The organism is Pyxidicoccus sp. MSG2 (assembly GCF_026626705.1).
Classification (GTDB): domain Bacteria; phylum Myxococcota; class Myxococcia; order Myxococcales; family Myxococcaceae; genus Myxococcus.
Map to the genome: position 1 here is coordinate 8,979,326 of NZ_JAPNKC010000001.1, position 57,671 is coordinate 9,036,996.

General features: G+C 69.5%; 45 protein-coding genes (1 of these 45 cut by a window edge). 29 read left to right on the forward strand and 16 right to left on the reverse strand.

The window, feature by feature from the left end; genetic code table 11:
• Together OV427_RS35210 and OV427_RS35215 are read left to right on the forward strand one after the other, a co-directional pair.
• A protein-coding gene (locus tag OV427_RS35210; RefSeq protein ID WP_267860600.1) for a DUF1592 domain-containing protein crosses the window boundary here: on the forward strand, positions 1-711 show its 3' end. Its footprint begins 897 nt before the window's first position; the window shows 711 of its 1,608 coding nt (coding positions 898-1,608); its start codon lies off the left edge, out of view; its stop codon occupies positions 709-711.
• Between the two features lie 8 nt (positions 712-719).
• Positions 720-2,162: a DUF1552 domain-containing protein gene (locus OV427_RS35215; RefSeq protein ID WP_267860601.1), complete on the forward strand. Its 1,443-nt coding sequence runs from the start codon at positions 720-722 to the stop codon at positions 2,160-2,162.
• Between the two features lie 37 nt (positions 2,163-2,199).
• On the opposite strand, the gene OV427_RS35220 is transcribed toward OV427_RS35215, so the two are convergent.
• Both OV427_RS35220 and OV427_RS35225 read right to left on the reverse strand, forming a co-directional pair.
• Positions 2,200-3,231 carry a metal-dependent hydrolase gene (locus OV427_RS35220; protein WP_267860602.1) on the reverse strand — a complete coding sequence of 344 codons (1,032 nt, stop codon included), beginning with the start codon at positions 3,229-3,231 and terminating at the stop codon, positions 2,200-2,202.
• 129 nt (positions 3,232-3,360) lie between these two features.
• Positions 3,361-4,671, reverse strand: coding sequence for a pectin acetylesterase-family hydrolase (locus OV427_RS35225; protein WP_267860603.1), 1,311 nt, complete (start codon positions 4,669-4,671; stop codon positions 3,361-3,363).
• Between the two features lie 201 nt (positions 4,672-4,872).
• Between OV427_RS35225 and OV427_RS35230 the strand changes: the two genes are divergently transcribed.
• Positions 4,873-5,565 carry a hypothetical protein gene (locus OV427_RS35230; RefSeq protein WP_267860604.1) on the forward strand — a complete coding sequence of 231 codons (693 nt, stop codon included), beginning with the start codon at positions 4,873-4,875 and terminating at the stop codon, positions 5,563-5,565.
• Positions 5,566-5,811: 246 nt separating this feature from the next.
• The gene (locus OV427_RS35235) at positions 5,812-7,425 is read left to right on the forward strand and encodes a PAS domain-containing sensor histidine kinase (RefSeq protein WP_267860605.1); all 1,614 of its coding nucleotides are present in this window, start codon (positions 5,812-5,814) and stop codon (positions 7,423-7,425) included.
• Here the strand turns inward: OV427_RS35235 and OV427_RS35240 are convergent.
• Entirely contained in the window at positions 7,388-9,514 is a 2,127-nt protein-coding gene (locus tag OV427_RS35240; RefSeq protein WP_267860606.1) for an ATP-binding domain-containing protein, read from the reverse strand. The two genes, OV427_RS35235 and OV427_RS35240, sit on opposite strands and share 38 nt — an antisense overlap.
• 162 nt (positions 9,515-9,676) lie before the next feature.
• Between OV427_RS35240 and OV427_RS35245 the strand changes: the two genes are divergently transcribed.
• The 10 genes from OV427_RS35245 (at position 9,677) to OV427_RS35290 (ending at position 20,105) form a co-directional block, all read left to right on the forward strand.
• Entirely contained in the window at positions 9,677-10,567 is an 891-nt protein-coding gene (locus OV427_RS35245) for a hypothetical protein (RefSeq protein WP_267860607.1), read from the forward strand.
• Between the two features lie 5 nt (positions 10,568-10,572).
• Positions 10,573-11,349: a helix-turn-helix transcriptional regulator gene (locus OV427_RS35250; RefSeq protein ID WP_267860608.1), complete on the forward strand. Its 777-nt coding sequence runs from the start codon at positions 10,573-10,575 to the stop codon at positions 11,347-11,349.
• A 65-nt stretch (positions 11,350-11,414) separates the two neighbouring features.
• Complete coding sequence (locus OV427_RS35255) at positions 11,415-11,762, forward strand: DUF3703 domain-containing protein (protein WP_267860609.1); 348 nt, start codon at positions 11,415-11,417, stop codon at positions 11,760-11,762.
• Between the two features lie 231 nt (positions 11,763-11,993).
• A complete protein-coding gene (locus OV427_RS35260; RefSeq protein WP_267860610.1) occupies positions 11,994-12,599 on the forward strand; it encodes a hypothetical protein in 606 nt (201 codons plus the stop codon).
• Positions 12,596-14,158 carry a GMC family oxidoreductase gene (locus OV427_RS35265; RefSeq protein WP_267860611.1) on the forward strand — a complete coding sequence of 521 codons (1,563 nt, stop codon included), beginning with the start codon at positions 12,596-12,598 and terminating at the stop codon, positions 14,156-14,158. The genes OV427_RS35260 and OV427_RS35265 overlap by 4 nt, the downstream gene beginning before the upstream one ends.
• Positions 14,159-14,349: 191 nt before the next feature.
• A complete protein-coding gene (locus OV427_RS35270) occupies positions 14,350-17,106 on the forward strand; it encodes a M16 family metallopeptidase (protein WP_267860612.1) in 2,757 nt (918 codons plus the stop codon).
• 127 nt (positions 17,107-17,233) lie between these two features.
• Positions 17,234-18,106 (forward strand): neutral zinc metallopeptidase, encoded by an 873-nt coding sequence (locus OV427_RS35275; RefSeq protein WP_267860613.1) that lies wholly within the window; start codon positions 17,234-17,236, stop codon positions 18,104-18,106.
• A gap of 92 nt (positions 18,107-18,198) precedes the next feature.
• Positions 18,199-19,107 carry a hypothetical protein gene (locus tag OV427_RS35280; protein WP_267860614.1) on the forward strand — a complete coding sequence of 303 codons (909 nt, stop codon included), beginning with the start codon at positions 18,199-18,201 and terminating at the stop codon, positions 19,105-19,107.
• 123 nt (positions 19,108-19,230) lie between these two features.
• A complete protein-coding gene (locus OV427_RS35285) occupies positions 19,231-19,362 on the forward strand; it encodes a hypothetical protein (RefSeq protein WP_256445442.1) in 132 nt (43 codons plus the stop codon).
• Positions 19,359-20,105, forward strand: a complete 747-nt coding sequence (locus tag OV427_RS35290) for a helix-turn-helix domain-containing protein (protein WP_267860615.1) — start codon at positions 19,359-19,361, stop codon at positions 20,103-20,105. The genes OV427_RS35285 and OV427_RS35290 overlap by 4 nt, the downstream gene beginning before the upstream one ends.
• Before the next feature lie 10 nt (positions 20,106-20,115).
• Here the strand turns inward: OV427_RS35290 and OV427_RS35295 are convergent, their stop codons facing one another.
• The 3 genes from OV427_RS35295 to OV427_RS35305 form a co-directional block, all read right to left on the reverse strand.
• Entirely contained in the window at positions 20,116-20,583 is a 468-nt protein-coding gene (locus OV427_RS35295) for a hypothetical protein (protein WP_267860616.1), read from the reverse strand.
• A 313-nt stretch (positions 20,584-20,896) separates the two neighbouring features.
• Positions 20,897-21,238 carry a hypothetical protein gene (locus OV427_RS35300; protein ID WP_267860617.1) on the reverse strand — a complete coding sequence of 114 codons (342 nt, stop codon included), beginning with the start codon at positions 21,236-21,238 and terminating at the stop codon, positions 20,897-20,899.
• A 42-nt stretch (positions 21,239-21,280) separates the two neighbouring features.
• Complete coding sequence (locus OV427_RS35305) at positions 21,281-25,009, reverse strand: VIT domain-containing protein (RefSeq protein WP_267860618.1); 3,729 nt, start codon at positions 25,007-25,009, stop codon at positions 21,281-21,283.
• 158 nt (positions 25,010-25,167) lie between these two features.
• Between OV427_RS35305 and OV427_RS35310 the strand changes: the two genes are divergently transcribed.
• Positions 25,168-27,024: a glycoside hydrolase family 15 protein gene (locus tag OV427_RS35310; protein ID WP_267860619.1), complete on the forward strand. Its 1,857-nt coding sequence runs from the start codon at positions 25,168-25,170 to the stop codon at positions 27,022-27,024.
• A 21-nt stretch (positions 27,025-27,045) separates the two neighbouring features.
• Here the strand turns inward: OV427_RS35310 and OV427_RS35315 are convergent, their stop codons facing one another.
• Both OV427_RS35315 and OV427_RS35320 read right to left on the reverse strand, forming a co-directional pair.
• Entirely contained in the window at positions 27,046-29,154 is a 2,109-nt protein-coding gene (locus OV427_RS35315; protein ID WP_267860620.1) for an alpha/beta hydrolase family protein, read from the reverse strand.
• 80 nt (positions 29,155-29,234) lie between these two features.
• The gene (locus OV427_RS35320) at positions 29,235-29,621 is read right to left on the reverse strand and encodes a hypothetical protein (protein WP_267860621.1); all 387 of its coding nucleotides are present in this window, start codon (positions 29,619-29,621) and stop codon (positions 29,235-29,237) included.
• 64 nt (positions 29,622-29,685) lie between these two features.
• Here OV427_RS35320 and OV427_RS35325 point away from each other — a divergent pair, with 64 nt between their 5' ends.
• A complete protein-coding gene (locus OV427_RS35325) occupies positions 29,686-29,874 on the forward strand; it encodes a hypothetical protein (RefSeq protein WP_267860622.1) in 189 nt (62 codons plus the stop codon).
• Positions 29,875-29,881: 7 nt separating this feature from the next.
• On the opposite strand, the gene OV427_RS35330 is transcribed toward OV427_RS35325, so the two are convergent.
• A complete protein-coding gene (locus tag OV427_RS35330) occupies positions 29,882-31,222 on the reverse strand; it encodes an MFS transporter (protein WP_267860623.1) in 1,341 nt (446 codons plus the stop codon).
• Positions 31,223-31,429: 207 nt separating this feature from the next.
• On the opposite strand from OV427_RS35330, the gene OV427_RS35335 reads away from it, so the two are divergent.
• Entirely contained in the window at positions 31,430-34,423 is a 2,994-nt protein-coding gene (locus tag OV427_RS35335; RefSeq protein WP_267860624.1) for a DUF7594 domain-containing protein, read from the forward strand.
• Positions 34,424-34,482: 59 nt separating this feature from the next.
• Here the strand turns inward: OV427_RS35335 and OV427_RS35340 are convergent, their stop codons facing one another.
• Together OV427_RS35340 and OV427_RS35345 are read right to left on the reverse strand one after the other, a co-directional pair.
• Complete coding sequence (locus OV427_RS35340) at positions 34,483-35,079, reverse strand: hypothetical protein (protein ID WP_267860625.1); 597 nt, start codon at positions 35,077-35,079, stop codon at positions 34,483-34,485.
• 38 nt (positions 35,080-35,117) lie between these two features.
• Positions 35,118-35,822, reverse strand: coding sequence for an STAS domain-containing protein (locus OV427_RS35345; RefSeq protein WP_267860626.1), 705 nt, complete (start codon positions 35,820-35,822; stop codon positions 35,118-35,120).
• Positions 35,823-36,192: 370 nt separating this feature from the next.
• Between OV427_RS35345 and OV427_RS35350 the strand changes: the two genes are divergently transcribed.
• The 5 genes from OV427_RS35350 to OV427_RS35370 all read left to right on the forward strand — a co-directional run bounded on the left by OV427_RS35350 (position 36,193) and on the right by OV427_RS35370 (position 39,649).
• Entirely contained in the window at positions 36,193-37,056 is an 864-nt protein-coding gene (locus OV427_RS35350) for a 2-oxo acid dehydrogenase subunit E2 (RefSeq protein WP_164002269.1), read from the forward strand.
• Positions 37,057-37,153: 97 nt separating this feature from the next.
• Complete coding sequence (locus tag OV427_RS35355; RefSeq protein ID WP_267860627.1) at positions 37,154-37,951, forward strand: intradiol ring-cleavage dioxygenase; 798 nt, start codon at positions 37,154-37,156, stop codon at positions 37,949-37,951.
• 118 nt (positions 37,952-38,069) lie between these two features.
• Complete coding sequence (locus OV427_RS35360; RefSeq protein ID WP_267860628.1) at positions 38,070-38,561, forward strand: GFA family protein; 492 nt, start codon at positions 38,070-38,072, stop codon at positions 38,559-38,561.
• Positions 38,562-38,708: 147 nt separating this feature from the next.
• The gene (locus OV427_RS35365) at positions 38,709-39,134 is read left to right on the forward strand and encodes a YciI family protein (RefSeq protein ID WP_267860629.1); all 426 of its coding nucleotides are present in this window, start codon (positions 38,709-38,711) and stop codon (positions 39,132-39,134) included.
• A gap of 371 nt (positions 39,135-39,505) precedes the next feature.
• Positions 39,506-39,649, forward strand: coding sequence for a hypothetical protein (locus tag OV427_RS35370; RefSeq protein ID WP_267860630.1), 144 nt, complete (start codon positions 39,506-39,508; stop codon positions 39,647-39,649).
• A gap of 907 nt (positions 39,650-40,556) precedes the next feature.
• Here OV427_RS35370 and OV427_RS35375 read toward each other — a convergent pair.
• Genes OV427_RS35375 through OV427_RS35385 form a run of 3 tightly spaced genes read right to left on the reverse strand, consistent with a single transcriptional unit; the run spans position 40,557 to position 44,532 of the window.
• A complete protein-coding gene (locus OV427_RS35375) occupies positions 40,557-41,930 on the reverse strand; it encodes an ABC1 kinase family protein (protein ID WP_267860631.1) in 1,374 nt (457 codons plus the stop codon).
• Positions 41,927-43,207 carry a Dyp-type peroxidase gene (locus OV427_RS35380; protein ID WP_267860632.1) on the reverse strand — a complete coding sequence of 427 codons (1,281 nt, stop codon included), beginning with the start codon at positions 43,205-43,207 and terminating at the stop codon, positions 41,927-41,929. The genes OV427_RS35375 and OV427_RS35380 overlap by 4 nt, the downstream gene beginning before the upstream one ends.
• Before the next feature lie 35 nt (positions 43,208-43,242).
• On the reverse strand, positions 43,243-44,532 hold the full coding sequence (locus tag OV427_RS35385; RefSeq protein ID WP_267860633.1) for a hypothetical protein: 1,290 nt from the start codon (positions 44,530-44,532) through the stop codon (positions 43,243-43,245).
• Positions 44,533-44,832: 300 nt separating this feature from the next.
• Here OV427_RS35385 and OV427_RS35390 point away from each other — a divergent pair, with 300 nt between their 5' ends.
• The 5 genes from OV427_RS35390 to OV427_RS35410 all read left to right on the forward strand — a co-directional run bounded on the left by OV427_RS35390 (position 44,833) and on the right by OV427_RS35410 (position 51,788).
• Positions 44,833-45,027 carry a MoaD/ThiS family protein gene (locus OV427_RS35390; protein ID WP_267860634.1) on the forward strand — a complete coding sequence of 65 codons (195 nt, stop codon included), beginning with the start codon at positions 44,833-44,835 and terminating at the stop codon, positions 45,025-45,027.
• Positions 45,028-46,302: 1,275 nt separating this feature from the next.
• The gene (locus OV427_RS35395; RefSeq protein WP_267860635.1) at positions 46,303-48,258 is read left to right on the forward strand and encodes a di-heme oxidoredictase family protein; all 1,956 of its coding nucleotides are present in this window, start codon (positions 46,303-46,305) and stop codon (positions 48,256-48,258) included.
• 19 nt (positions 48,259-48,277) lie between these two features.
• The gene (locus OV427_RS35400; protein WP_267860636.1) at positions 48,278-50,101 is read left to right on the forward strand and encodes a di-heme oxidoredictase family protein; all 1,824 of its coding nucleotides are present in this window, start codon (positions 48,278-48,280) and stop codon (positions 50,099-50,101) included.
• Positions 50,102-50,235: 134 nt separating this feature from the next.
• Positions 50,236-50,814 carry a YybH family protein gene (locus OV427_RS35405; RefSeq protein WP_267860637.1) on the forward strand — a complete coding sequence of 193 codons (579 nt, stop codon included), beginning with the start codon at positions 50,236-50,238 and terminating at the stop codon, positions 50,812-50,814.
• A 32-nt stretch (positions 50,815-50,846) separates the two neighbouring features.
• Positions 50,847-51,788 (forward strand): DUF6073 family protein, encoded by a 942-nt coding sequence (locus tag OV427_RS35410; protein ID WP_267860638.1) that lies wholly within the window; start codon positions 50,847-50,849, stop codon positions 51,786-51,788.
• Between the two features lie 75 nt (positions 51,789-51,863).
• Here the strand turns inward: OV427_RS35410 and OV427_RS35415 are convergent, their stop codons facing one another.
• Positions 51,864-52,496: a glutathione S-transferase family protein gene (locus tag OV427_RS35415; RefSeq protein ID WP_267860639.1), complete on the reverse strand. Its 633-nt coding sequence runs from the start codon at positions 52,494-52,496 to the stop codon at positions 51,864-51,866.
• 96 nt (positions 52,497-52,592) lie between these two features.
• Here OV427_RS35415 and OV427_RS35420 point away from each other — a divergent pair, with 96 nt between their 5' ends.
• Positions 52,593-54,887 (forward strand): efflux RND transporter permease subunit, encoded by a 2,295-nt coding sequence (locus OV427_RS35420; RefSeq protein WP_267860640.1) that lies wholly within the window; start codon positions 52,593-52,595, stop codon positions 54,885-54,887.
• Complete coding sequence (locus OV427_RS35425) at positions 54,884-55,768, forward strand: outer membrane lipoprotein-sorting protein (protein WP_267860641.1); 885 nt, start codon at positions 54,884-54,886, stop codon at positions 55,766-55,768. The genes OV427_RS35420 and OV427_RS35425 overlap by 4 nt, the downstream gene beginning before the upstream one ends.
• Positions 55,769-56,186: 418 nt before the next feature.
• Here the strand turns inward: OV427_RS35425 and OV427_RS35430 are convergent, their stop codons facing one another.
• On the reverse strand, positions 56,187-57,599 hold the full coding sequence (locus OV427_RS35430) for a phosphatase PAP2 family protein (protein ID WP_267860642.1): 1,413 nt from the start codon (positions 57,597-57,599) through the stop codon (positions 56,187-56,189).
• Positions 57,600-57,671 lie beyond the last annotated feature (72 nt).

Genomic DNA, 57,671 nt, shown 5'->3' on the forward strand with positions numbered 1-57,671 from the left:
GGCGGCTCCGTCAAGGAACTCCTGAGCGCGAACTACACCTTCGCGGACGGCCGCATGTCGCAGTTCTACGGCACCACGAGCACGCCCAACGGGACGATTGGCAGGGTGCCGCTGCCGGCGGACCGCGCGGGCATCCTCACCCAGGCCAGCGTGCTGGCGACCTACGCCCTCTTCGACTCCAGCTCGCCCATCCGCCGCGGCAAGTTCGTCCTCACGCGCCTGCTGTGCCGTGACATCCCGCCCCCGCCGGCCTCCATCGTCATCATCCCCCCCGCGCCCGCCGCGGACTCCACCACCCGTGCCCGCTTCGCCGCGCACACCGACAACCCCGCCTGCGCCGGTTGCCACCGGAGCATCGACCCCATCGGCTTCGGCTTCGAGAACTTCGACGGCCTGGGCAAGGCCCGCACGACGGAGAACGGCATCGCCGTGGACGCCAAGGGCTCGGTGGACTACTCCAGCGGCGTCTTCCCCTTCACCGGCGGCGGCGAGCTGGCGCGCTCGCTCTCCACCAGCGAGGACGTGGCCAACTGCGTGCCCCTGCAGCTCTTCCGCTACGCCATGGGACGTGAAGAGGACACCGTCGACGAGCAGTTGCTCACCGACATGCGGGCGGCCTTCAAGGCCAACCCTCGGCTTCAACTGGGGGATGCGCTCGTCAGCCTGGTGCGCTCTCCCTACTTCACCCACCGGCGCACCCTTTCTCCGTGAGTCGCCCCATGCTCCGCCAACTCTCCCGTCGAAACCTGCTCAAGCTCCTGGGTGGCTCGGCCGCGGCGCTCCCGCTGGCCAACCTGCTCGGCACCTCCGACGCGCACGCGCAGACCACCGCGCCCCCGCTGCGCTTCGTCGCCATCTTCACGCCCCACGGCTGCCTTCCGGAGTTCTGGAACCCGCAGGGCGGCGAGTCGGACTTCACGCTCGACTTCCCCAACTCCATGCTGCTGCCGCTCCAGCCGCACCGCTCCAAGCTGCTGGTGGTGGACGGCCTGGACTACCGGGTGCTGTACGAGCACGGACTGACGGGCCACGAGGGCGCGCCCGTCACCTTCCTCACCGGCAGCAAGGTCAACACCGCCAGCGGTGACGACCTGCCGGAGAGCGCCTCGCTGGACCAGGTGCTGGGCAATGCCATCGGCGGCAGCACCAAGTTCCGCTCCCTCCAGCTCAACGCGTGGGAGCAGTTCGGCGGCCAGCACGTCTACAACAGCATCAGCTTCACGGCGAACGGCTCGCGCGTGCCCTTCGAGCGCGACCCGGCCGCCGTGTACCAGCGCCTCTTCGGCAACGCGCCGCCGCCCGCCGCGGACCCGGCCGAGGCCGACAGGCTCATCGCCCGCCGCAAGAGCCTGCTCGGCTTCCTCACCAAGGATGCGACGCGCCTGCGCGACAGGCTCGCGGGCGAGGAGCGCCAGAAGCTGGAGGCGCACCTGGAGGCGCTCGCGGACATCGAGCGGCGCATCGGCTCGCTGAGCACCTCTCCCAACCCGGCGCCCACCCCCGTGCCTTCCACGGAGGCGTGCATCAGCGGCATCGTGCCGCCGCAGTACGGCCTGGGCGAGCTGGGCAACCTCGCCCGGCTGCCCGAGCTGACGAAGCTGCACCTGGACATGATTACCCGTGCCTTCGCGTGCGATTTCACGCGGGTGGCGACCATCACCATCTCCGCGCCGTCCATGCCGTGGATTGGCATCAACGAGGACGTGCACAACGACCTGGCGCACCGGCTGGACGTCAACACGGAGCCGCTGCGCACCCAGATTCGCACCAAGATGGTGACGGTGCAGCGGTGGTACGCGGAGCAGGTGGCGTACCTCATGACGCAGTTGGCCTCCGTGCAGGAGGGCAGCGGCACCGCCCTGGACAACACGCTCATCCTCTGGGGCAACGAGCTGGGTGACGCCTCGGGCCACATGAACGTGCGCGTGCCCACCGTGCTGGCGGGTGGCGCGGGCGGCCGCTTCCGCATGGGCCGCTTCATCCACGCGCGCCCGCCGGGCTCCGACCCGCTGCCCGGCTGGCCCGGCCCCGGCTCGCCGCTGCCGAAGGCCGTGGCGCACAACAAGCTGCTGGTGTCCATCGCCCAGGCCTTCGGGGTGAACGTGAATACCTTCGGTCACCCGGCCCCGGACTACGCCGGTCCGCTGGCCGGGCTGACCTGAGCCACGTTGCCGTGAGTCGCGGCCCCGGTGGAAGGAGTCACTCCTTCTCCCGGGGCCTCGTCGTTTCCGCGTCCTGGCCCCGCCACCGACGCAGCAATTCGCTCGCGCTGCCGCCGCGCTCCAGCCGTGCCTCCGCCACGCGGTTTCCCGCGTCCAGGCGGATGACGAAGCCCAGCGTGGGCTCGCCGCGCAGGTGGTAGCGCAGGTCGGAGATGCGCACCTCGCGTCCTCCGCCTTCGACGGGCGCCACCGTGACGACGGGAAAGCGGGCCCACGCGAGCGCCTCGCGCACCGGCCCCACCGCGCGCACGTCCGGGGGAAGCGCGTCCACGGACGACTCCACCCGCCGCGCCTCGCGGGGCGCACCCGCCAGGGGCACCTCGCCCGCGGCGAGCATGCCTCCCGGAAGGGTGGCCACGTACCGCCAGGTGCTCACGGAGAAGGGCAGGGGGAAGACGCGCACGGACTGCGCGGCCGCGTAGGCCGCCTCCACCCGCCGCGTCAGCACGCCCCAGGCCGCCACGCGCGCCCCCACGTAGCCGGCGGACAGCGCCAGGCCCACCAGCAGCGCCCGGCGCCACGCCGTGCGCCGCAGCCGCCACGCCACGACGGTGCCCACCAGCAGCGGCAGCGTCACCCAGGGGTCCACCACCATCGTCCAGTCAAGGCTGAGGCGCGTGTCCGAGAATGGCAGCAGCACTCGCGTGCCCCAGCCCGTCCACAGGTCCGGCAGCAGGTGCGCGAAGAGGACGGAGGCCAGGCTGGCGAGGAAGACGGGGCGGGGCCTGGCGCCCCGGAAGACGGCGCACGCGGCCAGCGTGGCCCCGAGCGCCACCACCGGACTGAAGAGGAGCGAATGAGAGAGGCCCCGGTGCGCCTGGAGGGCCACCGTCACCGCGTCCCCGCGCGCCAGCAGCGTGTCCAGGTCCGGCAACTCCGAGGCGAGCACGGCGCCCAGCAGCACCGCGCGGTCCGTGGGCGAGGCCCGCTCGCCCGTGCCGGGACGCACGTCGGGCCGGCGCAGCGCACCGATGGCGAGCCCCAGCAGCCCGTGGGTGAGGTTGTCCATGGCGGGGCCCTCGTCTAGCGCCCCACCGCGGGCAACGCCAGGGCCGTACCCCGAAACGACGAAGCGGGACGCCCGGCCCGAAGCCCGGCGTCCCGCTCCTTCAAACAGCTTCAGTCGCGACGACGGGGACTACCCGCCCAGCGCGCCGTTGATGAGCGGCGCGACAATCTGCATGCCGGGGTCCTCGTTGTTGTAGTTGTTCGCCGGCTCGTAGATGCGGATGCGCTGGTTCTCGTTGATCCACCGCGAGAGGAACTTGTCCATGCCCACGAACTCGCTGTAGCACTTGTACGTCTGCGACTGCGGGAACTCGAGGTACTCGTACCAGTACCGCTTCTTCTCCATCTTCTGGCAGGCGTGCGCACCCATGAAGGTGATGATGGTGCTGCAGTGGCTGGCGTTGATGGCGCGGTGGTGCGGGATGAAGTAGCTGAAGTTGTTGTAGAGGTTCAGCTCCTGCACCAGCCGGTCCTGGTCCACCTTCCAGTAGCCGTGGACGGACTCCTCGTCGTTGGGCGTCTTGAAGCGCTCATAGGAGAAGCGCGAGTAGTTGTAGTCGCGCGTATAGCCCGTGTACGCGAGCTGGTCGTTGGGGAACTCTGTCGCCACCATCTTGTTGATGGTGCCGAAGTCGTTGATGTTGAACGAGGCCGGCAGCAGCGAGAAGACCGAGTCCAGGTTCCACGACGTGCGAATCTTGTCGTGCAGCGGGCGCGAGAGGGAAGTGGCGTTCGGCGCCACGAAGATGGGGCCGGAGTCGTTGAGCAGGTAGCCGCGCGCCGGGTTGATGGCCTTGCGCACGAAGTAGTAGCCGGCCGACGTCGCCGTGCCGCCCGCGCTGTAGCCCGTCATCAGCAGCTTCTGCACCGTGGGGAACTGGGTGTGCGCCCAGTTCGCCACCGCCCGCGTGTTGGTGTAGCCGTTGTGGTACCAGGTCAGCGGCGGGTTCTGCCCCGTGGAGTCCGCATACGTCTTCACGTTGTTGCCGATGTGCACGTCACCCGTGCAGTACGGCATGTAGACGATGTTCCAGTCCTTGGTGACCAGGTCCGTGCGGCTGCGCAGCGGCAGGCCCGGGTCGGCGCCATTGACGATGGGCGACACGTACTTCGCCGTGAACTGGGTGATGTAGTCGTCGGCGATGCCGTTGGGGTTGGCCGCGCCCAGCACGCCCGCGCGCCCGCTGCACGTCTCGAAGTCCCAACACGCGCCGCCGCCCTCGAGCATGAAGAGCAGGTTGGGCGAGCTGGTGCGGCGCACCCAGAACTTGTACTGCGAGCCGTTGCCACACTTCGTCCCGGGCAGCTCCACCTTCTCCCAGTTGTAGTTGTTTCCGCCGTCCACGAGCACGCTGACGATGGTGGAGACGATGACCTCCGCGCGGGCCATGCCAGGCACCAGCGCTGCGGCCATGAGGCAGGCCAGGAGTAGGCGCTTCATTCGGGAACCTCCAGGTTTGATGGGAATTCCTGTCTATACAATGCAATTACAACTGTGTCAGGCCCTTTGTGACTGGTTCATGTCTCAGGTGAGACAGGGTTTGTGATGCGTTGCGGCAAACTCCGTCGGGCCGATTCTTTACGCGGCGCGGCAGGATGCCGGGTTTGCCAGGTGCGCGCGGCACGCGGTATTCGGCTCGTCATGGCCGAGAATGCTCGCTGGAAGGGCCTCCCGTGGGTCGTCGCCACGGGAGCCGTCGTGGGGCTCGCCGTCCTGCTCGTCGTGCTCCTGAAGCGCCCGGAGCCCTCCGGCGCCCCGGAAGCGGAGCCCCCGGTGGCGGCCACGTCGGCCTCCACGTCACCCGCGCAGGCCCCCACGCCGGCGGCGACTCCGTCCGCGCCCGTGGCCGCCGCGCAGCCGGGTGGGGGCACGGTGTCGCCCTACCTGCCCCAGCCTCCGTCCGGCGACGAGGCGCCCCAGATTCATCCCGTGGACCTGCAGGCGCTGCGCGCGAAGCTACCGGACAACCTCTACTGGACGCTGGGCGCGCCCACGGAGGACCCGGAGGTGCTCAAGTGGCGCGACGACGAGACGCGGCGCTGGAATGACGTCTACGGCAAGGTGCTGTCCGGCGTGGCCACCGAGGAGGAGGTCCGCCAGTACTACGCGCACCGCCGCGAGGTGTCCGAGGACATGGTGGCCTTCGCAACGACGGTGCTCGCGGACTACGGCGACCGGCTCCCCGACCAGGAGCGGGGCCTGTACGAGCTGAGCATCGACATGAACCGCACGCGGCTGTCCGAACTGCCGCGCCAGGAGCAGGAGGCGCTCACCCGTCGCCAGGAGCAGGAGCAGCGCCGCGAGGCCTGGCGCCAGGGGCAACAGCAGCCCTGAGTGCCCGCGCCCACGCGCGGCCGGTCGCCCTGGCGGGTGGTGGCCCGCCCGACTGCTCGCACCTCCACCGGGCCCCGTTTACGAGTGTTGGGTGCCGAGCACATGCCCGGCTGGCCGGAGTGGGGCGTGCGGGAGGGAAGTGTTAAGCGGAAGAACACGAACGCCGTGGCCCGCCCCTTCATCCAACGCGTGGAACATCCCCTGACCGAACAGGGTCTCGCCAGCGCCGACTCCCCTGGGGCGGACATGGCGGGCATCGACACCGTTCTGCTCGACCAGCTCCCGGAGGGTGTCGCCGTCTGCGAGGCGGACGCGGTGTGCCTCTACGTCAACCCCGCCATGGAGCGGTCCTTCGGCAGGCCCCGGGCGGACCTGCTGGGCCGCGTGCTGTGGGAGTGCTACCCGGACGTGCTGGGCGAAGCCTTCCAGGAGCGCTTCCACCGGGTGGCCCAGACGGGGCAGGCGGAGGAGTTCGAGGTCCACTTCGCGGCCCGGGAGCGTTGGTTCGTGAAGCGCCTCTTCCGGGGCCACGGGCGCGTCTACGTCTTCTCGCGGGAGATTACGGCCGAGAAGAAGCAGGAGGCGACGCTCCGGGGGCTGTACGACGAGACGCGGCGCGCGCAGCGTCACGCGGCCTTCCTGGCGCAGGCCAGCGCGGTGCTGACGTCGTCGCTGGACCACGACCAGATCCTCCAGCGCATGGCCCTCCTGACCATCCCCACGCTGGCGGATGGGTGCGCCGTGGACGTGCCCGGGCCGGATGGAGGAGTCCGTCGCGTCGCCGTGGCCCACGTGCGTCCGGGCATGGCGGAGCGCGCCCAGGCCTTCCACGCCCGCTATCCCATCCGCATGGACGACGCGGCCGGCATCGGCCGGGTGCTGCGCGAGGGCGTCACGGAGTTCGTCCCGGAGCTGCCGCCCCTCATCGAGACGGAGCTGTCCGCCGATGCGGAGCGCCTCCGCGCCACGGAGGCGTTGGGCGTGCGGACGTTCATCTCCGTCCCGTTGATCAGCCGCGGCAAGGTGCTGGGGGCACTCACGCTCGTCAACACCGAGTCCGGGCGCAGGTACACGCAGGCGGACGTGCGGCTCGCGGAGGACCTGGCCCGGCGCGCGGCCTCGTCACTGGACAACGGGCGGCTCTACATGGAGGCGCAGGACGCCATCCGCGCGCGCGACACGTTCCTCTCCGTCGCGTCGCACGAGCTGAACACGCCCCTCACCTCGCTCACCCTCAACGTCCAGGCGCTGCGCAGGGATTTGGACCTGCGCGCCCCGGGCACACCCGACGCACTGTCCACGAAGGTGGTGGCCGTGCAGCGACAGCTCTCGCGCTTGTCGAGCCTGGTGCGCGAGCTGCTGGACGTGTCGCGCATCACCGCCGGCCGGCTGAAGCTGGAGCGCGAGGACCTGGACCTGGCCGCGCTCGCGCGGGAGATGGTGCCGCGCTTCTCGGAGGAGCTGGCGCGGGCGGGGTGCGAGCTTCGCCTGGACGCGCCGGGCCCCGCGCGGGGCCATTGGGACAGGCTGCGGCTGGAGCAGGTGCTGCAGAACCTGCTGTCCAACGCCATCAAGTACGGCCGGGGCCGCCCCATCGAGGTGCGGGTGGGCGCGGACGCGGAGCGGGCCTGGCTGATGGTGCGCGACGAGGGCATGGGTATCGCCCCGGAGGGACAGGCGCGCCTGTTCCAGCGCTTCGAGCGACTGGCCAGCGAGCGGCACTACGGTGGGCTGGGGCTGGGGCTCTGGATCGTGAAGCAGATTGTCGACGCGCTCGAGGGCCGCATCCTCGTGGAGAGCGCGCCCGGAAAGGGCTCCACCTTCACCGTGGAGCTGCCGCGCCAGCAGCGCCCGGGATGAGGTGGCTGCGCACGCCGGAGGACACCACCCAGAGCTGGTGGGACGTGCGCGTAATCGCCACGTGCAGGCGGCGGCGCGACTCGTCGTCCATGGGCCAGGCCCGCGCCGTTGCATCCGGGATGATGACGTAGTCGAACTCCAGGCCCTTCACGCTGTCCACGTCGGTGATGTCCACGCCGGGCTCGAAGGTGAACTCGCCGTCGCTCACCCGCCGGGCCCAGGGCAGGTCGGCCACGACGCGGTAGACGGCCTCCGCGGACTCGGGGCTGCTGGCGATGACGCCCACCGACGCATGGGGCTCGCGTGAGACGAGGTCCCTCAGCGCCTCGCCGATGAACAGCTGCGCCTGGGCCTCGTCCGGGAAGTGGTGGAAGCCCACCGGCGCGCCCGGGCGGCCCGTGTGCGCGGAGGCCTCCGGGGCCTGGGTGCCCAGCACCTGCCGCGCCAGCTCCACCACCGGTTGCGGACAGCGGTAGGACACCTGGAGCCGGCAGGTGGCGGCGTCGCGGATGTTCAGCTCGTTGAGGACGGCGGGCCACCCCGCGAAGCCGGCGTCCGTCTGCTGCATCTCGTCTCCGGCCAGCGTGCAGCTTTTGCCCTTGCCCAGCAGGCGGCTCACGGCGAACAGCTCGAAGAGGGAGAAGTCCTCCGCCTCGTCGAGCACGACGTGCGCCATCCGCTCCAGGCCCAGCGAGGTGTGCTGGGCCTTGAGGAACATCAGGATGGGCAGGTCATCCAGGTCCACCGTGCCGGCCATGGCGTACGGCGTGTCCGCTTCAATGGCCTTCCCGTCCATGGTGACGAGGCGGTCCGTGTCGGTGATGTCCTTCAGTTCCTTGTCGAGCGGCGTGGAGTGCTGGAGGCGCGTGTGCTCCATCACCTCGTCGATGGCGGTGCGCGGCAGCTCTCCGCGCGCGGCGTTGACCACGGTGTCCAGGAAGCGCCGGTCGAAGTACGCGTCCGCCAGCCGCTTGCGCAGCCGCTCCAGCGTCACGCCGGCCGCCGTCTTCGGCACGCCCACGCGGGCGGCCAGCGCGCGCCTCAGGGCGGGGTGGCGCTTGAAGCGCGACACCAGCGGCGGCGTGTCGTGCCACAGCTTGATGCCGGGCAGGTCGAACGCCTGCTTCGCCGTGGCCAGCAGCCACGAGTCGCGCGTCTGCACGGCCACGCCGCCCAGGCCGAGCGGCGCCAGCAGGCGGCGGGACAGCCGGGCCAGGCCCTCCTCGGGGACGATGAGCTTCATCCGGGACTGGGGGTAGGTCTGCGCGTCGTCGAAGGCAATCTTCGCCAGCCGGTGCAGGGCCACCGTCGTCTTCCCGCTGCCGGCGCTGCCCAGCACGAGCAGCGGCTGGTCCGGGCCGGTGCTGACGGCCTCGTACTGCTCCGGGTCCAGGAGCGCGGTGACGCCGAAGGCATCCTCGGTGCGGCGGGCGCCCTTGCCGGTGCCGAGGAACTCCGGTCGCGCGGCGGTGCCCGCGCCTCCCGACTGGAGCGTGGCGACGTCGAGCCCCACGCTGTGCCATGCGCCGTCCGCGGCGCGCTCCAGCACCAGCGTGCCGGAGATGATGCGCGTCAGCACGCCGCGCTCGATGACGACGAGCCGCCGCGTCTGCACGGTGCCCTCCGCGAGCCGCTCGCCGAAGTACTCCTCGTAGGAGTCGCCTTCCTCGTAGCAGTAGAAGACGCGGGCGACGGGGGCGAAGCGCCAGTCGATGACGCGCACGCCGGCGCTCACGTCCGCGAAGGTGGTGCGTCCCAGCAGATAGTCGCGGGGCCCGCCCGCGCCGTCCAGGCGCAGGTGCGCGAAGTAGGGGGCCTGGGGGTCCGGCAGGCGCGCGGCCTCCTGGCGCTCCATGAGGGAGCGCGTCTCGTTCATCTGCGCGAAGAGGTGCGGCAGGTCCGCGACGGCGGCGGTGGCCACGTCGTCGCGCAGCACCTGGAGCTGGGCGACCAGTCCCTGGGTGTCCGTCTTGCGGCCGGCCTTGTGCCGGGCTGCCTCCAGCGTGGCCTGCACGCGGGCGAGCAGTGCCTCCTCCTCGGCGATGATGTCGAGGGCGCCTTCCGGAAGGTTGCCATGGGCGTGGCTCATGCGCGGCAAGGTGAACCCTGGCGGCGTGCAGGTCAACCCGTTGTTCTTCCTGGGAAAGTTGCTACTTTATGGGTGGCCTGAAGGAGCGGCCATGCGGCGCCTCACGCGTGACTCGCCTCGTGGACCCGGGCAGAGTCCGGGCCACGAGGAGGCTCATACCGAATGGCAACAGTCACCCTGCGTCACCTGCTGGTCGCCGCCGCGCTGCTGGGAGGTTGCAAGACGGCCGAGCCCGTCGTCCAGCCGTCTGGCGCGAGCTCCGCCACCGCCGCGAAGGCGGACTGTGGCCCCGCCATTCCCGGCATGGAGGCGCTGCTGAAGCCCGCGGCCTTCATCGTCCTCGGAGAGATGCACGGCACCCAGGAGGCGCCGGCCTTCACCACACGGCTCGTCTGTCATGCCGCGGCCTCGGGGCAGCCCGTGCGGGTGGGGCTGGAATTGCCCGTGGAGGAGCAGCCGCGCATCGACGCGTTCCTCGCGAGCGAGGATGGCGCGCTCCAGCCGCTCACGGTGGGCGGGTTCTGGACCCAGGAGAATCAGGACGGCCGGAGCAGCAAGGCGATGCTCCAGGCCCTCGTCCGGCTTCGCGAGTTGAGGCGCGCGGGCCTTCCCGTGGAGGTGCGCGCCTTCGACGCGGGCGGCGGGGACCGTGATGCCACCATGGCGGCGAAGCTCCTCCAGGAGCGTGCCCTGGCCCCCCGCGACACCTTCATCGTGCTGACCGGAAACCTCCACGCCCGCCGTGACAAGGGCGCGCCGTGGGACCCGAATCTGCGCTTCATGTCCAACCACCTGCTCGAAGCGGAGCCCGGGCTGGTGACGCTCGACATGGCCTACCTGGGCGGGAGCATGTGGGCCTGCATCGGAGGGAAGGGGGACGCCTGCACGCTCCACCCGCTGAAGAAGGCCCGCTACGAGGAGCACGCGGCGACGCCGCGCATCGTCGTCCAGAAGGGGACCACGGACGAAGGTTATGACGGCGTCTACGGCGTCGGCACGGCGACCGCTTCACCTCCCGCGGTCCACGCGGCCACGGCGCTCCCCACGCCCTGAGCACCGTGAGCAGGACCCGCGCCTGGAAGGGGCAGCTCTTCTTCGGACCCCGGCGGCTCTTGTACGCCGGGCCGCTCGGTGAGACGCGCCCGCACGCGCACCACACCTTCCAGCTCCTCCTGTCGCTCGGGGAGCCGGTGGCGCTGCGGGACGCCCACCAGCACGTGGTCACCTGCCAGGCGGCCGTGACTCCGCCCGATGTCGAGCACACCATCGCCAGTCCGAGCGCGGCCGTGGTCCTCCTGCATGTGAACCCGGATGATTCGGTGGGCCGTCAGCTGCGCACGCTGGGCATCGGCGCGGATGCCGAGGCCTGGCGGTGTGCGGGCGCGCCCCTGCTCACCCAGGGCGTGAAGTCCGTGCCGAAGCGCTGGGCTGATGCGGAGCTCCTCTCGCATTCGCTGCTTCAGTCGCTGCGGGCCGACACGCGACAGGCCCCGCCGGCCCACCCCGCCGTGAAGAGGCTCCTGCGCCTGTTGCCGGACCTGCTGGAAGAGGACGTGCGCCTGTCCGCTCTCGCGCCGCGGGTGGGACTGTCCGCGGGGCGGCTGTCACACCTGTTCGGCCAGGAGGTGGGCCTGCCCTTGCGGCCCTACGTCCTCTGGCTGCGCCTGCAGCGCGCCGCCGGACACCTCCAGCGCGGGGCCTCGCTCACGCGGGCGGCGCATGCCGCGGGCTTCACCGACAGCGCGCACCTCAGCCACGCGTTCCGCCGCACCTTCGGCCTCTCCCCGTCGGAGATTGCGGGCGTCGTGGACTGGGTCCTCCCGCCTCCGGAGTAGCGAGTTCTTACAAGCCCGCGGCCACCTCCCCGCGCGAGGGTGAAGACACCCACGAGGAGGAAGTCATGCCCATGAAGCCGAAGCTGCGCGCCGCCTTCGAGGCGGAGCTGCGCGAAGCCGTCGAGGCCGAGGCGCGCCAGGAGCTGCCGCGCGCCTGGCGCCACCTGGAGCGGGCCCACGTACTGAGCCAGGCCTACGCGGGGCCGCATGTCCGCGCGCACTGCCGGATGTTCGCCTTCGGGTGGCGGCGCCGCGACACGCGCGAGCTGATGGGGCAGTTCGCGCGAATTCTCGTCGCCGGGCCGGGCTCGTGGCTGGGCCGGGCTCCGCTCGGCAACACCGGTGGCGCCAACGTGGGCATCCTCACGCCCATGCCCATCCCCGAGGATTTGCGGGCGCTGCTGGACGCGTGAGGGCGCCGCCCCTGTCCGCGAGGGGCCGGGAGCGGTAGGCTTCAAGGCGATGAGCCGATGTCTCCGCGCACCTCGTGCTCGCGACGTTCACCGCGCCCATGGAGACACCGGACGTTTCACCGCGCCCGAGCATCCGGACACGTCCACCTCGTAGCGACGCGCGGACCCACGAGCCGAGCAACCCCGCGATGGGCGCCCCTGTGCCCTTCGTTCGCGGAACCGGAGGATGGAATGGACGTGTCGATGACCCGCCGGGGACTCCTCAAGCGCGGGCTCTTCGGGGGCGCCCTGCTGGCGCTGGGAGGCAGCGCCCTGCTGGCCTCTCGCGACGGGCTGTCACTGGCGCTTCCTCCAGAGGGGCTCCAGGTGCTGGGCCCGCGCGAGTACGCCACGCTCCAGGCGCTGGCGAGGCGGGCCTTCCCGGGGCGCCCGGGCTGGCCGGACGCGGACGCGGCGCGCGTGGCCTTCACGGCGGACGGGCTGCTCGCGCGCGGAGACCCCGCCGTGGCGAAGGAGGTGAAGGACCTCCTGGGCCTCTTCGACAACGCACTCGCGGGCTTCCTCTTCAGCGGTCGCGTCACTCCCTTCTCGCGGCTGTCCCCCGAGGACCAGGACGCGGTCTTCGAAGACTGGCGCACGTCGCGCCTGATGCTGCGGCGCACGGGACACCATGCATTGCGCACGCTGGTGTACAGCGCCTACTACCTGCACCCGGCGGCGGCCACGGCCGCGGGCTACGCCATTCCGGAGGGCTTCCACGATGCGAACGCGGTGGCCTGGAAGGGAGAGGGCCCCCGCCCCGCGCCGCTGACGCAGAAGGAGGGGTCCACGCCATGAGCGGCCGAATCTTCACCGGAGACGAGCTCACCGAGGACCGCACCATCACCTGTGACGTGTGCGTGGTGGGCAGCGGCGCGGGCGGCGGCGTGCTGGGCCACGAACTGGCGCGGCGCGGCCTGGACGTGGTGATGCTGGAGGAGGGGAGCTACCGCACCCGCCGCGACTTCGACATGAAGGAGTCCACGGCGTACCCGGCCCTGTACCAGGAGATGGCCAACCGGGCGACGGATGACCTGGCCATCAGCATCCTCCAGGGCCGCGCCGTGGGTGGCGGCACCACCGTCAACTGGTGCGCCAGCTTCCGCACCCCGCCGGAAATCCTCCACCGCTGGCGCGACATCCACGGCGTGAAGGGGCTGGACGAGCACACGCTCACCCCGCACTGGGACTGGTTGGAAGAGCGGCTGCACATCCGCGACTGGCCCATCGAAAGGGCCAATCGCAACAACCAACTCCTATGGGAGGGGCTGGGAAAGCTCGGCTACAGCCGGGGCACGGTGAAGCGCAACGTGAAGAACTGCGCGGCCCTGGGCGCCTGCGGGTTGGGCTGCCCCACGGACGCGAAGCAGTCCATGCTGGTGACGTTGATTCCAGACGCGGTGGAGCAGGGAATGCGCCTGTTCGCCAACGTGAGCGCACGCAAGCTGGAAATGGATGGCATGCGCGTGGTGGCGGTACACGCGGACGTGCTGGACCCGCGCACGGACCGGCCCACGGGCCGGCGGCTCACGGTGAAGTCGAAGGTGACGGCGGTATGCGGCGGGGCCATCAACTCCCCGGCGCTGCTGCTGCGCAGCGGGCTCACCGCGCGGGGGCTCGTGGGCAAGCGCTTCTTCCTGCATCCGGTGGTCGTCTCCACGGCCCGCTTCCGCGAGCGGGTGGAGGCCTTCCAAGGCGCGCCGCTCAGCGTCTACTCGCGCCAGTTCATCGACCGGGGGCCGGGGAAGTTGGGCTGGCTCATCGAGGTGCCGCCCATCCACCCCGTCCTCGCCTCGGTGACGATGCCGGGCTTCGGCGCCGCGCATCAGGACCTGATGGCGCGGTTGCCGTATGCCAATGCGGTCATCTCCATCACCCTGGATGGCGTGCATCCCGGCGACGAGGGCGGCACGGTGGGGCTGCGCGGCGAGGGCGAGTACACGCGGCTGAAGGTGGACTACCCGCTCACCGACTTCCACTGGGAGGGCTTCCGCGAGGCGCTGAAGGTGGCCGCGCGCCTGCAATTCGCCGCGGGCGCGGAGCAGGTGCTCAGCCCGCACTCGGCGCCGGTGGTGATGCACGGCGAGAAGGACGTGGCGCTGCTGGACCGGGCGCCCTACGCGCCGCTGCTGTGTCGCGTGGCCAGCGCCCACCAGATGGGCGGCTGCGCCATGGGTGGCAGCGCGAAGACGAGCGTGGTGGACAGCACGCTGCGCTACTGGGACGCGGACAACCTCTTCGTGGTGGACGGCTCGGTGTTCCCCACCGCGCTGGGCGTCAACCCCATGGAGACCATCCTCGGCCTCGCGCACTGGGGCAGCCAGCACGTCGCCAACGCGGTGGGTGGGCGCTCCTGAGACTCCGGGCCCCTTGGCCCGGACCTCGTGTCGATGCTATTCGCCCGTCTCGATGTCTGCCCTTGGCGCCGAAGCCTGAGCAGCTGTCAGGCTTTGCCGTCCTTGGCGGGCTGAAGCGAATCATTATCACCCGGGGGAGGCATGGGGCCGTGTGGACCCGTCATGCTGCTTCCGGGCTCCGCCGGAGCATCATGAACGCCAGACGCCGTCTCCAGACCCGCCGGCCCCGTGTCGTCACGGGCGCCCTCGTCCTGCTCTCCCTGCTGCTGGGGGCGTGCACCACGCTGCCTACCCGGGGGCAGGTGATGATGCGCGACGTGTCCTTCCCGCTGCGCGACTTCCGCATGCCCTCGGGGCTGCGCGTGGTGGTGGAGGAGGACCGCCGCTCGCCGGTGGTGGCGGTGGTGGCCGTCGTCGGCGTGGGCGGCTCCAGCGACCCGAGCGGCAAGGAGGGACTGGCGCACGTGGTGGAGCACCTGACCTTCCGCTCCCGCCACGCGGGCGGCCCATCCATCCAGACGCGGCTTGAGGCGGCGGGCGTGGGCCACTCCAACGCCTCCACCAGCCTGGACTACACGGCCTACGAGGCGCTCGCGTCTCGCGAGGCCCTGCCCGCGCTGCTGAAGATGCACGGCCAGTGGCTGGCCTCGCCCGTCGCGGGCATCACCCCGGAGGTGTTCGCGGTGGAGCGCGAAGTGGTGCGCAACGAATTGCGCCAGCGCAATGAGACGGGCTACGTGGGGCAGGTCTTCAGTTGGATGCACGCGGCCTCCTATCCGGCGAGCCACCCCTACGCGCGGCCCCTCATCGGCACGCACCCGACGCTGACCGCGCTCACGCTGGCGGACGCGCAGCGCTTTGCACGCGCCCACTACCGTCCGGACAACGTGACGCTGGTCATCTCCGGTGACGTGGACCTCGCCGCCGTGGAGCCGCTGCTGCGCGAGAGTCTTCCCGCCGAGTGGGTGGGCTCCGGCGCACCGCTGACCGTGGAGCCGCGCCTGCCCGGGAAGGTGGCCGAGCCCCCGCTCACCCCCGAGCCGAAGTCGCTGCCGGAGTACGCCGCGGCGGTGCCGTCGCCCGAGCTGTACCTGTCGTGGGTGTTGCCTCGCGGCTTCGACGAGCAAGGCGCCGTGCAGGAGTTCGTTCGCGCCAGCCTCGACCGGAACCTCTGGGGCGCGGTGCGCAGCGACGGCGACATCGCGGGCATCAGCACGGGTCTGGTGCCCGGCACGCGCGCGTCGCTGCTCGTGGTGCGGGTGCAGCTCAGCCGCGGGGACCACCCCCAGCGCTCGGCGGAGAAGGTGCTGGACATGGTCCACAAGGCCTGGTCGAACTCCGTGGAAGCCGGCGACGTCCTCGGCAATGAGGCCGACTTCCAGGCCGCGCGACGCAACGTCATCACCGGCATGGTGCTGGAGTCGGAGCACCTCCTCTCGCGCACCCTGCGCCGTGCGCTGCTCACCCACTTCACGCTCGACGTGCGCTCCTACACGCGCTCGCAGATGGCACAGATGGCGCTCGGCGGCAGCCAGGTGACGGCCTTCGCGTACACGTGGCTGCAGCGAGAGCGGGCGCGTGTCATCCTCGTGCGCCCCGGCGAGAGCGGCACGGCGGTGGCGGAGAATGGCCCCGCGCAGCTCCCGGCGCAGCCCGAGCCCGCGGTGCCTGTGGAGCACGCCACGCCGTCCATGGTGACAGCCCTCTCCGCGCCGGTGCACGTGCTCAAGCTGGACAATGGCATGGAGGTGCTGCTCGCCCCACGCCCGGGCCTGCCGGTGGTGCGGGTGGGCGCCGCGATGGGCGGCGGCTCCGCGTACGGGGCGAAGCCCGGCGTGGCGGACCTGGCCGGCTATGGCTCGTTCCGCGAGTCGTGGTTCGAGGGCCGTCCCAGCGACTGGGGCCTGTGGGATTCCACGTCGCTCCAGAGAGACCATGTCCGCGTCGAGCTGTCCGGCACCGCCGGCAACGTGGGCAACATGCTGGCGATGCTCGCCGAGCAGCTCTCCTCCATGCGCACGTCCGAGGACGTCGTACGCTTCCTGCGGGAGCAGGTCCTGCCGTGGCGCGACGCCGTGGATGGCCGCCCCGAGGTGCAGGCCCACCGCGCCCTGCTGAGCGCGCTCTATGGCACGCACCCCTACGCGCACGAGGCGACGGGCGCGGAGATGGCCCAGGTGTCCTGGTCCGACGCCCAGGACTGGATTGAAGACGTGTACCGGCCCGGCAACACGGTGGTCGTCATCGCCGGCGAGTTCGACGTGAAGGAAGTGGAAGTCCTGGCGCGCAAGTACCTCGGCGGATGGAGCCGGGGGACGCCTCAGCCGGTGGATCTGGCGGCGGCACCGGCACTGCCCGCGGCCTCCGTGCGCCCCAACACCCTGCTCACCCCGCGTCCGGGAGCCACCCAGGGGCAGGTCCACGTGGCGTGCCGGCTGCCGGCGGCCACGCCCGAGGCCGAGGCGCGCTACTCGATGATGGCGGAGTTGATGGAGGTGCAGGCCTGGCACGACATGCGCTCCCAGCGCGGCGCGTCCTACGGCTTCCAGTCCAGCACCTGGCTGGGGCGGGGCGGAGCGGCGCACCTGATGGTGGAGGGCATGGTGGACGCGCGGCGCATGAGCGAGGGCGTGGGCTCGGTGCGCCAGGCCATCGCCGCGTTCGCGAAGACGGTGTCGGCGCGTGATTTGGAGCAGGCCCGCTCGAGGCTGCTCGCGCGGCAGGCGGTGTCCTTCATCTCCACGTCGGCCTGGGTGGACGCGCTGCTGGACACGCGCGTGCGGGGCTTCACGCCCGACGCGCTGGCGCAGCGGCCCGCGCACCTCCAGGCGGTGACGTCCGAGGCGCTCCAGCGCGAGTTCGCCGGCTGCCTCGAGCGACTGGTGGTGGCCGTCACGGCCGACGAGGGCCCGGGGCGCGCCGCGCTCCAGGCCCTGTCGCAGCCGTAGCCACCGCCGCGCCCGCCTCCTCGCCTGGTGTCCGCTCATCCTGGCGAGGGGGTGAGCGGGCGGCCGCCATGCCTTGGAGGACTGCCTACCTTCCCGCCAACGAGGAATCCTCAGGAGGGCTGGCCGCATGAGATGGCAGGGGGGACGTCGCAGCTCGAACATCGAGGACCGGCGGGGGAGTGGGCTGGGCCGTCCGCTGGCGGTGGGCGGTGGGGCCGCCTCCATCGTGGTGGCCCTGCTGGTGATGCTGCTCGGCGGAGACCCCTCGGACGTGCTCAACGGCGGGGAGCAGGGGACGACCTCGGGCACCGGCGGCTCCGGACAGGCCGTGGACCCGAGGCAGGACCCGATGAAGGACTTCGTGGCCGTCATCCTGGCGGACACGGAGGACACCTGGCCCGGCCTCCTGAAGCCCGTGGGCGTGACGTACCAGCAGCCGCGCCTGGTGCTCTTCTCGGACATGGTGCAGTCCGCATGCGGCACGCAGGACGCCGCGGTGGGGCCCTTCTATTGCCCGCCGGACCAGCGCGTGTACCTGGACCTCCACTTCTTCGACGAGCTGGACCGCCGCTTCGGCGCCCCGGGTGACTTCGCGCAGGCCTACGTGGTGGCGCACGAGGTGGGGCACCACGTGCAGAACCTCCTGGGCATCTCCGACCAGGTCCATTCGCAGCGCAGCCGCATGTCCGAGCGCGATGCCAACGCCCTGTCCGTATTGACTGAATTGCAGGCGGACTGCTTCGCCGGCATCTGGGCCCACCACGCGCAGAAGCAGCGCAAGGTGCTGGAGGAGGGCGACGTGGAGGAAGGCCTGGGCGCGGCGACGGCCATCGGCGACGACACGCTCCAGCGCCGCGCGCGGGGCCGCGTCGTCCCCGAGTCCTTCACCCACGGCTCCTCCGCGCAGCGCGTGTACTGGTTCCGCCGCGGGCTGGAGCAGGGCACGCTGCAAGGGTGTGACACCTTCAACGACGGCGCCGCCGGCACGCGCGGCCGCTGAAGGCCCCCGGGACGGATGGCGTTTTCGTCCTCCTCCAGGCTTGAATGGTGGGCGCGGGCTTCTTGACCGCGCCCACCACGCCGGGAGGGGACATGTCAGCACCCAGGGCCCTGTTGTCCGCGGCACTCGCCGCCAGCCTCCTCTTCGCTCCCGGCGCGGACGCACGCTTCGGCAAGCGCACCTCGTCGGACTCGTCGAAGGAGGAGTCCCACGAGGCCACCGCCATCGGTGCCGACGAAGACAAGGACGACGACGACGACGACGACGACGCGCCCTCGAAAGGACAGGGCTCCCAGTCGTCGGACTCGGACGGCGGCGGGTGCTGTGGCGGGGTGGCGCACAGCCTCGGTGAGGAAATCGTGGGGGGCCTGTTCAGGCTGCTGCTGGAGGGGCTCGTCTACGCCATCGCCACCAACGGCACGCATATGGACGCGGAGCCGGCGTCCGACCCGCCCGTGGCCCGGGAGCTCCGGCACGCCGCGCCGCTGTCCATGCGCATGGGGATGCAGGGCGCGCTGCCGGGAGAGGGCGTGAGCGTCCTGGACATGTCCTTCGGCCTGGAGGAGCGGCGCTTCGGCGTGGCGGCGAACGTGCTCCGGTTGGCACTCCCCACCGACGACGGGACGGAGGGCGTGGACCGGCTCACGCTGGTGGAGGCGCACGTGAGCCATGTGCTGTACGTCCACCCACGGGCCCGCATCCGCGCGGAGGCGGGCGTGAGCACCGCGCGAGCGCCGGACGTCACCCTGGTGGGGCCCAGCATGGCCATTTCCGCCGAGGCCTGCCTGCTGGGCCCGCTGGACGTGGAGGCCCGGGCGCAGCTCACGCCACTGCCCTACCGGCAGTTCGACGGCACGGCGGGCGTCGCGCTGCACCTGGGCGGCTTCGTGATGCGCGGGGGCTGGCGCGGCCTCTTCCTGGACGACCAGGGCGTGGTGGACGGCATCGCCCACCAGGACAGCCTGCACGGCCCCTACCTCGGCATGGGTCTCGCCTTCTGAGCGTCCCCCCGGGGACTTCGCAGGAGGGGTGCACTTTCCGTTGCCTTGACGGTTCGTCCGCCATAACGGATATTCCAGTCATCCGTTTTGACGGATATCCGTCCGGTAACAAAGAGGCCACCCATGAGCGCAGCCGTCATCGACCTGCAGGACTTCCGCAAGAAGCGCGAGGCCGAGCAGTGTCAGATGATGCGCCCCGCGCCGGTGCGGCCCTGGATGCCCGTCTGGGTGTGGGTAGTAGTCTGGCCGGTATGAAGTCGGTTCGGGAGAACACGGGTCGGCGGGGCTCGAGCGCCTCGGAGCGCAGGCGTCGCGAAGCGCGGGAGCCCGGAGCGGAAGCCACTCCACCCGCCGAGCCGGCGCCCCCTTCCCAGGACGCTTCTCCGGACACGGAGAAGGCGTGGTCCTACGAGGTGGCGCACCCCGATGCGGACCAGGACCTGGCGCCCGTCGTGGGGAAGAACCTGCGCCGGCTGCGCAGCCAGCGCGGCCTGTCGCTGGAGCGGCTGGCGAAGGCCTCCGGCGTCAGCCGGGCCATGCTCGGACAGATTGAGCTGGGGCAGAGCGCGCCCACCATCAACGTGCTGTGGAAGATTGCCCGCGCGTTGGACTTGCCGTTCTCCGCGCTCATCAGCATGACGGGCGGCGCGGGCACGCGGCTGATGCGGGCGCGGGAGGCCAAGCGGCTCACCTCGCACGACGGGCGCTTCGCGTCCCGGGCGCTCTTCCCGTTCGACGAGCCCCGGCGCGTGGAGTTCTACGAGCTGCAGCTCAAGGGGCACAGCGAGGAGCGCGCCGAGCCGCATCCTCCGGGCACGCTGGAGAACCTCGTCGTCACGCGGGGCACGCTGGAGATGGAGGTCGGCACGGAGCGCCACCTGCTCGCCGCGGGTGACGCCATCCTGTTCGAGGCCGACAAGCCCCACGTCTACCGCAACGTGGGGCCGGACGACGTGCAGATGTACCTGGTGATGACGTACGCCGAGGAAGTGGGCTGAGGCGCGCGCTCTAGCGGGCCATGCCCATCATCATCGGCATGCCGTTGCACATCATCATCACCGGCGCGCCCATGGCCATCATGGCGTTCATGGCGTCACAGCACTCCTTCACCATCGCCATGTCCTGACCTTCCATCGGCATCATCTTGCAGACCATGCCGTCCTTGCCCATCTCGCACGTCATCCGGACCATCATCGGCGCCATCTGACGCATCATCATGGGCATCATCATCGGCATCCCCATGCCCATGGGGTTCATGCCCATCATGGGGTTCATGCCCATCATGGGGTTCATGCCCATGCCGCCCATCATCATCGGGTTCATCGGCATGCCCATGCCGCCCATCATCATGGGGTTCATGCCCATGCCGCCCATCATCATCGGGTTCATCGGCATGCCCATCATCATCGGGTTCATGCCCATCATCGGCATGGAGGGGGCGGAGTTCGTCGGCATCGGGTTCGGGGCGGCCATCATGGATGCTCCAGGTTCGGGTGCGTGGGGCGGGTGCGTACGGCAGTGCCCGTGGAATAGAGAGTCGCGTCCGCGAACGGAATGTGGCGGGAGGGCAGGCGTGCGTTTTCCTCCGAGGCAGCGGAGGACCGGCACGCCTTGACGGACGCGCTGCCGGGTCGAGCGGACGGCCCTCCGCTGGCGCGGAGGAAGTGTCGTCCGTGTCACGTCGGTGCGGGTGACGGCTTCCGACGGGATTCGGACAGCGGCCTCGTCCTCGGGTGAGGTGCTCGACGGGGACGAGCAGCGCCGGGCATGACCTTCACCGAGGTCTGACTCAGGGAATCCGCCCCTTCACCTTCCACCACAGCAGCCCGATGAACGACTCCGGCAGCGGCTCGGGAGGCGTCATCGCCTCGTCTTCCGCCTCCCGCCGCGTCGCTGGAGGCAGGGCCCGCCGGGGCGCTGGCAGGGGCAGCGGCTCGGAGCTGTGCAGTCCCCGCTCCGCCCGCTCCAGCGCTTCGGAGAAGGACCTCCTCCCGGCCTCACGCGTGTCGATGGCCGACACACCGGACACCCGCTCCGGAGCATGGATGCGGGGAACGGCATCCGCGCCCTCGACACGGCGGATGCCCTTCACACCTCCGATGGGTCCTCGCGACTTCCGTCCGTAGCTCATCGCGGACCTTCCTCTCCCATGTCGCGCCCGCGGCGCTCCAGCTCACTGCGGGGACGGCGTGGACACCGCGTCCTTCGAGCTCGCCACCAGTTCCTCGCGGCGCAGCAGCAGGCGCGCGTTGTCCTTCGGCAGGATGCGGAGCTGGAAGCGCCGCCGGTTCGAGTCCGCTTCACCGAACACGCCCCGGTCACTCACCAGCAACAGCGCCGTGGGCACCACGAACCGTGAAGAACGGTTGCCGTAGTAGTGCACCACCACGTGGTACGGCCCCGGCGCCGCCTTGCGCGAGTGGTACAGCTCCGGCCCCAGGCCATCCGTGATGTCCCAGAAGAGCTTCCCGCCCAGCCGCGTCTCCTTGTGCTGGTAGAAGCATTTCTCGCCGTTCGGCTCGATGACCCACAGGTCGATGTCCGTGCTGTCCGAGTTCCAGTGCGTCGTGAGCTGGTAGTCGATGGGGGACACGGAGATGAGCCCGGTCATGTCTTCGTCGTCATACTTCCCCGGCTTCTCGGACAGCTCCCTGAGCCGCGCCCGCAGCACCTCGGCCGCGCCCTCCGCGCGCGGGTGGCGGGCCAGCGACCACAGCATCCGCGCGTAGTGGTACGACGCCACGACGCGCAGCTCGGACGTGTGCCGCGCCCAGCCGCGGGCAAGGACGATTTCGTAGTTCCGCGCCGCCTCCGCGTACCGGCCCGCCGCGTCCAGCGCGAGCGCCTCCTCCAGGAAGGCCTGCCCCTCGAACGGGCGGTTGAGCCGCACGTGCTCGAACAGCTCCGCGGCCGCGGGGAACTGCCCCATCGCCAGCAGTCCGTAGCCCACCAGCCGCAGCGCCTCGGCGTCCTTCGGGCGCAGCTCCACCGGAGACGACAGCGCCCGCACCGCGCCCCACGTGTCACCCGAGAAGGCCCGCTTGCGCGCCACCGCCTCGTACACCATGACGTCATCCTTGTTGGCGCGGCGGGCCTGCCGGTACGCCAGCTCCGCCTGGAGCCGCTCCTCGCCGCCGGCGTAGGGGTCCTCGCGCAAGGGCTGGCGTTTCAGCATCGCGGACAGCGCCGTCCGCTTCTCCGTCAGCACGCGCACGACGTCCTGCCCCGACTTCTGCACCTCATCCAGGGCAATCCCCTGGAGCTTGTCCCGCCGCTGGTCCTCCTCCTTCCGGCGCAGGGCTTCCAAATCGTTCAGCTCCACGCGCTCGTCGCGGATGGCGTAGCGCGTGTAGTCGGCCTCGGACTCCAGCACGAGCATGGACGCGCGGGCATTGGCCAGCCGGTAGTGCTGGCTGAGCGCCACCGCCATCCGGTCCAGCCGCTCGTCGTCCAGGGACACCAGCCGTGCGACGAACAGCTCCGCCCACGCGCGCGGGGCGAAGGGGCTGTCTTCATCCCGGGGCAGGGGAACGCGCAGGACGCGCTCCTCGCCATTGGCGCGCGTCACCACCACCAGCTCGGCGGCGCCGTCCTCGGGGAGCCGCCCGGCCACCTGCAGCTCCTGCCCGGGGAAGACGAGGTGCGGCCGTCCCGCGACCACCAGGTCCTTCACCGCCGCGCCCTTCACCTCCACGCGCTCCAGCACCACGGCGGCGGCACGGTGCGCCCGGGCCGCGGCCTCCACCTCGGAGCCCGAGAGCACGTTCACCACGCGGCCACCGCTGGCGCGGGCCAGCGAGTCGAACAGCTCGGCGTTCACCGCGGCCTCTCCGAAGCGGTACGTCACCCAGCGCAGCGACTCCGCGCTGGAGTGCCGGGAGATGAGCGACTCCACGTTGCTCTGCCCCCAGGTGACGTTGCCATCCGACAGGAGGAACGCCGTCACCTTCCCGCCGGGCTGCGCGGGCTTCAGCCACTCGCCGCTGGCGCGGTCCAGTTCCGCCAGCACGCCGTCCACGTGGGAGGCGCCCTCGAGGAAGATGCGCTCCAGCTCGGCGAAGGTCTCCTTCCGGTGCCCGGCGTCGTTGGTGCGCCAGCCCGTCCCATGCAGCCAGCGCGGGCGCACGTCGAAGAGGAGGATGGCGTACTCCTGGAGCGTCGTGTCCTTCTCCAGCAGGGCGCGAAGGGTGGCCGCCTGGAGTGCCCACGCGTTGCCGTCCTCGATGGACAGCGAGGTGTCCACCACCAGCACCGCGCGTCCGGTGGGAGGCCCTTCCGCCTCCGAGGTGAGCCGCGCCGGCAGCCGCACGCGCGCATGGAACGCCTGGCCCGGCAGGCCCGCCACGTCTCGGCCCACGAGCACATCCGCCTCCGCGCGCTTCGGGGTGAGCGCCGCCGCGAGCGCGCCGTCCCCTTGCAGCTTCGCGAAGTCATACGTCCGCCACGGGCCCAGGGTGCGCGGCGCGGACGTCTCGGGTTGCACCGTCACCGAGTCCGCCTGGCGCGGGTCCACGTGGAGGCGCGCGGACACCTGGACGTCCTTGCCTGCGCCCGCGGGCAGCGGCCACGTGTAGCGCAGGTTCTTCCCGTCGAAGAGGAGCGTCTGCTCGTACGCGATGACCACGCGCTTGAGGGACTTCGGCGGCAGGGGGAAGACGCGGGCGCTGAAGGTGGAGGCGCCCGCCCACTCCAGCAGCGCCGGGTCCACGTTGCGGCGGACAATCTCCTCGTAGACTTCCCGGGCGCGCTTCTGCTCGACGACGCGGGCCTCCTGGCGCTCGCCCCAGGAGCGCTTCGCCCCCTTCGGGCTGGGAGGCGCGGCGGCTCCCAGTTCTTCCACTCGCGCCGAGTCGTCCCCCAGTGGCGGCAGCAGGTCCGAGGACTGGAAGAGGGAAGGCGTGTTGACGGAGACCGAGCCGGAGTAGAGCGCGAAGCCGGCCACGGCCGCGCCGCCGGGGAGCGGGTAGTAGAAGGTGCCTTCGAGGTTGCGGTTCGTGTCGTTCTCGAAGAGGTGGTCCACCACGGTGCGGGCGCGGGCGCCCTGGATGTATGTCACCACGCGGATGGCACGCGTCTTGAGGGGCTGGTAGCGGCCGGACTCGTCCATGACGAGCACCTTCGCCGCGCGGGGCGCCGCCTCCACCTTGGGCAGCACCGGGGTGGGGAGGTCCTCGGCCGCGTCAGCAGAGGCCTTCGACGGCTTGGCCGCGGAGCCGCCCGCACTCCCACCCTTGATGATCTGGATGATTTCACGGCGCTTCTGCTGGAGCTCCCGGGGCTGCGCCTCGCCCGCGGAGCCGGGCCGTTCCGCCACCACTCCGCCGAGCGAGCCCCCCACGACGCCGCCCACCACGCCACCGACGACTCCGCCTTCGACGACTTCCTCGACGGGTTCCGCGGCGGGTGCCGCGGCCGCGCGAGGGGGCGGGGGCGGGGCGGCCACGGCCATGGGCTCGGCATCGTCCCGGACCTCGCCCTCATCGCGCTCCAGCGCGTCGTTGGTCGCGGCGCGCGCCTGGAGCCGCTCCTGCCGCTCCCGCTCGGAGAGCGCGGCGTTGCGCCGCTGCTCCTCGCGCTCCCGTTCGGAGAGCGCGGCGCGGAGCCGCTGCTCCTCGAGCTCCTCCCCGGAGCGGAGCAGCTTCGCGATCTGCTCCTCGCTGAGCACCTGCGGGTCGGCCACGGAGTCGCGCAGCTCCGCGAGGTCGACCACGCCCGGGTCGGGCTGGCCTGGCGCCGTGGTGGGCGCCACGAGCCCGGCCTTCTCGAAGGGGGGCGTCAGCGCGGCCCGGGCAGGTGTCTCCGGTTCCGGCGTGGCGGGAGGCGTCGAGGTCGAACCGCGGTTGCAGCCCGCCACGACGAGGCACGTCAGCAGCACGGCGGTAGAGAAGCGCGTGAGGTGCATGGTGGGGGACGTTAACCCAACGCCCTTCGCCCCGTCGCCTGCCCCCCGGACGGGCACCCCAGGCCCGGCCCGTGCGCCCGGTGGTGCTTGTGACCCGGGCCTCGCATCCCAACCGTGAGCGGACAGAGAACTCCAACGAGGGGACGGCACCGCACCGCATGAGCACGCTCTCCATCAGCGACTACGCCCTGCTGTCGGACTGCCGCACGGCGGCCCTGGTGAGCCGGATGGGCTCGGTGGACTGGCTCTGCTTCCCCCGCTTCGACGGGCCCTCCGTCTTCGCCCGGCTCCTCGACGCGAAGGCGGGTCACTTCTCGCTGCGCCCCGAGGGCGAGGCCCGCGCCACGCGCCGCTACCGCGAGCAGACGCTCGTGCTGGAGACCACCTTCCATACGCCGACGGGCACGGTGGTGCTGCGGGACGCCCTGGCGATGGGCAGCCACGAGCGCGGGCACGAGCTGGGCCGCGCCTCGCCCGGTGTGTTGCTGCGCCATGTCACGTGTACTCGAGGCGAAGTCACGCTCGCGCTCGAGCTGGGCGCCAGGCCGGAGTACGGGCTCATCTCCCCGTCCCTTCGCCAGAAGGACGGCGGTGTGGAGTGCCGGGGTGGGGCGGAGGCGCTGCTATTGGCCTCGGCGGTGCCGCTGCGTCTGGAAGGCTCGGACGTCCGGGCGACCTTCACCCTGCGCGCTGGCGAGTCCACCGGCTTCGCGGTGCAGCACCAGCTCACCTGGTCGGAGCCGGTGGCGCTGTGGACGCAGGAGAAGATTGCCCGCCGTCTGGAGGACACGACGGAGACCTGGCGCTCCTGGTCCGACGCGCACCAGGGCTACGAGGGCCCGTGGCGCGAGCTCGTCCACCACAGCGGCCGCGTGCTGCAAGGGCTCACCTTCCAGCCCACGGGCGCCGTCATCGCCGCGCCCACCACGTCACTGCCGGAGGAGCTGGGCGGCGTGCGCAACTGGGACTACCGCTATACGTGGCTGCGCGATGCCAGCTTCACCCTGGACGCGCTCTGGGTGGCGGCCTGTCCGGACGAGGCGGAGCGCTACTTCCAGTTCCTCGCGGAGGCGGCGCAGTCGCAGCTCGCCAGCGGGCAGGAACTGCAGGCCATGTTCGGCGTCGGCGGCGAGCACGACCTCACCGAGCGCACGTTGTGTCACCTCTCCGGCTGGCGCGGCAGCGCGCCGGTGCGCGTGGGCAACGACGCCTGGAAGCAACGCCAGCTCGACGTCTACGGCGAGCTGCTGGGCTCCGCGCACCGGCTGGAGGACCTGCTGGACAAGACGGACGGCGCCTTCCGCCGCTTCCTGGTGGACGCCGCGGAGATGGCGGCGAAGCGCTGGAAGCAGAAGGACCAGGGCCTCTGGGAGATGCGCTGCGAGCCACGCCACTTCGTCCACTCGAAGCTGATGTGCTGGGTGGCGTTGGACAGGGCCGTCCGCCTGGCGGAGCGACTGGAAGCCGGGGACCGCGTGGAGCGCTGGCGCCGCACGCGCGACGACATCCGCCGGGCGCTGCTGGAGGAGGGCTGGAACGAGGACGTGGGCGCCTTCACGCAGGCCTTTGGCTCGGACGTCCTGGACGCCGCGTGCCTGATGATTCCCATCGTCGGCTTCCTGCCCGCGGATGACCCTCGGGTGCGCTCCACCGTGCGGGCCATCCAGACGCACCTCACGGACCGCAACGGGCTCGTCCACCGCTACCGCATGGACGACGGGGTGGAGGGCGGGGAGGGCGCATTCCTCCTGTGCACCTTCTGGCTCGCGCAGGTGCAGGCGATGGCGGGCGAGCTGGAGGCGGCCACCGTCACCTTCACCCGCGCCGCGTCCTTCGCCAACGACGTGGGCCTGCTGGCCGAAGAGGTGGACGAGGAGCGGCGCGTGGTGCTCGGCAACTACCCGCAGGCCTTCAGCCACGTGGGGCTGGTGAACGCGGCCTGGGCCATCTCCCAGGCGCGTGCGCGCCCCGGCCGACCCGACGACTCGACCGAGGCGGCGACCGCCGCGGGCTGAGCGGTTGCGGAATGCGGCCGGCTACCTCGCGCCCACCTTTCCGGCGGGTGCCGCATGGGCCTCCAGGAAGCGGGCCGCGCGGGAGAGGAACTCGATGAGGTTCTCCTTCCGCGCGAGCGAGTGTCCCTCGTTGTCGGCCACCATGTACTCGACGGGCACCTTGCGCTCGCGCAGGGCGCGGACGATGAGGTCCGACTCGCTGCGCGGCACGCGCGGGTCATTGGCGCCTGCGTAGACGAAGAGCGGGTCGACGATGCGGTCCACGTCCTTGAGCGGGGAGATGGACTCCAGGAAGGCGGCGTCCTTGTCCGGGTCGCCGAACTCCACCAGGAAGATTTCGCGGATGAAGCCACTGGTCGTGGCCATGAACGTCTTCAGGTCCGCCACGCCGAACAGGTCCACGCCCGCGCGCCACAAATCAGGCATGCGGGTGAGCCCCACCAGCACGGTGTAGCCGCCATAGCTGCCGCCGAAGATGATGACGCGGTCCGGGTCCGCCCAGGGCTGGGACGCCGCCCACCGGCCGGTGGCCTCGATGTCCTTGAACGCCGCCGGGCGCGCCGGCCCGTTGTCTCCCTCCTCGAACGCACGCCCGAAGCCGTCGGAGCCGCGCACGTTCGGCTCCACCCAGGCGTAACCCTGTGACAGGAAGAACGCAGTCATCGGCGACCAGCGAATCTGCGAGGTTCCGGAAGGCCCACCGTGATAGCTGACGATGACCGGCAGCTTCCCGGTGCGCTGCTTCGGCAGGTAGACGTTGACGGGCAGCTCCAACCCGTCGTGCGCGCGGACGGAGGTGATGCTCACGTCCATGGCGGGCACCTCCTTCAGGGACGTGCGCGGCTCACGGCGCAGCGGTGACACCTTGCCCGTCTTCGTGTCCACCACCCAGACGTCGGTGGGCGCCGTGGGCGTGGACCACTGGGCGGTGAGGCGCCGGCCGTCCTCGGAGAACCGGCCCAGGCTGCCCTGGCCCAGAGGCATGGCGATGCGGGCACGGGACTTCAGCGTGCGCGCATCCAGCAGCCGGAGCTCGCTCCGGTTGCCTGCTCCGAGCGAGAGGCCGACCAGGCCGCCCACCTTGGAGACCTCGACGCTGTTGATTTGCGCGGTGGCGGGGGCCGTCTCCACGTACCGCGCCTTCTCCTCGCCGCTCTCCGCGTCGAGCGCCAGCAGCCACGCCTGCTCACCGCCGCCGTCGGTGGCCACGTACACCGTCTTCCCGTCTGGAGAGAAGCGGGCGTCGAAGACGGCCACCTTGCCCTCGCGCGGGTAGAGCGGCCGCGTCTGGCCGGACGCGAGGTCCACGCGCAGGAGGTAGTTCTCCGAGCGCGACGGGTAGCGCACGTAGAGGCCCGCTTTGCCGTCGCGGCTCACGTCGGTGAGGAAGCCCGGCAGGTCCTCGCGGTACACCACTCGGGACGCGCCCCCGGAGACGGGCACCGCGTACAGCGTGGTCTGTGCCTCGTTCATGGGCCGCCCGCTGAAGTACACGGTGTCCGGCGCCAGGTCGGGCACGAGCGCGTTGTCGCGGTTGAGCTTCTCGCCCGCGGTGAGCTCCACCGGCGCGGAGCCGTCCAGTCCCACCTTCCAGATGGACCAGTTCTCGTCGGCGCCGGTGTCGGAGAGGAACACCAGCGAGCGGCCATCCGGCGTCGTCGTGAGCTGCGACACGCGCTCGCCCCACTCGAAGAGGCGCTTCGCGGGCGCGTCGGGGCGCCGGGCGTCGGCCACGTAGACCTGGGGCAGGCCGTCGCGGCTGGAGATGAAGAGGGCCTGCTTGCCGTCACGGGTGAGCTGGGGCTCCAGGTTGACGAAGGCGTCCACCAGCGGCGTCACCTTGCGCCCCAATTCGGCGATGCGCGCCGCGTCCGCGCCGGTGGGAACGTCCGGCGCCACCTTCTCCGGTTTCACCTCCGCGTCCGCGGGAGCGGGGCCCCCGGACGTCGCGGGCCCCGCGCTGGCCTGCGCGCCGTCAACGGGGACGGCACCCGGCATGCCCGTCGCGCCGGCCGGGGTGGTGGCGTCCGGCGCGGTGGCGGTGGGAGGGGCTTCCGGCGGCGGCTGGGGCTGCGGCGAGCTCGCGCAGGCGGTCAGCAGCGTGACGAGTGCGAACAGGAAGGAGCGCATGGCGCGGCAAGCTACAGCGCCGCGCCGGGGACTCCATTCCGGCGCTCCGGGCGTCTGTCAGGCCCTGCACAGGGCGCGGCTCAATCCAGGTAGCCCCAGCGGTCCTCCTCGAGGACGTAGAAGGGGCGGCCGAAGGGAATCACCTCCGTCCAGCCCAGCACGTGCCGTGTCGAGTCGCCGTTCGGCTCGTAGGTGAAGCCGAAGTGCGGCCCGTCGTACTTCGCGCGGGGGAGCTCCGGCAGGAAGCCGGGGACCAGTTCCTCCAGCGTGGCGGGGAACCGGCCGTGCTTCGCCTGGAAGGCCCGGCAGGCGGCGATGAGGACGTCCGCGTTCTTCCGGGCCCGCTCGCTCCCCGCGCGGTCGGGCCGGAGGACGACGTACACCGTCATCAGCCCGCTGGCGACATTCCCCACGAACCGCGCCGTGGTGGCGAGGAGCCGGTGGACGGCTCCCTTCTGCGTGGACATGCGTGCCCTCCGGCGCGAGTCCTCATCTTCCCACGGCTGACTATCTTCGCTGAAGGGAGGACTCATGCCGGACATCGACGAACGCCGACGCATGGGCGAGCCAGAAGAGGACGTGCTGGAGCGCCAGGGCGCCTACGTGGAAGAGGAGCCCGGCCACACGCCGGGCTGTGCCGAGGGAGATGACGAGGAGGCGCCGCACCGGACGCATCCCTGGCCGGACCCGGACAAGACGCCGGGGCGCGCGGAGGGCTGAGCGCGGCTCAGCTCTCGCGGGGGCCGGTGCGCTCCGCCGCGATGTCCATCCCCGTGGCCACCTCCGGGATGATGCCCAGGCGCTGGTAGATGGGGCGCACGTGCGCGCGCAGGCCCGGCAGCTTCATCCGGAACCACGCCGCGCCCAGCAGGCACATGGCGCCGCCGATGGCGAGCGTCCGCGGCGCGCCCAGGTGCGTGGCCAGCACGCCCGCCAGCAGGCTCCCGAAGGGCGCGGTGCCCATGAAGGCCATGGCGTAGAAGCTCATCACCCGGCCGCGCATCCGCTCCTCGACGATGGTCTGCAGCACGGTGTTGCTGGACGCCGTCGTCACCATCATCCCGAAGCCGCAGAGCACCATGGTCACCATCGACAGGGCCAGGTGCCGCGAAGCTGAGAACGCCAGCAGCCCCGCGCCGAAGAGCAGGGTGGTGGTGAAGATGACGCCGCCCAGCCCGCGCACGGAGCGCCGGGAGGCCAGGAACAGCGCGCCCGTCAGCGCGCCCAGTCCGGACGCGGCCATCAGGAAGCCCAGCGTGTTGGGCCCGCCGTGCAGCACCTGGGACGCCATCACCGGCATCAGCGTGGTGAGGGGCATCCCCATCAGGCTCACCACGGCGATGAGCCCCAGCAGGGTGCGGATGGGCGGGAAGTGGAAGGCGTGCTGGAAGCCCTCCTTCAACTCCGTGAGGACGTGCTGCGGGCCCTGCGTGCGGGTGCGCGGGGTGATGCGCATGGCCAGCAGTGAGGCAATCACCGCCAGGTAGCTGAACGCGTCGATGAGGAAGCAGCCGCCCTCTCCCAGGACGGCGATGAGCGCGCCGGCCACGGACGGGCCCAGCAGTCGCGCCCCGTTGAAGATGGACGAGTTGAGGGCGATGGCGTTGGGCAGGTCCGCGCGGTCCTCCACCATCTCCACCACGAAGGACTGCCGCGCCGGCATGTCGAAGGCGTTGATGAGCCCCTGGAACACCATCAGCGCGCCGACGTGCCACACGGCGATGTGGCCGCTGAGCGCGAGCACCGCGAGCACGAGCGACTGGAGCATTGCCAGCACCTGCGTCACCACCAGCACCCGGTGCCGGTTCCACCGGTCCACCAGGACGCCCGCGAGGGGGCCCAGGAGGAAGGTGGGAATCTGCCCGCAGAAGCCGATGACCCCCAGCAGCAGCGCCGACCCGGTGAGCCGGTACACCAGCCAGGCGGTCGCCACCCGCGTGAGCCACGTGCCGATGAGCGACACGCTCTGCCCCACGAAGAAGAGCCGGTAGTTGCGGGAGCTCAGGGCCCGGAGCCCGAACCTCCACCCTCCGCGTGGGCGCGGCGCCCCGGATGCTCGCTCCTCCATGATTAAGCGCCTGCTCCTTCCCGGATGTCCGCGTGACGGGCGCTGGCCGCGCGGCGTGCTGCGGGAAACCTGGGCACCACAAGGAGGACGCCGCCATCGCCTGTCTGGAGGGCAGGCAGCCGTGGCTCCGCCGGGCTCCGCTCATTCCTCGGGCTGGCGCACCTGTTGCTCACCTGCCGCTTCCGTGGGGCCAGAGGGAGGAAGCGTGTGAGAAGGTGGACAGGCGCGGTGGTGGGGTGGGGCATGGGTGTGGCGCTCGCGGTCCTCGCAGGGTGCGGCACAACCCACGATGAGGCAACGGATTCCACAGCGGAGCCCGAAAGCGCGGGCGCGAAGGAAGCGCCACTGACGACGCAGACGGTGACGGTGGCGGCCGCAGCGGATGCGCACGTGGTGGCGACGGCTGCGACGACGAGCTACGGCTCCTCGCCCACGCTGGAGGTGGACCTCGCGCCCGAGTCCCAGGCCTACCTCAAGTTCCTGGTGCCAGAGCTTCCGGGGATGGTGACGGCGGCGCGGCTGCGCCTGTACGCGCTGGATGGCTCCTCCAACGGGCCCTCTGTCTATGACCCGCCGGGCGTCCGCAGCTGGAACGAGACGGTGACGTGGAACACCCGCCCGCAGTGGGACGGCTGGCGGATAGCGACCGCGGGGCCCGTGGCCAGCGGTACCTGGATGGAGTTGGACGTCTCGAGCATGTACGTCTACGGGGGCGGCTGGGTCGAAATCTACATGTCCGCGGACAGCACGGACGGCGTGACGCTGGCCTCCAGCGAGCACCCCGACACGACGCTCCGCCCGCAGCTCGTCCTCACGGTGGAGTCCGCCGAGGACCACCCGACGCCCGCCCCCGCGCCGCTGCCGGTGTCCGGCGCCCCCGTGAGCTTCTCGCCGAGCGCGGACACGTACGTCTCCGCGGACAGCGCGACCTCCGCCAGCGGTGGCGCCTCCACGTCGTTGCTCGCGGACAACTCGCCGCAGCAGGAGGTGCACCTGCGCTTCTCGGTGCAGGGGCTGACGGAGACGGTGCAGCGCGCGGTGCTGCGCGTGTACGCCAGCGCGGGCACGGATGACGGCCCGGCGGTGTACGCAACGCAGGGGAGCTGGAGCGAGGCCACCGTCACCTGGAACAGCCGCCCCACGAAGGTGGGCGCGGCGCTGGACGACTCGCAGGCCATCGCCGCGGGCGCGTCCGTGGACTACGACGTGACGGACCTCGTGCGCGGCAATGGTGACTACACGCTCGGGCTCTACGGGACGTCCACCGACGGGGTGACGTTCCTGTCGCGTGAGAGCGCGGACACCCCGCGTCGCCCGAAGCTCCTCGTCTGGTCGGGCGCGCCCGGGGCCGCGCCCACGGATGCGTGCCTGACGCGCACGGAGCTCTTCTCCGCCGGGACGGGCACGGCGCAGGACACGTACGCCGACGAGGGCACGCCGGACATGACGTTCCACCACCAGGCGGCGCTGCGGGTGGACTCGGAGCCGCGCGCGGAGAGCTTCCTCGACTTCGACGTGCAATTGGGCGCCGGCCAGGTGCGCCGCGTGTTGCTGCGCCTGTACTCGGTGGACGGGACGGGCAATGGGCCGAGGCTCTTCCGTGCGGCGCCCTTCGACGCGGCGGCGACGGACTGGAGCCATCGCCCGGCGGTGACGGGGAGCGCTCTCGGAGACCTCGGTGCCGTCGCCCGCGACGCATGGGTGGAGTACGACGTGACGGACGTGGTGACGGCGTCCGGCCGCTACACCTTCGCCCTGCTGCCGGACAGCACGGACGGGGCGCGCTTCGTCTCGTCGGAGGCGCAGGAGAAGGGCATCATCTCCGGCGCGCCCCAGCTCGTCGTCGTCTACGAGACGGGCGCGTTCTGCTCGTACCGGGGCACGCAGCCCTCGGGCACCACGGCGTGGGCGCGCCAGTCGGGCGGCCCGCTCGCGGAGCGCTCCGTCCACATCGCCCCGGCGCCGGGCGGTGGCTTCGCGGCCCTGAGCACGGTGGAGCAGACGCCGGCCGCGCCCTATTCCTTGGCGCAGACGAACGTCATCACCCTCCACCGCGCGGACGGGAGCGTGGCGTGGACGCGCTCCTTCGCGCAGGCGGGGGTGGAGCTGAGCCGGGTGACGGTGACGGCGCTGGGCAACGTCCTGGTGGCGGGCAGCTACTCCGGGGCTCCGGACCTGGGGAAGGGCGCGCTGCCGCGGGGCTCGGGCCTGGTGGTGGTGAAGCTCACGCCGTCGGGCGCGGTGGACTGGACGCGCGGCTTCACGGCGTGGTTCGACACCTCCGAGGGGCGCCAGGACAATCCGATGACCGCGTATGACCTGGCCACGGACGCGCACGGCAGCGCCATCCTGGTGGGCACGTTCTGGGGCTACACGGACTTCGGCACCGGCCCGGTGTACTCGGGCAAGCCCTACCCGTACGACGACGAGTACCCGAACTCCTTCGTCCTGAAGCTCCAGTGGGACGGCGCGTACCTCTGGTCTCACGTGCTGGTGGGCAGCGGCCTGCGCGGGACGCTGGCGACGAGCGTCGCCGTGGACGCCGCGGAGAGCATCACCGTCGGTGGCTGGTCGGGGGGCGACACGGACTTTGGCGGGGGCGCCATCTCCGGGCGCGGTCCCTTCGTGGCGCGGTGGACGTCGGCCGGCGCGCACGCCTGGTCCCGCGTCCTTCCGGTCCAATGGAGCAGCCTGACGGGCGTGGGCGTACTGCCGGATGGGCGCGTCGCGTTCGCGGCCGACTTCGGGGGCCGCTTCACGTTCGCCGGCCAGGCGTACGCCAGCAGCGACCCGGACGACTACGAGGGCGGCCCGCGCGACGGCATGCTGGGGCTGCTCTCCAGCACGGGCGCCGACCTCGCGCTGCGCCAGTTCCCCCGGCACATTTTCGGTGACCTCGTCGTGGACGCGGCGGGCACGCTCGTCACCTCGCAGGAGGGCGGCGGCAGTGGCTTCGGGCTGGGACCGGTGGGCCCGGCCTCCCCCGACACGGCGCGCCCGACGGTGGCGGCGTTCGGCTCGGATCTGGGGACGCGCTGGGTGCGCGTCTTCGATGCGCTGGGCAACCGGCTCCAGCTCGCGGCCACGCAGGACGGCGTCGTGGCGTCCGGGGACTTCACCGGCCCGTTCGAGCTGGACGGCACCTGGTACACGCCGCTGTCGCGGCGCTCGGACCTGCTGCGCCTCCAGCTGAAGCCGTAGTCAGCCGAAGCGGGACTTCGCGCGAGGCCGGGCTCTGGACGGCCTCGCGCGAGGGTGCATCACCAGTTGATGAGGTAGGCGCAGGTGGCCGCGCCCTTCAGCCGGCAGTCCTGGTGCGGGCCGTGCGTGAGGGTGGCCTTGGGCTCGAAGCGCTGGGCCATGCCCCGGATGAGCCCCACGTTGAAGCGGCACGGGTAGAGGTCGTCGCACACCACGAGGGCCTCGTTCTTCCCGGCCACGGGCTGGAAGCTGACGTGCCCGATTCCCTCCAGCATCTCCCCCGTCGCCGGGTTGAACATGGGCTTGCCGTCCAGGCGGTGGTTCATGTGGTAGGCGACGTCGATGCCCGCGATCGCCGAGTGGATGTCGCGGATGTTCGGCGGGAACTCGGCGAACTGGGGAATCATCGAGCCCACCTTCTCCAGGCCCCGGCCTCCGAGCAGCGTCTCGATCTTCTTGTAGACGGGCAGGTAGTTCTCGAGCGGGTACCAGGCCGTCGGGTCCACGACGGGCCTGCCCTGGGCGTCGCGCGTCTGGATCTTCATCGTCTTCATCAACTCCTCGATGAGGACGGAGAAGCCCTTGACGGCGTCGACGATGGAGACGGTGCTCGAGCCGCTGACGGCCAGCCGGCTGATGGATACGTATTCGGTCATGGGAGCTTTCTGGGGAAGGGGGCGTTCGGGGCGGGGACTCAGGTGCGCTGCCCGCCGCTCGCCTCGAAGGCGCGCAGGGCGGAGTTGTTGCGCAGGTGCAGCAGGCACTCCTGGATGCCGTCGCGGAGCGTGGCGAGCGTCTTCACGCCGCGCAGCTCCACGCCAATCTGGGTCAGCGTCTGGGCGATGAAGGGGCTGATGCCGGTGATGACGCAGTGGGTGCCGAGCAGGCGCGCGGCGGCCACCATCTTCACGAAGTGGTTGGCCGTCGCGGTGTCCACCACCTCCACGCCGGTGATGTCGATGATGACGCAGCGGGCCTTGCCCTGGGAGATGCGGTGCAGGAGCCGCTCGGTCATCTCCACCGAGCGCAGCGTGTCCATGACGCCGACGATGGGCAGCGTCAGGATGTTGTCCCACAGCTCGATGATGGGCGTGGACAAGTCCCGGATGGCCTCGCGCTGCCGCTCGATGGTGGCCAGCTTCTCCTCCAGCTCGCTGCGCGCGGACTCGAGCTTCTGGATGGACTGCGCGTTCTCCTTCACCGAGGCGTGGAGCTGCCGGGCGAAGAGGTTGATGGTCTCCTCGAAGGAGGAGAACGCGTCCTCCCCATCCAGGGGGATGAGGTGTTGGTTCGGGTCGAACTCGCCCAGGGAAATCATCGCCAGCACGTCGCGGACGCGCTCCAGGCGCTCCAGGTCGATGGCGACGGTGGAGGAGGACTCCGGTTGGGGCTGGCGCATGGGGGGAGGGACCGGCGCCCGGGGGAAGAGTAGGGGGGCCCGGGCCGAGGCCAATGAATTGTTATGCCCAAAACAAATATCCGTATCAAGGGCAGGGGGCCGTCCCTCGGAAGGCCGCCAGGAGCACAGGTTGAGACATTCAAGCGAGACATGGCGGTAACAGCGGGTTTCCCGGGACGATGAAAGGCAATACAGGGTGCGCGGCTCTTGATGAGTCATTGCGTCGGCTGCCTGCCCGGGTTCTTTTTTTGGCGCAGTGCGTTGAGGTCGAGCAGGCGAGCAGACGCCGTGGACCACCTTCCCTTTGGAGGGGAGAAGCCGCGACACTGCGCCTCCACCGCGTAGGCGTTCCGAAGGAGGGACTGCGGCCATGGCGCACCTGGAGTTGATACCGAAGCGCGACCTGTCGAGCTTCCGCAAGCTGGCGATCGGGAGCTGGAAGACGGCGTATGACCCCACCGTCTACGGGACGCTGACGGTGCGCATGGACAAGGCGATGGCGTACATCGAGGCCTTCCGCCAGCGCACCGGCGTGCGGCTCACGGTGACGCACCTGGTGGCCAAGGCGATGGGCGAGGCGCTGCGCCGCTGCCCGGACGCCAACGCCATCCTCCGCTACAACCGCATCTACCTGCGCCAGCGGGTGACGCTCTCCACGCTCGTGGTGCAGACGGACGGCGGCAAGGTGGACCTCACCTCGGCGCGCATCGAGGACGCGGACAAGAAGAGCCTGCGCGAGATTGCCGGAGACCTGGAGGAGGCGGTGCGCCGCGTGCGCGAGCGCCGCGACGTGGCGCTGGAGAAGGGCAAGGGGACCATCCAGAAGATTCCCTACCTCTTCCTCAACACCTTCACCTGGCTCCTGTCCTTCTTCATGTACACGCTGAACCTGGACCTGAGCCGGTTCGGCATGCCGAAGGACGCGTTCGGCTCGGCCATCATCACCAACGTGGGCTCGCTGGGGCTGGACACGGCGTACGTGCCGCTGGCGCCGTACACCCGCGTGCCCATCTTCGTCGCGCCCGGCGCGGTGAAGGAGGTGCCGGTGGTGGAGGACGGCAAGGTGGTGCCGGGCAAGGTGATGAACATCAACGCGACGTTCGACCACCGCTTCATCGACGGGTTCCACGCCGGCGTGCTCGCCAACACCCTGCGGGAGATGCTGGAGAACCCCTTCGAGAGCTTCGACGCGCTCCCGGAGGCCGCCGAGGCCCCCGTGGCCGCGGTGGGGTAGGCGGGCAGACAGTCCCGCGAGGCGCCTTCAGCTTTTCGCAAGGTGTCTGAAGTGGAATCCCCTCCGTGGCCCTGAAGCGGGGCCGGGGAGGATTCACATGCACGAGCATGACCACGACGACGGCGGGCTGGCGCAGGACCTGAAGCTGCTTGGCGCCTCCATGGAGCGCAGGACGTTGCTGCGCTTCGCCCTGGGCGCGAGCCTGCTGCCCTTGATGGGCTGCGGCGGCAGCGACTCCGGGACGGGGACGCCGGGGGACGGCTCCTGCTCGAAGATTCCGACGGAGACCGCGGGCCCGTATCCGGGCGACGGCTCCAACGGCCCCAACGTCCTCACGGAGTCGGGCATCGTCCGGAGCGACATCCGGAGCAGCGTGGGCACGGCCACTGGGACGGCGGCGGGCATCCCGCTCACTGTCACCCTGACGCTCGTCAACGCCTCGGGCACGTGCGAGCCGCTCCAGGGGTACGCCATCTACCTGTGGCACTGCGACCGCGAGGGCCGCTACTCGCTCTACTCCTCTGGCGTGACGAACCAGAACTACCTGCGCGGCGTGCAGGAGACGGACGCGAACGGGCAGCTCACGTTCACCACCATCTTCCCCGCCTGCTACTCGGGTCGCTGGCCGCACATCCACTTCGAAATCTATCCAGCCCTCGCGTCCGCGACGAAGGCGGGGAACAAGATTGCCGTCTCGCAGCTCGCCCTGCCGAAGGCCGCGTGCGACGAGGTGTACGCCACCACCGGCTACTCGGCGAGCGTCAGCAACCTGCGGCAGGTGAGCCTGTCGAGCGACAACGTCTTCAGTGACGGCTCCGACTCGCAGCTGGCTACCGTTACCGGCAACACCACGGACGGTTATGTGGCGACGCTGACCGTGGCGATTGCCGTATAGGTGATGCGGGCAGAGGCATTCTGCTGACGGGTGGTCATCCGCCGCGAGCTTCCCGCCGCGAGCGGCCCGGGCTGTGCTCAGGTGCACGGCCCGGGGTTTCCCCCCTTCAGGAGGACGAATGAAGCTGGAAGGTTCCTGCCACTGCCGTGGTGTGCGTTTCACCGTGGAGACGAAGCATCCCCAGCCGTTCATGCGCTGCTACTGCTCCATCTGCCGCAAGACGCAGGGCGGCGGGGGCTACGCCATCAACCTGTCCGGCGACGCGGACTCGCTCAAGGTGCGCGGCAGGCAGCACCTCAAGGTGTACCGCGCCAGCGTCAAGAACCCGGAGGACGCGCGGGCGCACAAGAGCACGGGCCAGCGCAACTTCTGCGGCCGGTGCGGCTCGGCGCTCTGGCTCTACGACCCGACGTGGCCGGAGCTCATCCACCCGTTCGCCTCCGCCATCGACACGCCCCTGCCGGTGCCGCCCGAGTTGGTGCACATCATGCTGGAGTTCAAGCCCGGCTGGGTCCCGGTCCACGCCAGCAAGGGGGACAAGAAGTTCAAGCGCTACCCCAAGGAATCCATCGCGCAGTGGCACCAGCGCCACGGCGTGGAGGCCGGCTGAGCGGGCAGGCGCCCAGGCCAAGGGATTTCAGGTGGTTGGCGGTGTCGGGCGAAAAATAAATGCCGTGTCGATTTCGCCAACGCTCGTTCGACGCATGGATAGAAGGCGGGGTGGCACTCCCGCCGCGAATCCACAGGAGCGACGACGATGCGATTCATGGTCATCATGTACCCGGGCCCCGCCGCTGAGACGGGCGCCCTTCCCGAAGAGAAGGATCTGGCGGAGATGGGGAAGTTCAACGAGGAGCTGGTGAAAGCCGGGGTGCTCCTCGGCGGCGAAGGACTCCACCCGAGCTCGAAGGGCGCGCGCATCCGCTTCCCCGCGGGCGGCAAGCCCACCGTGAGCGACGGCCCCTTCAGCGAGGCGAAGGAAATCGTCGGCGGCTTCTGGATGATTCAGGTGAAGTCGAAGCAGGAAGCCATCGACTGGATGAAGCGCTGCCCCGCCACGCGCGGCGAGATGATCGAGCTGCGCCAGGTGTTCGAGGCGGAGGACTTCGCGCCCAGCGACCCGTCGGGTGAGCTGCGTGCGGCCGAGCAGCGCCTGCGCGAGCAGGTGGCCGCGAAGAAGTAGTCGCGCGCTCGCGCGGGAATCGGCGGACGTCACCGCGTCCGCCGAAGGGCGTGAGTCTTCTAATAGGCCCCCCGACTTGGTGGCTCTCCCGCACTTTGTGTAAAGATCCGCGGAGGAGGAGATAAATGGGAGTAGCCCAGATCCGTGGCTCTTCCGCACTTCGTGTGGTCCCCTCGAAGGAGTAGGCAGACGCGGCGAGCGTCCAGCGGGGCGAATACTCCCTGGGAATGGATACGCTGTACTCACTTCCGGCTGCTGTCGAAGCCCGGCGTGCATTCGCCGCACGTTCGCGGAGCGCCCGCTGCGCCTCCTCCGCCCCAGTATTTCCTGAGACACCTTTCTGAGGGATAGCCTCCCCTCGAGAGATGGATGTGAAGAAGCAGAAGCAGGACAGGACGACGGGGCGCGGTCGGTTCTCGGCGAAGCGGAAGAAGAAGGCCGTTCTCCGGCTGCTCAGGGACGAGGAACTCGACGCACTCTCCTGGGAGCTGGGCGTCACACGGCTGCAGTGTTGAGCGAGTAGCGAGAGAAGTTCCTGGCTGGGGTCGAGGCGAACCTCAAGAGCCGCGAGTCCGAGCTGCAGGCGACGAGATGCTGCGGCTCAAGGCCATGTAGGCGAGCTGATGATGAAGAACGAGTTGCTGGCTGAGAAGGCCTGGCTGCTGGAGGGCAACGCCAGGGTTTTTCCTGGAGGAAGTCGAGAAGATGATCGCCAGACTCTCGCCTTCCAGCGGCAAGCCGTACGGACTAGCGCTGTGACGGCCACTTGGCGTGTGCCTCGCGCCACGGTGTACTGGCACCGGGCAGGGCCCGTTGGGTGCTGGGCCCGCGCAACCACGATGGCACCATCACCACGGAGGCTCCGGACGTCATGTGGGGCACCTACGCCTCCTTCACCGTGACGACGCTTCATGACGCAGAGGCACGCGGCTGGCTGCGAGAGCGCCCGTGCTCTCTGGCGAGAAATTCGGGCCCAAGGCTTTCGTGGCATCTCCCGGCAGGTCCATCGCTGGCTCCAGATGCGACGGACAGTTCCGCCTTGCACAGGAGCGCGCAGTTATCCTGGTGACAACTGGTGGTCGAAGGGCACTCGCCCTGACGCGTTTGCCTCGCCGAAGCAACTGGCATGGCTGTGCGTGAAGCGCCCCTCGGAGAGGACCTCCATGGAGGTTGCGACCCTGAAGCGTATCGAGCAGGGGGAGGCCGAGCGCGTCGTCGCATTGACTCGGCTCTTCTGTGAGGTGGGGCGCGCGGGGGCCCAGGGGCAAGGCCAACCAGGCACTGTAAGCCTTTCGAAGCGTGGCTGGGTGAGGCTCGTAGATGCGACGTGCGCGCGGTGGAAACCTTTGCGGATGGACTCGAACAGGATGGAAATGCCGTGCGGGCCGCACTGCAGGGCCATGCCCGTGCTTCTTGCGGTCGTCAGGCCGCACGACCAGATTCGACGAGGCGCTCCAACTCCGCGAAGAGCGCCGCCCGTGCCGAAGCATCGAGTGGCTGGGCGGGAAGCTGGAGGAGATACTCGACGGCTTCCTTCTGGAATGGAAGCCGCGGGTCCAGCACCTTCGCAACGCCTTCGAACGCGAGCAGCGAAAGAATGGCCAGCGTGAACTCGGTGGAGCCGCGAATCTGGAAGCGCCGTTGCAGGTCGAACAGCCCGGCGGCAAAGCGCGAGACCTCGAACTCGCCGACGGCAAGCCCCGAGAACCGCTGCATCATCGCTTCGACTTCCCGCTCATACCGGGCGAGGTCGAGCGTCCCGGGCACCTGGGTGGCGGATTCCAGGATCAGGCCGGCACACTGCCGGGCATCGCCAGTGGCCATCGCGAAGAAGAAGCTCCGGAAGCGCTGGCGGGCGTCCGGTGGCAGCCGGGCGACCAGGCCAAAGTCAATCAGAGTTGTTTCTCCGCTGGCGCTGAAGAAAACATTGCCTCCGTGGAGATCCGCATGGACGAAGCCGTCCTTGAAGATCATCTGATACAGCATCCGGAGGCCTGCCTTCACGGCGGCGCTTCGCTCAGAGGGGGACAGCTCCAGCTCTTCGAGCGGTACAAGCCCCGGCAGGAACTCCATCGTGAGGACGTCCGAGGTGCACAGTTCGGGCACGAGTCGTGGGACCCTTATGGAAGGAAGGTTCTTCGCGAACGTCAGGTTGCTGTCTGCTTCTCTTCGCAGGTCCACCTGCGCGGCGAGGGCGCCCTCAAGCTCATCCATCAGCTCCCTCCACGGGAGCGCGGTCATCCCCGGACACCGGGCCGCGAGCCAAGCCGCCAAGCGCAGGATCCTGAAGTCGGCAGCAAGGTATTCTGCAAGCCCGGGCCGGCGTACCTTGACAGCCACGATGCTTCCATCCTTGAGCACCGCGCGATGCACCTGAGCGATGCTGCCCGTTGCGACAGGAGTCGCGTCGAACTGCAGGAAGATCTCACCCTGCGCGCGACCCAGGCTTCGCTCGACTGCAGCGATGACCCGCCCGGTGGGCACAGCCCTCAGGCGATGGCGGAGCCGACGCAAGGCCAGGGCCACCTCGGGCCCGATGACGTCGGGCCGGGCGCACAGCAGTTGACCGACCTTGATGAAGAGGGGGCCTAGTCTCTCCAGCGTGCGGGCCAGCCTGGCGCCGAGCTCGGCCGCCGTGCCGCGCGCAATGCCCAGCCGTGCCGTCGTCCGAACAGCGAGCCATGCCAGAGCGCCTGTGACGACCCAGAAGATGTGAGCCGTCCTCCACGCCCGCGCAGCCACCAGCCAGAAGCCGCAGCGGCGCCCGGGGCGCGTGGCACACTCGAAAAGCGTCATGGAAGGCTTCTCAGGAAGGTGAGACTGGGGGAGAAGAAATATCCGCCGCCCAGCAGATGTATGACATCACCAAAGTCCACCGTCTTTCCTGGAGGAGAATGGAGCCCGGCGCCCTCTCGTCCGGCCAGGGGATCCGCGCCTGCTCCACGCATCGGATGGTGGGGAGCATTCATCCAGTGAGCCTGGATGTGCTCGAACTGCTCCTCGATGCTGGCCTGATAGCACATGAACAACAGCCCCACTCCAGTGGCGGGGGGCGGCAGACCTCTTGCCTGGGGATGGAGGTCCGGCCGAACGCCATAGGTCATCCCCCTGCGTACGATGCGGCGGTCCGGGACCAGTTCACCCGAACCCTGGGGGCGGGCCCGGCGGGGATTGGCCTTTCGGATGTGGGCATTCAAAGGACAGCCGAGCCCCTGCGCGTCATGGTCATAGTTGAAGTCGTTGACTGTCGTGCCTGTGCTCCTCGGCTGGCCGTGGAAGAGCACCGGCTGCCCGTCCCGGAACCGCCCTATCGCGAGCGCCCCGACGAGTTCACGGTCCATGTTCGTTCTCCTGGAGATTGCTTCGACGTGCTGTCGCCAGCGAGCGACGTTCTGCTCCAGCTTCCTGAACACCAGATAGCTGCCGAAGTGGCCGGAGGCTCCAGGCTCGTGCGCCAGGAGCAGTTCGCGTGAAGCGGATGGGTCCCAGTGTCTGTAGTATCGGGTGTGGATCAGGTCTCCACCGATAAGGGGCTGGCTGATGCCGTCGGCATAACCGAAATGCTCGATAGGCTTGCCCTCCAGGAACAGCTGCGTCGCGGGTTCGTCAATCACGAGATCGATGCCCGCGTCCGCCACCTCTAGCTGGAATGACATCACGTCCCTGGTGAGTGCGCTCCTGCTGTCATTGGCGATGATCACCAGGGCATGGATGTCCTCGCGCTGGTAGCCCTGGCTCCACTTCGAGGCAGGCGGATCATTCAGCTTCTCCGCGCGGTTCCTCATGTCGTGCCGGAAGGCCTCGCTCTGGGGCGCGGGCATCCCCAGCCGCTCGTAGCCTCGGTAGGTCAGGAGCACCGAGCGGAACGACTGGTCAAGAAGCCGTGCATCGCTCAGGTGCTCCCAGCCGCTGGAGATCTTTGTGGATGCGAACTCCCTGAGCCAGGTGCGCGCCCGCGTCGCGGAGAGCGGGAACGAGAGGAACAGGTGATGGGCATGGGTGCGCCCATGGGCCCGCACGATGCCGCCTTGCAGGTCACTCAACCAGGGGCGTAACTCTTCAAGAGTTGTCATGGGCACACAGCCTCGGAGGGGCGCTCCTTAGGAGGTCATCTCGCGAAAGCGGAGCTCTTCTGCGGGCCAGGAGGGGTGCGGTTGACGACAGCGCCCGACAGGTCCGTGTACATCTCCATGCCGTTGATCTCTATCTGGTCGTCACCATCCACATCCACGGCCACCGAGCGGAACTCTCCGAAGAACCACCCGTTGGCGTAGGGCTCCTTCACGATCTGCAGGAGGTTGTCCAGCGGCACCTTGCGGTCACGCGCGATGATGGTGTTCATCCTGGCAGGACCAAAGAAGAGGCCGCGGACGGACTGGACGTACGGATACGCGACGTTCGGGTTCGTTACGATGTGGGTCTCGGCATGGCGCAGCAGCTGTGTCTCGACATTGACGACGCCCTCCGAGGCATCGCCGATACGGCCCGAGAGGTAGAGGGGCTGTGGCCCGCGCGACGAGTAGTAATGCGCCATGGCATTACCCCCCATGCTGCGTGACATGCCCTGGAACAGATAGCCTTGGACGTGATCGGAGCCGTCCCCGAGCGTGTTGGCCGCGACCTTCTGGATGACAAGATTGTCATAGAAGGAATTCTGACCGACAGCTGCGGTCAGGTCCCCGACGAGGGCGCGCTGCGCGATGGGACCTGCCGCGAAGGAATACCAGTTGAACGCGGTGGGGCTGGCCCCTCTCGCGCTGTACGAGGGCTCCGCCGAGCCTCCTCCGTAGGGGCTCGCGGCGGGAGTATATGCACTGGTCCCGGAACGCGTGCCCAGCGGGGTTGTCTTCGCCGCCATGTACGGAGGGGGAAGGGGCTCCTCGCCCCTGGGGCCGTATTTGTATTCCCGGAAGACGACCGTCCCGTGGATCGTGAGGGGGAGCGTCACCGCATAGCCAAACTCGGACTTGATCGAGCGGACTGGCCGCGGGTCGACCCAGTCGGTCCTGCCTTGCGATTCATAGATGAGGTGCTGCTTCCAGCTGTGGACATTGCCGTCATCGTCCCCACGGAGGCTCTGCTGCAGGAGCTTCGTCTCCCCGAGCTTCAGCAGGCCCCAGGATGCCGACCGCCGCAGCACCGCCTCCTTTGCCTCTGTCGCGACGGTGTAGAGCAGATCCGGCAGCTTTTCCGAGCGTTGCTTGGGCGTCTGACGATAGATGAGCTCCCACATCGATTGGTCGCGGGTCGTTGCATCGTTCTTCGCATGGCCAGCGCTGCTCAGTAACTCGTCCGCATCCTGCTCAAACAATGGGCTCGCGGACTGGTCGTGTGGGAATGGTCCCATGTCTGCAGTGCGATCAATTCCAGCGCACAGAGCATTCAGTCGGCTTTGCATTATATCCACCTTCGGTCGTGCTGCGTGATGGTGGCTGGTCGGATGCGCCCCAAGAACTCCAATTCAGCGCCAGCAGACACCGCACACTTTACTATGAGTGTGTCTGTGAAGGCAATGAGAGCGGAGCCTTCCGCCCTGATGGGCGCGGCCCCCGCTGCGCAAGGGCCCTTGGAAGCCATGGGTGTCGCCATCACGCCCCTGGGTTGGGGATGTTAGGTTGCAGTGATGCCACGGGTCACATTCACCTCAACCCTCCAGCGTCACGTGGAGTGCCCCTCGGAAGTCGTGGGCGGGACAACCGTGCGCGAAGCCCTCGAGCCTTACTTCGCGGGGCACCCATTGGTGCGCAGCTACGTCCTCGACGAGCAGGGCGCTCTACGACGGCACGTTGTCATCTTCGTGAATGGGCATCAGCTTCGCGACCGCGCAGGGCAGACGATGCTCGTCGGCGAGGACTTCGAAATCCATGTGATGCAGGCGCTGTCGGGATGCTGAAAATGTCGGATCGCATTCTCGTGGCAACGCGCAAGGGTCTGTCTAACGTGCGTCGCACGGAGCAAGGCTGGCGCATTGCCAGCACATCATTCCTGGGCGACCTCGTATCGGTGGTTGCCATGGATGTGGTGCGGGGGCGCCTCTACGCCGCGCTGGGCCTGGGCCACTTCGGAGTGAAGCTGCGCGCATCCGATGATGGCGGCAGGCACTGGACGGACCTGCCGGCACCAGCAGGGAACTCATCGTCGGAGTCTCGTGCGGCGGCGTCTGGCTCACTCGCGATGGAGGAGAGAGCTGGGAGGTGACGAGCCGAGGCATGTTCGCCGACTACATGCCACCGGAGCGGCGCGATGACCCATCCATCCAGGACCCGCACCGCATTGTACGCTGCGTCAGGCACCCCAGTCGCCTGTGGGTACAGCACCACAATGGTGTCTTCCGCTCCGATGACGCCGGGAGGAGTTGGGTGGGCATTCCTGAGAGCGCGCCCAGCGTGTTCGGGTTCGCCATGGCGGTCCACCCGGACGTCGCCTAGCGCGTCCCTGCCGTCAAGGACGAGCAGCGGATTCCAGTCAATGCGGGCGTCGTCGTGTCGCGCACGCGCGACGGTGGTGCGAGCTGGGAGGTGCTGTGTGAGGGGCTCCCGCAGGAGTACGCCTACGGCCTCACGCTTCGGCATACGCTTGACGTGGACGCCACCGGAGAGCGCCTCGCATTTGGGAGCACCACCGGCTCACTCTGGGCTTCCGAGAACGGCGGCGACTCGTGGATCCACGTCTCCGCACACCTTCCGCCCATCTACGCGGTCCGCTTTGCCTGAGGAGTGGCGCTCCCGCGGCGGCGACGAGGCAGCGCAGGAGGAGCCTGTCAGCGAAGCATGGCCTACAGTCCGGACAGCTTGCGGTTCTTCTCCTTCAGCCACGCTCACACTGCCAATCTCTTCTGCGCAGTGGGGCCAAAGGGGGCCAAAGGCGGGCTGGCATTTCGTGAAGGCCACGCCTGACAGAAAGAGTCCGGCGTTTGCGGAGGCCTGCGGGACATTACAAATAGGTATCCGGATGCCATCCCCACGCCAATGTCTGACAAGCGCCGCTGTCTGAACGTTGCGCGCTAAACAAACTCCATGGACTGCCGGGCAGCTATTCCGTTTCCATAGCGATCTGACAGTCTCTCACATCTCAAGAGTCAGTGTCTGTCGAGGGACTACTCGCCCACGCCAAGCACAGACTTCAATATGGAGAGGTTCGCCAGCCACTGGCCAAGGAGTGACACACCATGCGTCCATGGGCGGTCCCGCGACTGTTGCTGCTCGCCTGTCTTGGAATGGGCGGGCGCGCGATGGCGCAGGTGCCCGAGAGCGACACGGACCCCAATGGGGTGGCCATCCCCTACCGCTTCCTCCATCTGGCGCACTCCCTGACGCCAGAGCACCTCGGCGCCACGGCCCACCTGAGGGCGGCCGACCCGTTTCTGCTTTATCAGTTTGGGCGCGACCTGGCCCGGCGCCAGTTCACCCTGAAGCAGGGAGTCTACGGCCGGCCTGCGGAGCTGAGCGTCCCGCTCTACGTCGGTGCGGCGGTGCATGGGGCCAGTGCCGCAGATGTGCGCTTCAGCCGCGACCATGCCAGCAGCTGCGGCATGTGCCACTCCATGCCGTTCGGAGAGCCAGGCAGCGGGCAGACCATCCCATCCACCAGTGGGGCCGGGCGCAACACGCCCCACTTCTACGGCGCGGGCATGGTGGAGATGCTCGGTGAGCAGGTGAGGCGCGAGGTCCTCAACCGCTATGACCTGAACTGCAATGGTCTCCTCGAGCGCGCGGAAGTGGCGCGCCCTTCGCCCGTCCGGATCAATCCCACGCCCGGTGCCCCTGCCATCGACTACGGCGACCTGAGCCCGGACGCCAGCGGCGTACCGCGCCTCAATGGCGTCTTCCGCATCTGGTACGTAGATGCGGATGGGAAGGTGCTTCCCCAGGCCAGCAGCCTGAAGGATCCCCAGGCGGCCGCATTCGGTCTCGCGATGCAGCCGTTCGGCTGGGGCCGGGGCCAGCAGCTACTACCGAGCGGGCTCCGGATTCCCCAGGGTGGTGAGGCCACCACATTGCGCGAGTTCTATGCCGTCGCTGCTGACGTCCACATGGGCCTCCAGACGCATGACCCCACCCAGCTCCCCGCCGGCCCCGGTGGATTGGCACGCGTCTCCCTCAACGGGGCACAGCAGTTCGACTTCGGGGGCTCCGTCGACGTGGGGCGCAGGCGCACAGCCACCGGGCTCTCCCTGGATGACCCGGATCGCGATGGGCATCTCAACGAGCTGACCGAGGGAGACCTGGACGCTGTGGAATTCTACCTTCTCCACGCGCCAGCCCCCGCCGTGCGTGGCGATGCCGCCTCGGAGAAGGGACGCCAGGTAGTCGCCCGGGCGGGCTGTACCCGCTGCCATACGGAGAGCTGGCGGCTCCACGCGCGTGACGAGGCACGAGGCTTCACGGGAGACCGGCGGCTCTTCCAACTGGAGACACGCTCCGAGGTGGGGACCGATGGTGTCTCGCGGCTGCGTGGCCGGTTGAGGCGGCTGTCACGAAGCGCTCCAGATGGGACCGTCACCCCCGCCCTGAACAGCGCCCTGATGGAGCGCGTCTACAGCGACTTCAAGCATTGGGACATCGGCGCTCTCTTCCACGAGCGGCGCTTCGATGGAAGCCTCCAGCGCGAGCACCGCACTGCGCCCCTGTGGGGCGTGGGCTCCACGGCCCCCTATGGGCACGCGGGCCGGTTCACCACCCTTGATGAGGTCATCACCGCTCACGGTGGAGCGGCCTCCCCCGAGCGCAAGCGATACCTCGCGTTAAAACCCGCCGAACGCGAGCTGCTACTGGCGTACCTTGAGTCGCTGGTCCTGTACCGCACGGACACCCTTTCCTCAGATATCGACGGGGACGGGCAGATCTCCGAGGACTTCCAGGTGGCCGGCAAGGACGTGGGCCCCGAGCGCTTCGATCCGCGCTTCCTCTTCGCCACGCCTCCACGCTTCCGCGTTCTGTACCGGGCCACGGGACCTGACGGGGAGGTGTTCCCCCTGATGCTGGTGCAGAACGTCCCCGAAACCTTCCGCCTGTCGCTCCCCTGGCTCGAGGACCGCGATGGCGACTTCTTCCCCGATGTCCTCGGTCCGCTCCCAGCAGCGGGCACTGCTCCCCAGGCCTCCCATGCTCACCAGGCTCCTTGATTCCAGCGAAGGCAGGGGCTTGGCGCTGCTATTGGGGGTGCTGGGCACCTTCGGGACCGCCTCCGCGCAGCTCTCCGTCCGGCCGGACGACCCGCTGGGCCTCTCCATCCGCGAGCGGCGCGTGCAGGTCATCCACTCGAAGGGACCAGAAGTGCCGGGTACCTCCATGGCCCTGCAGCTCATGGACCCCTGGCTCGCCTATCAGCGTGGACGAAGCTACTTCCACCGCGAGTGGAACCGGAGGGATGCCGTTTTCAGCCAGTTGAACGAGCGCCCGGCGGCGGCCGCCACCAACTCCTGCGGCATGTGCCACAACCTCCCCTTCAGGACAGTCGGAGGTGGAGGGAACGCCCCGGAGCCGCTCGGGTTCGGGCTCAACACCCCCCACCTGTTCGGGGCCGGTCTCATGGAGGCGCTCGGCTTCCAGATCCGACAGGAGCTGCTGGCCACCCATGACCTGAACCGCAACGGCTTCCTCGACCACCCGGCGGAGACCCGCGGACGCCGGGCGGTCGTCGAGGCCGCGCCCGGCGTGCTCGTCGACTACGGCGCGCTCGACGACGAGGACGAGGATGGACTGCCAGACCTCAACGCGGTGCTGATGGTCACGCTCGTGGATGCGAGCGGCCAGCCGGCGCGGCCGCGCCCCGATGGCGAGATACCTGGCCTGGGCGAGCCTGGCGTGGCCGGCTACGACATCGAGTTCGGCGTGTTCGCTAGCTCGATTGGCGACCACCAGTCTTCCAGCCTTCGTGCCTTCGCCATCGGCGTGGCCAGGACGATCATGGGCCTGGACATCGTGGACCCGACGACGGGCGGAGACGCCGCCTCCAGCCTTGAGGGGCCCACCCACGGCCAGTGGGCGGGATTCTCCAACGCTGGTGCTCTGCAGCCGCTGGTCCGCGCGCGCGACCCCGCGCTCAGCGCGAGCGCGGCCACGCTGACCGAGGGCGAGCTGGACCTCTTCGAGTGGTACCTGCTCAACCACCCCCGGCCGGCGGTGGGCCGCCAGGATGCCCTGACGCGGCAGGGACACGAGCTGCTGGTGCGAATGGGCTGTACCACCTGCCATGTCCAGGACTGGGGGCTGAAGGCCGCCGAGCCAGCCAGGGGGCTCACGGGCGACCGACGCTTCTTCGACCTCGGCGTCACCTGGTCCCCGGCGCGCAAGCGGCTGGAAGGGCGCCTGAATCCCCTCTACACGGAAGCCCCTGGGCCCGAGGGCCAGCGGTTGCTCCAGCCCCTCCGGGGCGCCTTCACCGTCTCGGGCATCTACACGGACTTCCGCCACCATGACCTCGGGAAGCGCTTCTACGAGTATGGCTGGGAAGAGGGCCGGCTGACGGTGCTCAGGCGGTTCCGCACCCCGCCGCTCTGGGGCGTGGGCTCCACGGCTCCCTATGGCCATGACGGGCGCAGCCCCACCCTGGACGACGTCATCCGCCGCCATGGGGGCGAGGCCGCTGAGTCCGCCGCAGCCTACGCAGCCGCCCCCGCTCGGGAACGCAAGGCCCTCATCGCCTTCCTCCGTTCGCTCGTCCTGTATTCACCGGACGTGCTGCCCACGGACCTCGACGGCAATGGGAAGATCGAGGAGCGCTTCCTCGTCGGCGAGCTCGAGGTGGGCCAGGAGCGCTTCCACCCGGAGCTGCTCTTCCGGACGCCCCCCCGGTACCAGGGGTGGACCACGAGCCAGGACGGCGACACCTACTTCTCCTACGCGCTGCTGAACACCCGCGAGGCGTACGGCGAGGACCTCGCCGCGCTCAAGGACGCCAACGCGGATGGGCTTCCAGACAGGCCCCCTGCTGCTCCACTGCCCTCCGCGAGCCTTCCCCCCTGATGCCCTGCAGTTCCACCAAGCCTCCTGGTTCTTACAACACCAGGGGTTTTGACAAGGAGGTTCTCTTGCAGATGCCAAACCGAAGCAGAGCCCTGTTCATTGGTGTTGCGGTCATCCTGGCGGGAGGGCTTGGCATGGCCGTATCGGCCCAGCCGAAAGAGCCTGCGGCAGCCGTGCCCGCCACCAACGCCCAGCCGCAGATGGCAGCACCACCGGGTCTGGCCAAGGAGCGCCTCGACAAGCTGCCCCTGTCCATGCAGACGCGGGCCAACTTCAACGTGAAGGCAGTCACGCAGAAAACGCCCGAATACCAGGAGATCAAGGAGGTCGTCGACGGCCTCGTCAAGGCCCTCAGCACCAAGGATGCCGCGCTCTTCAAAAAGCTCCACGTGGATGACGGCTCGCTCGTGTACTACGGGCCGCCGGCTGTGACGGTGAAGACGCTGGGCAGCCGTCAGTATGCCGAGCTGTGCATCAACTGCCTCGAGCCCTTCGAGAAGGTCGATGTCCGGACCAACAACGACATGGACATCCGCCTCTCCGGACCGCTCGCAGTGGTGACGCTGACGGGGACCAACCGCCTTGTTCCCAAGCAGGGCAAGCCTACCGAGAGCAAGTGGCGGTGGACCCTCACCCTGGAGAACACCCAGGGTCAGTGGCTGGTCGGTCACGAGCACTTCTCCTTCGCCAGCGCTCCCACCGCCGTGCAGTAGCGCCCACGCCCCAGCCTGTTCAAGGAGCTGATATGAAGAATCAATCCTTACCGTTCGCAGTCGGCTGTGTCGTGTTCGCGCTGCTGGGTGGTGTCTCCCTCGCTGGAACCCAGGCGCAGGACTCCCGCTCGGATGACCAGCGCATCCAGGGCCTGCTGAAGGAGATGCGCACCGCGCAGGCCGACAAGATGGCGGCCTTGCCAGTCAAGAAGCACACCATCCCCGCGGCGGGCGTGGATGTGATGCGGATCCGCATGGAGGAGACGTACATCATCGACGGTGTGGGGACCGACACCATCGAGCTCCAGGGGTGGATCGCCGTGGTTCACGACAACGCCCGGCCCGCCCCCGGTCAGACGGAGGTGGCCTGGGGCACGGCCGTCATGGACACCGAGTTTGTCGGCTTGGACCTGCGGGGCCATAGCAAGGTGTTCGGTCCCGTCCACGTCACCTTGGATCGCGACCAGCCCAGCCGCGGTCAGGTGGGTGATATCGGGCTGCCTGCGGGCGCCGAGGAGGCCTTGAACAGAAGGGCGGTGGTGGCCCGCGCCGGCGGAGATGCCCCGTCTCTTGTTCCCGGCAAGAAGAAGGGGTTACCAGTCCCAGAAGAGTCGGTGGAGCCCGAGGAGAAGAAGCGGCCCAAGCGCTGCACGATGTCTGAGGGTGGCAATGGCGCCTGCTGCATCGCGAACCTGGGCGTCAAAGTGGAGATGAAGAACCTGGGACTGCAGCTGGTGACCGGCCATCCGGTCCAGATGTTCTCCATCGTCGAGACCATTCCGCCCGTCGGCTACACCGCCTCCATCACCCTGACCCCGACGCCGCTGTTGTCGGCCGGGCGGCAGGTGGGCACCCTGCAACATGCCGAGGTGAAGTTCCGCGAGGTCATCAAGCATACCCCCATCAAGGGGACCCAGCCCCTCACGCGCCGGGAGGAGGGGAATGGCAACGCGAAGCTTGCCAGCACGCGGTAGCGCATGGCCGCGCGTGCATGGGGCTCCGGCCGCCACGTCATGGCCGGAGTCCCCACGCTTCCTCGCGGACCACGGTCAGCTTCCCGCAGTGGTCCTGGCACGGGCACTCAGCATCGCCACCAGGATGGGCGCCGTCTGATTGAACGCCTGAGCCAGGCCGAGTGTCTCGAAGCACCGGGCCTTCCAGGCCCGGATCGGCTCGGGCGGCTGGACACCGAGCCGCTCCAGGTACTCGGTGCCGATGGCACCTGACAGGTCCCCCAGCGTGAAGCGGTCTCCAGTCACGAAGGGACGGTGGGCGAGCTGCTGCGCGAAGAGGCCCCACGCAGCCGCCGCGAACTCCGGCGTCCGCTCGGCCTCCGGAACTCGCGGCCGGAACCAGAGGGTGGACATGGGATCGACAAGATATAGATCGCCAAGCCGGTCAAAGTGCCGCGCAACGCGCTCGCTTCCTGGTGGGAGCAGCACGCGTGGACCGCGCTCCTCAAGGTACTCGATGATGGAGGTGGACTCGATGAGCGGGCCTTGCTCCTTCTCCAGGACGGGGATCTTCCCGAAGGGAGACAGCGCACGGAACGTGGGCGCCGTCAGCTCCCCTCCACGGACATCCACCGCGTGGAAGTCCATGGTGTCGCCGCGATGAAGCACTGCGGAGTAGGCCTTCAAGGAATAGGGAGAGGCGGGGTGGTAGTGGAGTCTCATGGGCATGTGCATACCAATAGCGACTCATCAGCAATCACTCAACCCGGCCGGCGGAGTCGGGGGTGAAGCCATCGGACCCACTCCATTCCCAGCCCTGACCCCGTGCTCCGAATCTCTACCCGTCATCCCTGGCTCGTCGTCGCGCTCACGCTTTGCCTGACGGTGGGGCTGGGAGCGTTCATCCCGAGGGTGGGGCTGAGGCTGGACGCACGCTCGCTGCTGCCGGTGGATGAGGAGGCGCTGCGGGAGAGCGAACAGCTCGCGGCGCGCTTCGAGGCGCGAGACTTCGTCGTGCTGGGGTTGCTCAGCCCGGAGCGCGGCATCTACACGCCCTCCTCGCTGGCACGCCTGCGGCGGCTGGGCACCGGACTGGAGGAACTGGAAGGCATCGTCCCAGGCTCGGTACAGAGCCTGGCGACGGCGATGAACCTGAGCACGGAAGGCGGAATACTGGATGTGATTCCGGTGCTGGGGCCTGGAGACGCGCTGGACGTGACGGGCGCGGAGCGGGTGCGCCGGAGCGTGCAGGCGCTGGGGCTGGACGGCGGCATCCTGGTGTCTGCGGACGGCCGGGCCGCGGCCCTCTACGCAGAGGTGCGGCCGGAGGCGGACCGGTACCTGCTGGCCGAGCGGCTCCAGGCGCTCGCACGGCTAGAGAGCCAGGATCGCGACTCGGTGCACGTCGGAGGCAATGCGCTGGCGCAGGCGGAGCTGGGCAGGGCCGCCGCGGTGGACCTGCTTCGGCTGATGCCCGCTGTCGTCGGGGCCCTGCTCGTCCTGCTGCTGCTGGCCTACCGTCACCCCGTGCCCGCGCTCGCATCCCTGCTGGAGGTGGGCCTGTCGCTCGTGTGCACCACCGGCCTGATGGGGCTCACGGGCAACTCCGTCTTCGTCACCACCCTCATCTTCCCCGTGGTCCTGCTGGCCGTCGGTATCTCGGATGACGTCTACGCGATGGACTGCTTCCTCAGTGAGTGGATGCGAGGAACCCGGCCTGTGGAGGAGGCGGTGCGGGCGGGGTTCGGCGCGGCGGTGCGCCCCATCCTCATCAGCACCGTCACCACGTTGGCGGGGCTGCTGTCGCTGCTGGCCACGCGTTTGGAGCCGCTGCGCATCTTCGGCCTCTTTGGGGCCGTGGCGCTCGGGCTTTCCTCGCTCCTCACCTTCACGTTCGTGCCCGCGCTCCTGGTGCTGTGCGGCCGGTGGCTGCGTGGCGCGCAGCCCTCGCGCAGCCTGGCGAGGGGACGGGGCGGGCTTAGCCTGGCGCTGGGCATGCCGGGGCTGCGCCGGCCCCTGGCCGTGCTTGGCATCACCACGGTGGCGGGGCTGGGGGCAGCCCTGCTGTGCACGCGCGTGCAGGTCAATGACAGCTGGGTGGGCAACTTGCCCGAGGCCAGCGAGCTGGCCCGCGCCAGCGGGGTGCTGGACAGGCATCTGGCGGGCGCTACCGTGTTGGAACTGGAGTGGGCGACGGACAGGCCCGGCGGCTTCGCGGACCCGGAGGCCTTCGCCGCGCTCAATGCTGCAGGGCGGCGCCTAGCCTCGCTCGCGGACGTGGGGGCGGTCCACGGCGTCCACGAGGACGTGCCCCGGGTCCTCGCCGCGCTGCGAGGGGTGAGCACCGCGACGTACCAGGAATGCCTCCTCACGCAGGCGCGAGGCCCCAGCAGCGCGGACCTGGAGCAGGCGCTGGTGCTGCTGGAGACGGCCTCGCCCGGGCGCTTCCATCACTACCTGGCCGACGGCGCGCGACGCTCCCGCATGTCCGTGTTCCTCCGCTCGGCGGACGCCAGCCGGATCGACAAGGTGCTGTGGGAAGTGGCGGCGCTGGCCGCTCCCGGGCGGGAGGCCGAGCTGCTGTACGTCGCGCCCTTCGGGGACGGGTGGATCAGCCAGCTCGCGGTGCGGTTGCTGGTCTCCGGCCAAGTGCGCGCCATCCTGCTGGCCGCGTTCATCAACCTTCTGCTGCTCGTCGTAGCGCTGCGCTCGCTCCGGCTGGCCCTGGCCGCCAGCCTCCCTACGGTGCTGGCCATCCTGGCCGTCTTCGGCTTCCTGGGCGCCACGGATACCCCGATAGGGATCGCCAGCTCCCTCTTCGCCTCCATAGGTCTGGGCATCGGGGTGGACTACGCCATCCACGTCATTTCCCACTACCAATCCCACCGCAACGCCGAGCCTTCCGCGCCGGACGCCATGCGGCGGGCGCTTGCTGGGGCGGGGCCCGCCATCCTCACCAGCGCGACCGCCGTATCGGGCGCCATGCTGGTGCTGATGTCGTCCCAGTCTCCGCCCAACCGGATGCTCGGGCTGCTCGTGTGCCTGTGCCTGGGAGTCTCCGCGGTCCTCACGCTGGTGCTCGTCCCCGCCTTCACCTCCTTCCTGGATCGTTCCCGGTGAGACATCTCCTTCTCAGTCCCTTCCGCTTCCTCACCTGGGTCCTGCTGTGCGGCATGGCCGCCGCCGCGGCGCCCCCGCCCGTGCACAGGCCCCTGAACGCGTTGGCGCTCGTGAAGGAGTGCAACGCGCGCGATCTGGGCGCCACTGGATGGCGCAGCGTCACGCTGGAGATGCATACAGGCGGCCGAGTGACGCGCACGCTCAAGATCGCCAACCTCTGGCAGGACACCGCAGGCGGCCTGCGCACACTCTTCCTTCTGGAAGGGCCTGGCGGCCTGCGCGGGACGAGCTACCTGCTCACGGAGCCCGGCCCCGCCGGCCTGCCCATGCAGGTCCACCTCTACCTGCCCGCAGGCGAGGGGCGGGTGCTGGAGATCGCCCCACGGCTGCATGATGACGGGCTGCTCGGCTCGGACTTCGGCTACCGGGACCTGCTCTGGCGCTTGCCCGAGCACGCCTTCACGTGGACCCGGGCCGGCGAGTCGATGGCTCTGGGCCGGCGCACGCACCTGCTGGACGCGGTGCCCTCGGGCCCGGAGCTGGTGGCCAGTCTGCCCTGGGTACGTCTCCGCTACCATGTGGCGGAGGAGCTGCGCATGGTCGTGGGAATCGACTACTTTCGCGCGGGGGAGACGGCGCCCGCGAAGACGGTGCGCGTGGAGGCGCTGGAGCAGCGGGACGGCGTGTGGACGCCGACCCGCATCGTCGCTAGCCGTGGCGGAGGGAGCACCTCCGTCCTGACCCTGCGGGGCGCGCGCTTCCATCTGCCGGCGCTGCCCGCCCGGCACTTCGTCCCGGAGTCTCTACCGGGCTTCGCGGAGGCCCTGCGCGGCGGCACGTCGGAGCAACTCCTCACGCAGACTGCGGAGGCCTCGCCATGAGTCCCCCACCGCCCCGCTCCAACGCAGTGCGTGCTTGGAGCGGCCGCCGCTTCGTCCGCGAGCATGCCCGCAACTGCGCTCCGATGGGAAAAGAAGGACACTTGAACAACTCTGGGAGGCGTCTCCATCAGGATGCGCGGGCACTCGTGCACGTCAAGTGCTCCAGCTCGGCTGTGACTGATTCGAAGCGGCCTGTCCCGTGAGATCGCCTCATGGCGCAAATCACCTTTAGCCGCGCCTTCTTGCAGCCGCGCCTTCTTGCGAGAGTTCCTCGTCCTGGTGGGCGTCCTTTGCATCCGAATCCCGCCTCCAGGTGGCGTGAGGCGGGCGAGGGCAGCAGGACCGCGTGACACCGGCGCTGCGGCCCCAGCCCTCACGTTGTCACGGCCACTCATGCAAGCGGAGCACTACAACGCGGTCAGTGTGCGTCATCTGCTCCATCGGTCAACGCGAGGGTCACGATGTGACCACCAATGACCTTACCATGCTCCAAACCCATCTCGATGTCCGCGCGAAAGTGAATGCCCGCGAACAATCGCGAGTCGGAAGCCTCTTTGGCCTGCTCATGAAAGAACTCGCTCTGGTTTGGGAACAGATAGGAGAGCACTGTGGCTGCCGACCCCGAGAACGTCGAGTGCCCCGATGTGAACGAAGGAAAGTTGGGGATGCCGGTGCAGGTCTTGATGGTGAGATTCATCTGTGACGGCCGCGGGGTGAAGTAGTGGTACTTCGTGTCCCAGCAGCCCACGGCCGCGTCATGCAATGCCATATTGAGTAGGGCAAAGGCACGGGCCGCCCGCACCTCGCTGAAGCGCGCGTCCCGGACGTATTCCGCGGCGATGTCATTCCAATGACCCGCTGGAGTATATGTCCCGGCGCCATCTGCCCACTTGTGCACGATGGCGAGGCGCTCGCGAGTGACGTTGTCCGCGTACCACTTCACCTCCTCCGTCTCCTTCTTCATCTCCTCTGAAGAGGTTGAATAGGGACGTGGCGGGCGCGCGCTCTCGATCTCCTCCTTGGTCATGCTCCATGCCTTCACTTGGCCGAAGAATGGGAGCATGGGGGGCCGCATAGGCACCTCCCTGCTGATCCATGGTATCTCGTCGCGCGCCGCGCAATCGTCTTCGAGCTTCTGCCAGTCCGCCTTCGTACCGGCTGCCTTGCTCATCCCATCGCCGGCCGCGCGCCGCTTCATCTCATCTGCTACGGCCTTGCCCAGTGCTACTCCTGCGGCCAGGTCACTGGCGCTAGCCATCCCCGACCAAAGCGCCGCATTGCGCTGTTCGGCAGCCTTCAAGGTGATGTGCTCTACCGCAGCCGGGAACAGCACCTTCAACATCTCTGCGGATACTCCTGAGAGCAGCGCATCCTCGGAAGGGTAGGCCGGCAGCTCGGTCGCTGGCCGCAAGGCCTGGATGGAACCATCTACTTGGTGGGGGGCGGGCCTGTTGTACAGGTACTTGTAGTGCCATGCCGCCTTCAGAGCCTCGTATTGGGCCACGGCCACATAGCTATAGGCCCGGGCCGCATACGGAGGGTTGGCGAAGGGAAAGCCCGGGTCCGCGAATGGGTTCTCCGCGTCCGGCGCCGGATAGCTGCCATCCGCCTTTGGGGCGGGCTGCAGATTGTAGCGCGCCACCAGTTCTCGCAAAATCTGGTTCCACCGCAGGACGCCGCCTCCACTCCAGTACGCGATGGCCTTGCGCTGCTTTTCGGTTAGCTTGCTCTGTGCATCCTTGATGGCGGCAAGCTCGGCCTTGTAGGCCTCGGAGTTCACGTCTGCAGGCGCCGCAACGGGAAGCTGGCTGTCGCTGGTCAGCACGAGCATGCTCCAGTTTCCTGCATTGGCGTCGACGTCCGCCGGGCTCAGCGGAGGAAGCTGCTCCTCGGACTCCACCTC

Excerpts from the sequence above, each read along its gene's own strand:
- OV427_RS35325 (WP_267860622.1), top strand. The coding sequence starts at position 29,686 with ATGCCGGACATCGACGAACGCCGACGCATGGGCGAGCCAGAAGAGGAC.
- OV427_RS35290 (WP_267860615.1), top strand. The coding sequence starts at position 19,359 with ATGAAGTCGGTTCGGGAGAACACGGGTCGGCGGGGCTCGAGCGCCTCG.
- OV427_RS35360 (WP_267860628.1), top strand. The coding sequence starts at position 38,070 with ATGAAGCTGGAAGGTTCCTGCCACTGCCGTGGTGTGCGTTTCACCGTG.
- OV427_RS35225 (WP_267860603.1), bottom strand. The coding sequence starts at position 4,671 with ATGAAGCGCCTACTCCTGGCCTGCCTCATGGCCGCAGCGCTGGTGCCT.
- OV427_RS35260 (WP_267860610.1), top strand. The coding sequence starts at position 11,994 with ATGGACGTGTCGATGACCCGCCGGGGACTCCTCAAGCGCGGGCTCTTC.
- OV427_RS35415 (WP_267860639.1), bottom strand. The coding sequence starts at position 52,496 with ATGCCCATGAGACTCCACTACCACCCCGCCTCTCCCTATTCCTTGAAG.
- OV427_RS35275 (WP_267860613.1), top strand. The coding sequence starts at position 17,234 with ATGAGATGGCAGGGGGGACGTCGCAGCTCGAACATCGAGGACCGGCGG.
- OV427_RS35375 (WP_267860631.1), bottom strand. The coding sequence starts at position 41,930 with ATGACGCTTTTCGAGTGTGCCACGCGCCCCGGGCGCCGCTGCGGCTTC.
- OV427_RS35380 (WP_267860632.1), bottom strand. The coding sequence starts at position 43,207 with ATGACAACTCTTGAAGAGTTACGCCCCTGGTTGAGTGACCTGCAAGGC.
- OV427_RS35395 (WP_267860635.1), top strand. The coding sequence starts at position 46,303 with ATGCGTCCATGGGCGGTCCCGCGACTGTTGCTGCTCGCCTGTCTTGGA.
- OV427_RS35265 (WP_267860611.1), top strand. The coding sequence starts at position 12,596 with ATGAGCGGCCGAATCTTCACCGGAGACGAGCTCACCGAGGACCGCACC.
- OV427_RS35410 (WP_267860638.1), top strand. The coding sequence starts at position 50,847 with ATGAAGAATCAATCCTTACCGTTCGCAGTCGGCTGTGTCGTGTTCGCG.
- OV427_RS35235 (WP_267860605.1), top strand. The coding sequence starts at position 5,812 with ATGGCGGGCATCGACACCGTTCTGCTCGACCAGCTCCCGGAGGGTGTC.
- OV427_RS35215 (WP_267860601.1), top strand. The coding sequence starts at position 720 with ATGCTCCGCCAACTCTCCCGTCGAAACCTGCTCAAGCTCCTGGGTGGC.
- OV427_RS35220 (WP_267860602.1), bottom strand. The coding sequence starts at position 3,231 with ATGGACAACCTCACCCACGGGCTGCTGGGGCTCGCCATCGGTGCGCTG.
- OV427_RS35315 (WP_267860620.1), bottom strand. The coding sequence starts at position 29,154 with ATGCGCTCCTTCCTGTTCGCACTCGTCACGCTGCTGACCGCCTGCGCG.
- OV427_RS35405 (WP_267860637.1), top strand. The coding sequence starts at position 50,236 with ATGGCCGTATCGGCCCAGCCGAAAGAGCCTGCGGCAGCCGTGCCCGCC.
- OV427_RS35270 (WP_267860612.1), top strand. The coding sequence starts at position 14,350 with ATGAACGCCAGACGCCGTCTCCAGACCCGCCGGCCCCGTGTCGTCACG.
- OV427_RS35365 (WP_267860629.1), top strand. The coding sequence starts at position 38,709 with ATGCGATTCATGGTCATCATGTACCCGGGCCCCGCCGCTGAGACGGGC.
- OV427_RS35230 (WP_267860604.1), top strand. The coding sequence starts at position 4,873 with ATGGCCGAGAATGCTCGCTGGAAGGGCCTCCCGTGGGTCGTCGCCACG.
- OV427_RS35255 (WP_267860609.1), top strand. The coding sequence starts at position 11,415 with ATGCCCATGAAGCCGAAGCTGCGCGCCGCCTTCGAGGCGGAGCTGCGC.
- OV427_RS35240 (WP_267860606.1), bottom strand. The coding sequence starts at position 9,514 with ATGAGCCACGCCCATGGCAACCTTCCGGAAGGCGCCCTCGACATCATC.
- OV427_RS35430 (WP_267860642.1), bottom strand. The coding sequence starts at position 57,599 with ATGCTCGTGCTGACCAGCGACAGCCAGCTTCCCGTTGCGGCGCCTGCA.
- OV427_RS35330 (WP_267860623.1), bottom strand. The coding sequence starts at position 31,222 with ATGGAGGAGCGAGCATCCGGGGCGCCGCGCCCACGCGGAGGGTGGAGG.
- OV427_RS35285 (WP_256445442.1), top strand. The coding sequence starts at position 19,231 with ATGAGCGCAGCCGTCATCGACCTGCAGGACTTCCGCAAGAAGCGCGAG.
- OV427_RS35245 (WP_267860607.1), top strand. The coding sequence starts at position 9,677 with ATGGCAACAGTCACCCTGCGTCACCTGCTGGTCGCCGCCGCGCTGCTG.
- OV427_RS35280 (WP_267860614.1), top strand. The coding sequence starts at position 18,199 with ATGTCAGCACCCAGGGCCCTGTTGTCCGCGGCACTCGCCGCCAGCCTC.
- OV427_RS35305 (WP_267860618.1), bottom strand. The coding sequence starts at position 25,009 with ATGCACCTCACGCGCTTCTCTACCGCCGTGCTGCTGACGTGCCTCGTC.
- OV427_RS35345 (WP_267860626.1), bottom strand. The coding sequence starts at position 35,822 with ATGCGCCAGCCCCAACCGGAGTCCTCCTCCACCGTCGCCATCGACCTG.
- OV427_RS35340 (WP_267860625.1), bottom strand. The coding sequence starts at position 35,079 with ATGACCGAATACGTATCCATCAGCCGGCTGGCCGTCAGCGGCTCGAGC.
- OV427_RS35310 (WP_267860619.1), top strand. The coding sequence starts at position 25,168 with ATGAGCACGCTCTCCATCAGCGACTACGCCCTGCTGTCGGACTGCCGC.
- OV427_RS35300 (WP_267860617.1), bottom strand. The coding sequence starts at position 21,238 with ATGAGCTACGGACGGAAGTCGCGAGGACCCATCGGAGGTGTGAAGGGC.
- OV427_RS35295 (WP_267860616.1), bottom strand. The coding sequence starts at position 20,583 with ATGATGGCCGCCCCGAACCCGATGCCGACGAACTCCGCCCCCTCCATG.
- OV427_RS35385 (WP_267860633.1), bottom strand. The coding sequence starts at position 44,532 with ATGCAAAGCCGACTGAATGCTCTGTGCGCTGGAATTGATCGCACTGCA.
- OV427_RS35320 (WP_267860621.1), bottom strand. The coding sequence starts at position 29,621 with ATGTCCACGCAGAAGGGAGCCGTCCACCGGCTCCTCGCCACCACGGCG.
- OV427_RS35355 (WP_267860627.1), top strand. The coding sequence starts at position 37,154 with ATGCACGAGCATGACCACGACGACGGCGGGCTGGCGCAGGACCTGAAG.
- OV427_RS35350 (WP_164002269.1), top strand. The coding sequence starts at position 36,193 with ATGGCGCACCTGGAGTTGATACCGAAGCGCGACCTGTCGAGCTTCCGC.